A 42,205-nucleotide genomic window follows, 5' to 3' on the forward strand; every position below is an offset into this window, starting at 1 on the left:
CGCCACAGGCCCTTGCAACGAGTGAAACCTTAGCACCCCGATCCGGATGCTTGGAAATCCGTTCCTTCGCCGGTCGAGGGGACAGGGCTGGTGGGGCGGGTAGGAGGTGCTGGCTCCGGGCGGCGGCGCGTGGCCTACTCGTTCGCCGCGCGCGGCCGGTCCCCGTCCTCGTACTGGTCGAACAGCGGCGTGCGCCCCCGCTCCCGTGCCCGGCGGGCGGAAGCGGCGCGGCGGGCGTCGCTGCGGCCGCCTTCTTCGTCCTTGTCGTCCGCGCGGGCGTCCATCTCGTCGTGGTCGGCGGCCTCGCGTACGGCGGCGGAGTCGGCGCTGTTGCCACGCTCCCGCGTCCCGGCTCCCGCCTCGCCGTCCCGGGCGACCGAGCTGGAGCGTGCGGAGCTCCATGCGTCCGGTGCGCCGAGGTCCACGCCGGCGGTGGCCCGCGGGGCGACCGGCGCTGTCACATAGGTGGGCAGCGGCACCGGTACCGGGTCCCAGCTGTCGCCCTGGCCCGGCCGCCGTTGCCGCTCGCGCTGCTGGTCGACCCACTCGGCGTGGTCGGTCTGCTCGACGAGGGCGCGGCGGTCCGCGGCGAGGGCCGAGAGGCCGGTGTCCTGCTCCGGCTTGGGCCCGTCGTCGTGCTCGTCGGTTCCCGTGCCCGCGCCGGCTTCGGCGGAGGTACGCCGACGCGGCTGGCGGCTGCGCTCGCGCAGTCGCTGCGCCGCGGCCTCGGCTCGGCGCCGGTCCATCTGGTAGGCGAAGCGACGGCGTTCCTGGGCGCGGAGGTACACGATGTACGCGCTGAGCATCACGGCGGGCACGCCGGGCGCCCAGAGGAACGCGAGCCCGCCGACCGCGGCGACGATCGCGCCGAGAGTGAAGGCGAGGAAGAGGACCACCGTGGTGCGCCGGCGGCGCGCGAGGACCTTCGAGCGCCGAGCCCGTGCTTCGGCCGCCTCCGCCTCGGGGGTGCGCCGGGCGGCCGGCACCCGCTTGCGCGGCGGCGCGGCGGCGGGTTCGGGCGCCGGCTTGGCTTCGGGCGTGGATGCGTGCGTGGATTTGGGCTCCGGCACGGGCACCTGCTCGCGCGCCGGTTCCGAGCGCCCTTGGGCCGGCGGCTGAACCGCCGCGCGCGCCTGCGGGCGGCTCGGGGGCATGGCGAAGGCCCGGACGTCCACCGAATCGGTGACCGCGCCCGGGTCGTCGGCGCTGGGCTCCCCCTCGTCGGCGGAGCGCGCCCGCAGGTCCTTGGCGTATCGGCGCTCCATCGCCGCCCGTCCGGACAGCAGCCGGATGGCGGTGCTGAAGCGTTCCGTCGGACGGGCCTCGTTCAGCTCGTCCTGCCTACGGAGCCACATCGGCACCAAGTAGGCGGCCCAGGCCCCGACAATGACTGCGTAGATGAGGCCGCTGCTGCTCACGCCTCACACGGTAGAGGGGTTTGCGTGAGGCCATCTGCCAATTGAGCCGGTGTGTCGCACGATCTGGCTGATATTTCGAACTTTTTTTGTGACCGATGCGATCAGCTGGCCGCCGAAGGTGCGATTTTATTGGCTTGAGCCGGTCATCGGGCCAGCAATTTCGAACACTTATTCAATTTCCGGGCTAGGCGGGATTCCCCTGGGTGTTCTGCGGGTTCGTTCGCGGCGCTTTCTGCGAGCGCGACCGGCGCCAGCGGCTCAGCAGCCCTTCGGGTACCTCTTCCGCGGTGAGCGCGAAGACGAGGTGGTCGCGCCAGGCTCCGTCGATGTGCAGATAACGCGGACGCAGCCCCTCCTCGCGGAATCCGAGTTTCTCCACGACCCGCCGGCTGGGCCCGTTCTCGGGGCGAATGCAGACCTCGATGCGGTGCAGACCAACGGTGCGGAAACAGTGGTCCACGACAAGTGCCACGGCCGTCGGCATCACCCCGCGGCCTGCCACCGCCTCGTCCACCCAGTAGCCGATGTGCCCCGAGCACATCGAACCCCAGGTGATCCCGGCGACCGTCAACTGCCCCACCAGCCGCCCCTGGTACTCGATCACGAACGGCAGCATCCGGCCCGCGTTCGCCTCGGACCGCAGATGGCGCACCATCTGGCGGTAGGTCGGCCGGTGCGCGATCGGCCCGCTCGGCGTGGGCGGCGGAATCGTCGCCTCCCAGGGCCGCAGCCAGTCGCGGTTGCGCCGGTTGACCTCACGCCAGGCGCGCTGGTCGCGCAGCTTTATCGGCCGGAGGACGACATCGCCGTCCACCAGCACGGCCGGCCAGGATGGGCTGTTCAGCTCGCACCCCCACTACCGGCGCCGGGTCTGGGGTGGTCCCCGCCGCGGATCTGGTCTACGGCGTGCACCAACAGCGGCTGGAGGACGGCCAGTCCGTCCCTCACCCCGCCGGTGGATCCGGGCAGATTCACGATCAGCGTCCGCCCCGCCACCCCGGCCAGACCGCGGGAGAGCGCCGCCGTCGGCACCTTCTCCCGTCCGAACGCGCGGACGGCCTCCGCGATGCCCGGCACCTCGTGGTCGATCACCCTGCGGGTCGCCTCGGGCGTGCGGTCGGTGGGCGAGATGCCGGTGCCGCCGGTGGTGACGATGGCGTCATAACCGGCCTCGACGCCCGCGCGCAGGGCGGCCTCCACGGGGTCGCCGTCGGGGACGACCTGCGGGCCGTCGACCGCGAAGCCGAAGCCCTTGAGGCCCTCGGCGATCAACGGGCCGCCCTTGTCCTCGTAGACCCCGGCGGCCGCTCTGTTGGAGGCGGTGACCACAAGAGCGCGATACGTCATGCCCGGCTCCAGTCGCCGGACTTGCCGCCCGTCTTCTCCTCCACCCGTACGTCCGTGATGACCGCTCCCTTGTCGACCGCCTTGACCATGTCGATCACGGTGAGCGCGGCGACGGAGACCGCGGTGAGCGCCTCCATCTCGACGCCCGTGCGGTCCGTCGTCTTCACGGTGGCCAGGATCTCCACGGCGTCGTCCGCGACCGACAGATCCAGTTTCACACCCGACACCGACAACGGGTGGCACAGCGGGATCAGGTCCGGCGTGCGCTTGGCCCCCATGATGCCCGCGATCCGCGCGGTGGCCAGGGCGTCTCCCTTGGGAACCCCCTCGCCGCGCAGGAGCTCGACCACGCGGGGTGAGACGAGGACGCGGCCGCTGGCACGGGCGGTGCGCGCGGTCACGTCCTTCCCGGACACGTCGACCATGCGCGCGGCGCCCGCGTCGTCAATGTGCGTCAGTCGGTCCTGCACAGAGGGTCCGGGGGTCTCCCCCCGGGAAGGCACAGTCATGGCGTGTGGCGCTCCCGGTCCGGGCCCGTCGCGGTACGGCGCCGGGCCAGTTGTGCGCGACACGGTACCCCCAACCTGGGGCGCTCAGCGGAGCAGGACCACCTCGACCTCGGTACCGGGCTCGACGGACTCCACGTCCTCGGGGACCACGATCAGCGCGTCCGCCTGCGCGAGGGCCGCGATCAGGTGGGATCCGGCGCCGCCGACGGGGGTCACCTCGCCGTCGGCGTACGTCCCGCGCAGGAACTGTCTGCGCCCCTTCGGCGAGGTCAGCGCCTCGTCCGCGGTGAGCGTGGCCCGGGTGGTGGGCCGGTGGACGTCGTCGAGGCCCATGAGGGTGCGGATCGCGGGGCGGACGAACAGCTCGAAGGAGACGTACGACGACACCGGATTGCCGGGGAGCGCCAGCAGCGGTGTGTGGTCGGGGCCGATGGAGCCGAAGCCCTGGGGCTTGCCGGGCTGCATGGCGAGCTTGCGGAAGTCGATTCCGCTGCCCGCCTCGTCCTCGTCCCCGACGTGCGACAGCGCCTCCTTGACGACGTCGTACGCGCCGACGCTCACTCCGCCCGTGGTGACCATGAGGTCGGCGCGGACGAGCTGGTCCTCGATGGTGGACCGGAGCGTCTCGGCCTCGTCGGCGACGGCGCCCACCCGGTAGGCGATGGCGCCGGCGTCGCGGGCGCAGGCGGTGAGGGCGAAGCTGTTGGAGTCGTAGATCTGGCCGCTGCCGAGCTCCTCGTCGGGCTGGACGAGTTCGCTGCCGGTGGACAGGACGACCACGCGCGGGCGCGGGCGCACGCGTACCGAGCCGCGCCCGATGGCGGCGAGCAGCGCGATCTGCGGCGGGCCGAGGACGGTGCCGGCTTCCAGGGCGCGGTCGCCGGCCTTCACATCGCTGCCCATCGCGCGTACATGCGCGCGTGCCCCGGCCGGCCGGTACACCTCCACATGCCCTTCGGCTCCCGCGGGTGCCAGGCTGCGTGCGCGCATCCCCGTCACCGGGCCCTCGCCGAGGCCTCCGTCGGTCCACTCCACTGGGACGACGGTCTCGGCGCCGGGCGGCAGCGGGGCGCCGGTCATGATGCGGGCGGCCTGGCCGGGCCCCACCTGGAGCAGCTCGGCCTGGCCCGCCGCGACGTCCCCGACGACCTCCAGGACCGCCGGGAACTCCTCGCTCGCGCCCGCGACATCCGCGACCCGCACCGCGTACCCGTCCATGGAGCTGTTGTCGAACGGCGGCAGGGACACCGGCACCGTGACGTCCTCGACCAGGACGCAGCCCTGGGCGTCGAGGAGTTGCAGCTCGATGGGTTCGAGGGGGCGGACGGTGGCGAGGATGTCCGCCAAGTGCTCGTCCACCGACCAGAGGTGGTCCGGACCGGCGGTGCGGGGCGCGGCGCTGCTCAACGTTGCTACATCTCCTCGGCTACGTAACTGCGAAGCCAGGTCCGGAAGTCCGGGCCCAGGTCTTCACGTTCGCACGCGAGTCTGACAATGGCACGCAGATAGTCGCCCCGGTCGCCGGTGTCATAGCGGCGGCCCTTGAAGACCACGCCGTGCACCGGGCCGCCGACCTTCTCGTCGGCCGCGAGCTGCTGGAGGGCGTCGGTGAGCTGGATCTCGCCGCCGCGGCCCGGCTCGGTCTTGCGCAGTATGTCGAAGACGTGCGGGTCGAGGACATAACGGCCGATGATGGCGTAGTTGGACGGGGCGTCGGCCGCGGCCGGCTTCTCGACCAGGTCCGACACCTTGACGACGTCGCTGTCCTCGGTGGTCTCCACGGCCGCGCAGCCGTAGAGGTGGATCTGCTCGGGCGCGACCTCCATGAGCGCGATGACGCTGCCGCCGCGCTGCTCCTGCACCTCGACCATCCGCTTGAGCAGCGGGTCGCGCGGGTCGATCAGGTCGTCGCCGAGGAGGACGGCGAAGGGCTCATGGCCCACGTGCGGGGCCGCGCAGAGCACGGCGTGGCCGAGGCCCTTGGGGTCGCCCTGGCGCACGTAGTGCATGGTGGCGAGGTCGCTGGACTCCTGCACCTTGGCGAGCCGGCCGGCGTCGCCCTTCTTCTGAAGGGCCGATTCCAGCTCGTAGTTGCGGTCGAAGTGGTCCTCGAGGGGGCGCTTGTTGCGGCCCGTGATCATGAGGACGTCGTCGAGACCCGCGGAGGCGGCCTCCTCGACCACGTACTGGATCGCCGGCTTGTCGACGACCGGCAGCATCTCCTTGGGAGTGGCTTTGGTGGCCGGCAGGAACCGGGTGCCGAGGCCCGCTGCGGGAATGACAGCCTTGCTGATCCTTGGGTGCGACTGAGTCATGCCCGCAACCTTATCCGGTGCCTTTGTAGGGAAACTGTGGCTCCGGTTAATTGGCTCTCATATGAGCGTATTGGAAGGGTACGGGTACGACCTTTGAGTCACATCGGACGTCCGGCTGAGCCTGACAAGCGAACGTTGCGGCGAGGGTTCATCTCGGTGAGAAGCAGGTTGACTGCGGATGACCTGCGGGAAACCGCCGAGGCGTTGGGCGAGCGCGCGCTCGAGCTGCCCGAGCTGGCACAGGCCCGCACGGTCGCGGCATACGTCTCCGTCGGGAGCGAACCCGGAACGCTCGCGCTGCTGGACGCGCTGCGCGCGCGAGGCGTACGTGTGCTGCTCCCGGCGCTCCTGCCGGACAACGACCTGGACTGGGGCGTGTATTCCGGAGCGGACTGCCTCGCGCGCGTCCAACACGGCGGCAGAATGGCCCTCTTCGAGCCCACCGGGGAACGCCTGGGCCCGGATGCGGTGACCGGCGCCGACGTCGTCCTGCTGCCGGGCCTGGCCGTTGACGCGCGCGGCATGCGGCTGGGGCGCGGCGGGGGATCGTACGACCGGGTACTCGCCCGCCTGGAGCGCGCGGGCACGCATCCGGCGCTGGTGGTGCTCCTGTACGAGTCGGAGGTCGTCGAGCGGGTTCCCGCGGAGCCTCACGACCGGCCGGTGCACGCGGTGGTGACGCCGTCGGGCGTGCGTCGCTTCAGTCGGCCATGAACGGGTTCGCCCATGAACGGGAAATGCCCCTCCACGCGCGCGTGGAGGGGCATTTCAGTGTCTCAGGGCTTCAGCACCAGCGTGTCACTGGTGTTCTCCTCGACCGCCTTGTCCGAGAAGGACCAGTCCAGCAGTTCGCCCTTGGCCCATTTGTTCGTCTGGTCGGTGTAGTGCGAGCTGTAGGCATGCCCTGACGCGCCGGTGAGGTTGATCCACTTCGACTTGTCGAGGTCGCCGAGGTTGACCACCATGCGCATCGACGGCACCCAGATGACGCCGTAACCGCCGGCGGCGTTCCAGCCGGTCGCGTTGACCGTCGCCTCGCCGCCGCTGAGCCTCCAGGGGCCGCGGTTGAGGGCGTACTGCAGGAAGCCGGGGCCCTCGGTGCCCAGGGTCTGGTTCTTGAGGAACAGGCGGTGCAGCCGGCCCCAGTTCCAGGTGTCGATGTCCTTGCCGAGCTTGGCGGTCAGCTCCCAGCGGGCGTCGATCATGGCGCGCTCGAACAGCTTGTCGCGGTTGTTGGCGGCCGGGCGGGTGCCCGAGCTGGGCGTCTTCCACCAGTCGCTGTTCGGGTCGTCCATGAGGCCCCGAACGACCTCGAACCAGCGGTCACCGCCGTCCGGCTGTGCCTGGTCGGCTTCGCGCTGGCCGCACTCGCGCACCTTCTCGGTCTCGTCAGCGGGGCCGGTGGTGTTGACCGGTTCGACCCACAGGCACTGGCCCTCGACCCGCAGTTCCTTGGGCAGCTTGTTGCCGAAGGCAAGCTTGAGGATGTTGCGCCAGACCGAGTTGAAGTAGGCGGCCGCCGCCGAGTCGGCGTCCTGGGTGTAGTCCCAGCCCTCGAGGAGCTTCTGGGCCTCACGGACGTCCTTGTCGGCGATGTTGATCTTCAGCAGCTGGGGCACGAGCAGCTTGGCGATCTCGCTGCTGTTGTCGAGCTGCATCTGGCGCATGTCGTCGGTGGAGATCTTGCCGCCGTCGTCGATCTTCGACTGGATCAGGTCGGTGATCCGCTGGCTGCGGGCGCCGTAACCCCAGTCCGTGGTCAGCCTGTAGGGGTACTTGTCCTGATCGATGACGGCCTGGTTGGCGGTGACGATGTAGCCGCGCTGCGGGTTGAACTCAAAGGGCAGTTCGTCCTGGTCGATGTAGCCGGTCCACTGGTACTTGGAGTCCCAGCCCGGCGCCGGGATCGAGCCGCTGTCGCCCTCCGCGCGCGTGGGGATCTTTCCGGGCAGCGTGTAGCCGATGTTGCCCTGGGTGTCGGCGTAGACCAGGTTCTGCGAGGGCACCTCGAACAGCGCGGCCGCCTCGCGGAAGTCGTTCCAGTCGGCCGCCTTGTCCATGGCGAAGACGGCGTCCATGGTGGTGCCCGCGTCCAGGGCGGTCCAGCGCAGTGAGATGCCGTAGCCGTCCCCGCGGTCGGGGGCCGCGGCGTCGACGGTGGCCTTCTTGCCGACCTTCACCAGCTCGTCGTCGCGGTCGGACAGCAGGGGCCCGTTGTTGGTCTCACGGACGACGATCTTCTTGGAGGTGCCGTCGGCGACCCTGATGGTCTCTTCGCGCGAGGTGAACGGCTTGACCTTGCCGTCGTACAGGTAGCCGTCGCCGGTGAGCTTCTCCAGGTAGAGGTCGGTGACGTCGACGCCGGAGTTGGTCATGCCCCAGGAGATGCTCTGGTTGTGGCCGATGACGACGCCGGGCATGCCCGCGAAGGTGTAGCCGCTGACGTCGTACTGGCACTTGCTGGAGACGGTGCGGCAGTGCAGGCCCATCTGGTACCAGACGGACGGCAGCGAGGCCGACAGGTGCGGGTCGTTGGCCAGCAGCGGCTTGCCGGTGATGGTGTGCTTGCCGGAGACGACCCAGGCGTTGGAGCCGATGCCGTTGCCGTTCACGCCGACGGCCGTGGGGAGGTCGTCGAGGACGTCGTAGAGGCCCGTCAGCTGGGTCTGGAGGGCCGAGGAGGCCGTGTCCGAGGAGGACTGGCCCGTCGTGCCGCCCATGGACGTCCCTGACGTGCCGCTCGCGCTGTCGCTCTGCTCGAAGGTCTCCGTGAGGTCGTCGTACTGGCCGTCCTGGACGATCGCCTTGTTCCGGCCGTACGGGTAGTCCGGGTACAGGTCGTCGATCTGCTTGGGTCCCAGGCGGCTGGTCATCAGGGCGCGGTCGATCTCGTCCTGCATGTTGCCGCGCAGGTCCCAGGCCATCGCCTTCAGCCAGGCGACCGAGTCGACCGGGGTCCACGCCTCGGGCTTGTAGTCGTTGCTGAACCCGAGGGCCGCGTACTCAAGGGAGATTTCCTTGCCTTCCTTGCCCTCCAGGTAGGCGTTGACTCCCTTGGCGTACGCCTGGAGGTACTTCTTCGTGGCGGGCGACAGCTTGGTGTCGTACTCCTCCTTCGCCACGCGGTCCCAGCCCAGGGTGCGCAGGAACTCGTCGTTGTCGACCTGGTCCTTGCCGAACATCTCCGACAGGCGCCCGGAGGTCATGTGCCGGCGCACGTCCATCTCGTAGAACCGGTCCTGCGCCTGGACATAGCCCTGCGCCATGAACAGGTCCTCGTCCGAGGAGGCGTAGATCTGCGGGATGCCGTTGCCGTCACGCTTGACGTCGACGGGTGCCGACAGGCCATCGAGCGAGATGGAACCCTTGGTCTGCGGGAAGGAGGCACGGACGGTGCTGATGGACCAGTACCCCCCGTAGGCAACGCCTCCGACGAGGGCCAGCACGAGGACGAGGACGATCAGACGGGCTTTGCGCCCCTTCTTCCTCCGAGACTTGCCGGGCTGCTGACCCGATGAGGCGGTGGTATTGGGGGGCATCGCTGTCCTTGCTGTCCTTACGCGAGCGGCAGGGCCGGCTGTCCTTTTGAATGAGCGCTGGAGCAACCATAGGCGCAGGGCCCGGCGCCCCTTGACGCGGACTGGGGAACCGGGACGGACGAGCGTTCGATCTCACTCTCGGAACGTCAAGAAATCGTCAAGAGTTAGGTAAGGTAACGAAGTACTTGGGCGCGAAGCACCATGCCTTCGTGTCAGATGTACATGAGCCCACGCCCACGCGCGCGTGCCGCGTGTGAGCCAGGAAAGGGAACGGCCGCTGACAGTCCACGATCTCAACGAACTTCTGCTCGTCTGCTCGCTCGTCCTGCTCGTCGCCGTCGCAGCGGTCCGGATCTCCTCGCGCAGCGGGCTCCCCGGCCTGCTCGTCTACCTGGGCATCGGCGTCCTCATGGGCCAGGACGGCATCGGTGACATCCACTTCAACGATGCCGAGCTGACGCAGGTGATCGGCTATGCGGCGCTGGTCGTGATCCTCGCCGAGGGCGGTCTCGGCACGAAGTGGAAAGAGATCAAGCCCGCCCTGCCGGCCGCCACCGTGCTGGCGCTCGCCGGGGTCGCGGTCAGCGTCGGGATCACGGCGACGGCCGCGCACTATCTCATCGGTCTTGAGTGGCGTCAGGCACTGATCATCGGCGCGGTGGTGTCGTCGACGGACGCCGCGGCCGTCTTCTCGGTGCTGCGGAAAATCCCCCTCCCCGCGCGCGTGACGGGCACGCTGGAGGCCGAGTCCGGCTTCAACGACGCTCCCGTGGTCATCCTGGTGCTCGCCTTCTCCACGGCGGGACCGATCGAGCACTGGTATGTGCTGGTCGGCGAGATACTCCTGGAGCTGGCCATCGGCGCCGCCATCGGTCTCGCGGTGGGCTGGCTGGGCTCCTGGGGGCTCAGACACGTGGCGCTGCCCGCCTCCGGCCTCTACCCGATCGCCGTCATCGCCATCGCCGTCACGGCGTACGCGGCCGGCGCCATGGCCCACGGCAGCGGCTTCATCGGCGTGTACCTCGCCGCGATGGTCATGGGCAACGCGAAACTGCCGCACTGGCCCGCCACACGCGGTTTCGCCGACGGGCTCGGCTGGATCGCGCAGATCGGCATGTTCGTCCTGCTCGGCCTGCTGGTGACCCCGCACGAGCTGGGCGACGACATCGTGCCCGCGCTGGTCATCGGGCTGGTGCTGACCATGGTGGCGCGTCCGCTGAGCGTGGTGCTGTGCCTGGTGCCGTTCCGGGTGCCATGGACGGAGCAGACGCTGATGTCCTGGGCCGGGCTGCGCGGCGCCGTGCCCATCATTCTGGCGACGATCCCCATGGTGGAGGGCGTCGAAGCCAGCCGCCGCATCTTCAACATCGTCTTCGTCCTGGTCGTCGTCTACACCCTGATCCAGGGGCCGACACTGCCGTGGCTGGCCGGCAAGCTGCATCTGGGCGAGGAGGCCGAGGCCGCCGACCTCGGCATCGAGTCGGCGCCGCTGGAGCGGCTGCGCGGGCATCTGCTGTCCCTGTCGATCCCCGAGGGATCGAAGATGCACGGCGTGGAGATCAACGAACTGCGGCTGCCGGCCGGGGCCGCCGTCACGCTTGTCGTACGCGACGGGAAATCGTTCGTTCCGCTGCCGACGACCGTGCTGCGACGCGGGGACGAACTGCTCGTGGTCGCCACCGACCCCGTCCGGGACGCGGCGGAGCGGCGGCTGCGGGCGGTCGGGCACGGCGGCAAGCTGGCCGGGTGGCTGGGGACCAACGGCGACAACAATCACAGGTGAACGCCACCATGGTGCTCACTTTCACAGGTGCGCCAGTCACTGATCCCTGTACGATGAAGGCGCACTTTGATCGAACCAACTCTGTCTGACGCAGAGCTGGCGCGACCGTATGGCGGCCGTGACGCCCTCCTCAGTGGGCTCCGGTATCTACCGCAGTTCCGCGCAAGAGGACAGCTCTCGGCGCCGCCCCCCACCTGCGGGGGCGCGCTACCAGGCGGCAGAAAGGCACGGACCGTGGCATCCACGGTCACCACCGAGCCGTCGAAGAACTCGCCGGCTTCCTCCCGCCCGGGCTACGGGCAACTGCTGCGCACCCGCGGCGCCTGGACGTTCCTGCTCCCCGGCTTCGCGGCACGCCAGCCGTTCGCGATGCTCACCCTCTCCATCGTGCTGCTGGTGCAGCACACCACCGGCTCGTACGGCGCCGCCGGCGCCGTGGCGGCGGCCACCGGTGTCTCCATGGCCGTGTTCGCGCCCTACAGCGGGCGCCTCGCGGACCGCTACGGACAGCGCGCCGTGCTGCTCCCCGGCGTGCTGGTGCACACGCTGTCGGGCCTGACCCTGACGGCCCTCGCGCTCACGGACGCCCCCCTGTGGGCGCTGTTCGCGGCGGCCCTGCCCACGGGTGCCTCCGTGCCGCAGATCGGGCCCATGGTGCGGGCCCGCTGGGGCGTGAAGCTCCAGGACTCGCCCCTGATGACGACCGCGGCGGCCTTCGAGTCCGTCACCGACGAGCTGACCTTCGTCGTCGGCCCGCTGCTGGCGACCGCCCTGTGCACCGCCGTCGACCCGACCGCGGGCCTGGTGACCGAGGCGGCACTGACCCTCATCGGCGGTCTGCTGTTCGCGGCGCAGAAGAGCACACAGCCCCGCGTCACGGTGAGCGGGCACGCGCGCGTGGAGCACGTTTCCGCGCTGCGCATCCCCGGAGTGCGCGTCCTGATCGTGACCTTCCTCGGCATCGGCGCCGTCTTCGGCGGGATGCAGGTCTCGCTGGCGGCGTTCAGCGAGTCGATCGGCGAACCCGGCCTGAACGGCGTCCTGTACGGCGTCTTCGCCGCGGGCAACATGCTCTCCGGCCTCGTCTGCGGCGCGATCGCCTGGAAGGTCGCCCCGCAGCGCCGCCTCGTGGTGGCGTACGGCGCACTTGCCCTGACGGCCTCCGGCCTGTGGGCCGCGCACTCCGTACCGGTCCTCGCGGGCCTCGGCCTGCTCGTGGGCATGTGCATCGCGCCCGCACTGATCACCGGCTACACGCTGGTCGAGGGCCTGGTCCCGGCCGGCGCCCGCACCGAGGCCTTCACCTGGCTGACCGGCGCGGTGGCCCTCGGGCAGGCGGCGGCCGTCACGATCGCCGGGCAACTCGAGGACCGCTTCCGGGACGGTGCCGGATTCCTCGTGCCGATGGGCGGCACCATGCTCGCCCTGGCGACGCTTCTGGCACTGCGCTCGAGGCTGGCGACGCGGCCCCGCAGCCGCACCGTCGCACGTGGCGTCGGTCACCGCACACCGGTCGCAGTGGACTGATCCCGAGGAATACGTCACTATGGACCGTCGTTAGCACTCATCGAGTGAGAGTGCCAGGAGGAAGACAGTGCCCACCTACCAGTACCAGTGCACCGAGTGCGGCGAGGGCCTCGAGGCGGTGCAGAAGTTCACCGACGACGCCCTGACCGAGTGCCCCAGTTGCCAGGGCCGCCTCAAGAAGGTGTTCTCCGCGGTCGGCATCGTCTTCAAGGGCTCCGGCTTCTACCGCAACGACAGCCGCGGCTCCTCGTCGAGCAGCTCCCCGGCGTCGCCGAAGGCGTCGGCGTCCTCCTCGGACTCCTCGACCACGTCGTCGTCCTCGGACACGAAGTCGTCGAGCACCGGCACCTCGTCGAGCTCCGGCACCTCGTCCAGCAGCAGCTCCGCCGCGTAGGACGCGCAAGCCCCGCACACCGGACCCTGTCGTCGTAGGACGGCGGGGTTCCCGGCATTTCCGGAGCCCCTCTCTGCGCCCGGCCGGGGCCAGCTAGTGTGCTGGTCATGGCGAACGCAGAGATCGGTGTAATCGGGGGCTCCGGCTTCTATTCGTTCCTCGACGACGTGACCGAGATCCAGGTGGACACCCCTTACGGTGCGCCCAGTGACTCGCTCTTCCTCGGCGAGATCGCCGGGCGGCGGGTCGCCTTCCTGCCCCGGCATGGACGCGGCCACCATCTGCCGCCGCACCGCATCAACTACCGAGCCAACCTGTGGGCACTGCGGTCGGTCGGCGTACGTCAGGTTCTCGGCCCGTGCGCGGTGGGCGGCCTGCGTCCCGAGTACGGACCCGGCACGCTGCTCGTGCCGGATCAGCTGGTCGACCGTACGAAGTCCCGGGCGGGGTCGTACTTCGACGGGCTTCCGCTGCCCGACGGCACCCTGCCGAACGTGGTGCATGTGTCCCTGGCCGACCCCTACTGCCCCACGGGGCGGGCGGCGGCGCTGAAGGCGGCGCGGGGGCGTGACTGGGAGGCGGTGGACGGCGGCACGCTGGTGGTGATCGAGGGGCCGCGCTTCTCGACCCGTGCCGAATCGTTGTGGCACCGGGCGCAGGGCTGGTCCGTGGTGGGCATGACCGGGCACCCCGAGGCGGCGCTGGCCCGTGAACTCGAGCTCTGCTACTCGTCGTTGACCCTGGTCACCGACCTCGACGCGGGCGCCGAGACCGGCGAGGGCGTCTCCCACGACGAGGTTCTGCGGGTGTTCGCGGCGAATGTGGACCGGCTGCGGGGCGTGCTGTTCGACGCCGTCGCCGCGCTGCCCGCCACCGAGGAGCGGGACTGCCTGTGCACGACGGCGCTGGGCGGGATGGATCCGGGGTTCGAGCTGCCGTAGCGGCGGGGGCAGCGTGCTCAAGATGACGCGGGTGGCAGGGCGGAACTTCCCGTTCGGGTGAGGGAGTTGTCCACAACCCGCCAGTAGCGCACGGGCCTCAGCGAGCGGCGGCGCGAAGCCTCATCGTGACGTGGAAAGCCGATTCCTCGTCATGCACAGGTGGTGGTCCGCATGTCCTTCGCGTCTCCTCCCTCTTCCTCGCCCTCTCCCTCTCCGATTTCGCCTCGTCCGCTCGGCACCGACGCTCCCGCCACCTGCGAGGTGCCGCACTTCGCTCCCGTGCGGGTGCGCGGTAGTCGCTGTCAACTGCACCGTCTCGTACGGCACCGGAGGCGGGCCGTGGCAGCCGGGCTCGCCGTCACCGCGGCGGCGCTCGTCGCGGCGGGCCCGCGGGAGTCCGACCGGGCGCGGGGGCACCCGGTGGCCGAGCCGGTACGCCAACACCGCGCGGTCGAGCGGGTGTCCGCGCCGGTGCGGATCGCTGACGGAGAGACGGTCCGGCTGCTGCGGCCCGGCGACCGGGTCGACGTCATCGCCGCCGAGGAGACCGCGACGGGCGGTGACGCGCATGTGGTCGCTCGCGGGGCGCGGGTGACGAAGGTGCCCGAGCCTGTGGACTCCGCCGGTGAGAGCGGGGCGTTGGTCGTCCTGTCGGTGCCGCGCGCCACGGCGGCGGGTCTCGCCGGTGCCAGTGCGACGGCGCGGCTGGCGGTGACACTGTGCTGAGCCGGGCGGTTCGCCTTCTGCGCACGCTGGTGTCAAGTCGCTCGTTCAAGCTACCCAGTGGGACATGGCGGCCCCGGGCTGACGTAGGTTGCGGAGCGTTTTGTTCCACAGCCTGTGTGCGCGAGGAGAGGCTCCGCGGTGAGCGAGAAGAAGGATCCGAGCATCTGGGAGGGCTTCAAGGCCTTCCTGATGCGCGGGAACGTGGTCGACCTGGCGGTTGCGGTGGTCATCGGCGCCGCCTTCACCAACATCGTCAACGCGGTGGTGAAGGGGATCATCAACCCGCTGGTCGGAGCGATCGGCACGAAGAACCTCGACAACTACAGCTCCTGTCTGAGCGACAACTGCCAGGGCGATCAGGGCATCCGGCTGCTGTGGGGCTCGGTCCTCGGCGCGACCCTGAGCTTTGTGATCACCGCGGCGGTCGTCTACTTCCTGATGGTGCTGCCGATGGCGAAGTACCTGGCCCGCCTGGAGGCCCGCCGGAAGGCGAAGGAGGGCGCGCACGAGGTCATGGAGGTGACCGAGCTGGAGGTGCTCAAGGAGATCCGCGACGCCCTGGTCGCACAGCGCGGCTCGGGGCACAACGAGCAGTAACCGCGGAGGTCAGGCGGGCGGGAGCCTGCTGGACCCCGAGGGCCTGCTGGACCTGCCGGACTCAGAGGTGGTGCGGCGGCTTCTCGTCCAGGAAGCGCTTGAGGTCGGCCGCGCTGCTGCCGTCGGCGCCGGGCCGCTCGCCCCAGCCGCTGTCCGTGTCGTCCGAGGACTGCTGGTCCAGCGGGTCGTCGAAGATCAACGCGGGCTTGGGGGCGGGCTGCTCGGGGTCGGGGCCGGTGCTCATGCCTTCAGGGTACGGCCGCGGGCGACCGCTCCCACCCATGTCTCGCCTGACCTGGCCTTTCGCAGGCTCTCCGGGTCCCCCGGTCCTTGTGAGGCCTTCACAGGAATTTTGGCGGGTTATCTGCTGTGCTTGGACTCATGACGTCCAGCCCGACTCCGGCGCCCACCTCCCCCGGCCAGCCAGAACGCCGCCGACCGCTGCGCAGCCTCACCGCCCGCGGTCGCGACGAGGCGCACCGGGTCGCCACGCCGCTGGAGCTCTTCTTCGACCTGTGCTTCGTCGTCGCCATCGCGCAGGCGGGCCTCCAGCTGGTGCATGCCGTCGCCGAGGGGCATGCGGGCGAGGGGATCCTCTACTACGCGATGTCCTTCTTCGCCATCTGGTGGGCGTGGATGAACTTCACCTGGTTCGCCTCGGCGTACGACAACGACGACGTGCTCTACCGGGTCGTCACCCTGATCCAGATCGCGGGAGTCCTGGTCCTGGCGGCCGGGGTCTCCCGGGCCTTCGAGGACCACGACTTCCTGGTCGTCACCCTGGGCTACGTGATCATGCGGCTGGCCCTGGTGACACAGTGGCTGCGGGCCGCGCAGTCGGCCGACGGCCCGGAGAGAACGATGGCCCGGCGGTACGCCGGTGGTGTGCTGTTCTGCCAGATCGGCTGGCTGGTGCTGCTGGCCGTGCCCGACGACGCCCTGCCCTGGGGCTTCCTGGTCATGGCGATCCTGGAGATGTGCGTGCCGCCGTACGCGGAGAAGGACTTCACCACGTCCTGGCATCCACACCACATCTCCGAGCGGTACGGGCTGTTCACCATCATCGTGCTGGGCGAGACGATCGCGGCGGCCACGATCGGGGTGAAGACCGGCATCGACGAGAACGACGCGCTGGGCGAGCTGCTGCCGATCGCCGCGGGCGGGCTGCTGATCATCTTCGCCGCCTGGTGGATCTACTTCGTGGTGCCGATCCACGGCCATCTGCGGAGCAACGGACAGGCGTTCCTGTGGGGGTACGGGCACTACCTGATCTTCGCGTCGGCGGCGGCGATCGGCGCCGGCCTGGAGGTGGCGGTCGAGCAGTCCGTCGGCAAGGCGCATATCTCCACGCTGGCGGCGTCGGCCGCGGTGACGCTGCCGACGGCGCTGTATCTGCTGACCGTCTGGGCGCTGCATTCCCGCCACTTCAAGGTGGGCATCGCCCAGCAGCTGGTGCTGCCGACGGCCGCCCTGCTGGTGATCCTCTGCACCTTCCTGGGCGACTGGGCGGTCCTCGCGGCAGGCGTCGTGCTGGCGCTCACGGTGGCGACCGGAGAGACGATGACGGCGCACCTGACCGCGCGGGAACGCAGGGAGAGCACGACGGCCCCGGCGGCGTGAACCGGCCGCAGGGGCGGGCGCACGGGCGAGACTGGGTCCCATGACAGTTGACGCATTGACGGACGTGGCCGGTGTGCGGGTGGGACACGCGACGCGCACCGGCGGCGGTTGGCTCACCGGCACCACGGTCGTGCTCGCCCCGGAGGGCGGGGCCGTGGCCGCGGTGGACGTGCGCGGCGGCGGGCCCGGCACCAAGGAGACCGACGCGCTGGACCCGCGCAACCTGGTGCGGAAGGTCGAGGCGATCGTGCTGACCGGGGGCAGCGCGTACGGGCTCGACGCGGCGTCCGGCGTGATGGCCTGGCTGGAGGAGCAAGGGCGCGGAGTACGCGTGGGCGCCGATCCCACGCATGTCGTGCCGGTGGTGCCCGCCGCCTGCGTCTTCGATCTGGGGCGGGGCGGCGACTTCCGGGCCAGGCCGGACGCGGCCACCGGCCGGGCCGCGGTCGAGGCTGCCGCGGCGAGCGAGCTCGGCGCGCGGGTGGAGGAAGGGTGCGTGGGCGCCGGTACGGGTGCCACGGTCGGTCCGGTCAAGGGTGGCGTCGGCACCGCGAGCGTCGTCCTCGACTCAGGGTTCACGGTCGCGGCGCTGGTGGTGGCGAACGCGGCGGGTTCGGCGGCGGATCCGGAAACGGGGGTGCTGTACGGGGAGTTGTTCCAGGGGCGGGTGAGCTATCCGGAGGCGCGGGTCCACGAGGCCGCGCGTCGGCGGCTCGCCGAGATCGCGGCCAAGAACGCGCCCCCGCCGCTCAACACCACGCTCGCGGTGGTGGCCACGGACGCGGACCTGTCGAAGGCGCAGGCCCAGAAACTGGCCGGCACGGCGCACGACGGCATCGCGCGCGCCGTACGGCCGGTGCATCTGCTCAACGACGGGGACACGGTGTTCGCGCTGGCGACAGGAGAGCGCGCCCTGGACGCCGAGCAGCCGCTCGCCCTGAACGAGGTGCTCGCGGCGGGCGCGGACACGGTGACGCGGGCCATCGTGCGGGCCGTGCGTGCCGCCGAGTCGGTGGACGGGCCGGGCGGGGCGTGGCCGTCGTACCGGGAGCTGTACGAGCGCTGACTCCGAAGATCGTCCAAGGGCGACTACGACGGCTGAATGAGAGGTAACTCACAGGGCAGTACGCGGAATTGTCCCGGTTCTGTCACGTGATGGCGTTCACGGCGCTCGCTGGGAACCCGACCGGGGGCCGATCCCCTCTTTCTCCACGGACTGGAGCGGATCACGCACATCACATGAACCTGGAGCAGCTAGTGACAACGCCGGACATAGCAGCACGGCGCGCACTGGGGGCCAGTGCCGTCCTGATGGTCGGCGCCCTCACTCTCACCGCGTGCGGCGGCAGCGCGAACGCCAGCAACGACGGCAAGGGCGGCGCGGACAACCCGAAGACGTCCGCCGCGAAGATCGTCATCTCGGCCAAGGACGGCTCGACGAGCGCGTCGATCAACACGACCGGCGTGAAGGTGAGCGGCGGCAAGCTGACCGACGTGAAGATGACGGTCGCGGGCGCGGGGACGGCCGTACCGGGAGAGGTGTCCGCGGACGGCTCCGGCTGGAAGCCGAAGGAGCAGCTGGAGCGGGGGACGAAGTACCAGATATCGGCGACCGCCAAGGACTCGAAGGGCAAGACCGCCGCCGCCAACTCCATCTTCACCACGGTCAGTTCGGCGAACAGCTTCATCGGGACGTACACGCCGGACGACGGGAAGACGGTCGGCGCCGGGATGCCGGTGTCGTTCAACTTCGACAAGGTGATCAGCGACAAGAAGGCCGTGCAGTCGCACATCACCGTGACGTCGAGCAGCGGGCAGAAGGTGGTCGGGCACTGGTTCGGGGCGCAGCGGCTCGACTTCCGGCCCGAGGAGTACTGGAAGGCCGGTTCCAAGGTCACGATGAAGATCGACCTGGATGGCGTGGAGGGCGCGAACGGCGTCTACGGCGTGCAGAAGAAGACCGTCACGTTCACGATCGGCCGGTCGCAGGTCTCCACGGTCGACGTCAACACGCAGACCATGACGGTCGTACGGGACGGCAAGACGATCAAGTCCGTGCCGATCTCGGCGGGCAGCGCTCAGCACACCACGTACAACGGGCAGATGGTGATCTCGGAGAAGTTCACGCAGACGCGGATGAACGGCACGACGGTCGGCTTCGGCGGGGAGTACGACATCCCGGACGTGCCGCACGCGATGCGACTGACGACGTCGGGCACCTTCATCCACGGCAACTACTGGTACAACAAGGGCAATCCGCCCTTCGGGCGCGAGGGCACCAGTCACGGCTGTGTCGGTCTCGCGGATGTGCAGGGCGCGCAGGGGGACACCCAGGCCAAGTGGTTCTACGACAACTCGCTGGTCGGGGACGTGGTGATCGTCAAGAACTCCCCCGACAAGACGGTGGCGCCGGACAACGGGCTCAACGGCTGGAACATGTCGTGGAGCCAGTGGCTCGGGGGAAGTGCCGACTGAGCGCCGCGGCAGCATAACTTCTTGCTGACCAGCATGTTTTGACGGATCATCGGGCCGCGTGGGAACTTCCCACGCGGCCCACGCGTTTTCCGAGCGTACGTTTTCTCGGTTCCCGGACATGATGTCCGACCGAGGGGCTACGGTATGCACCCACAAGGTGACATGCAGCAACGCCGGGAGAAACCTTGAGCGTTCCGTACGAGACGGCAGCGTACGAACCACCCGAGTCGCCCGAGTCTCCGGAGGAGCACCTCGCGCGACTCCTCGGCCGTGCCCTGAACTCCTTCGAGCTGCCCGACGAGACGATCCGGCGGCTCGACTGCGCGCTGGCGCACGACAGCTCGCTGCACTCCGCGCACCACAGCGCGGGACTGCACCGCGAGACATACCGGCACACCTGGCTGCTCGCCGACGGCTCCGCGCTCACCCTCTGGGAACTCGTCCACAACACCGCCCCGGGCCGCGACGCGCAGCACGAGGTGTACGTCGACGAGGAGGAACTGCGCGCCGCCACCGCCCGGCTGCCGCTGCCTCCGGACGCCCCGGACTTCGAACTGCCCGTGATGGTGCAGCTGTCCCCGATCCCGGTGCCCCGGCACGCGTACATGCACGACGACTCGGCGGACCACGCGCGCCGACTGCTGCGCCGCGCGGAGAACCCGGACCGGCCGGGGGCGGACACGGCCGCGCTGCTGACCACGGCGTTCGCGCACCAGATCACGCAGGCCTTCGGACGCCCGTGCCGGGCGGGGCGCGCGGGACTGGGTTACGCGCTGTACGAGCACGCGTTCCTGCTGCGCGACGGCGAGGAGATCTCCCTGTGGGAGGTCGAGCACACGGCGACGCCGGACGGGCGGCACATGTGCGAGGTCTACGTCACCGAGGACGCGGCCCGGGACGCGATGGAGCGGCGGGCGGCACGGGTCTCCTGAGGCGCGTGACATGTGACGCGTGACATGTGACGCGTGACATGTGACACAGCACTGTCAGATGTATCCGGACGGCCCACCGCGCCCACCACAAGCGGACATGCGATCGGCCGCGAGCCTCCGAAGAGGACCCGCGGCCGACCGCACCGTGCTGCGTACGCGGCTACACCACCGTCACGCCGCCACCGGCTGCTTCGCCTCCGCCGGTGCCGCGGGCGAACCCGCTGTCTCGGCGGTCACCGTGCCCGGGACCGTCTTGCGCAGACCCTTGAGGATGATCACCAGGGTGGTCGTGACGCCCACGCCCGCGGCGATGGCGACCAGGAAGAGGAACGGGTTGCCGATCAGCGGGACCACGAAGATGCCGCCGTGCGGGGCGCGCAGCGTGGCGTCGAAGGCCATCGACAGGGAGCCGGTGACCGCGCCGCCCACCATCGACGCGGGGATCACCCGCAGCGGGTCGGCCGCGGCGAACGGGATCGCGCCCTCGGAGATGAAGGAGGCGCCGAGGACCCAGGCGGCCTTGCCGTTCTCGCGCTCGGTCGGGGTGAAGAGCTTCGCGCGCACGGTCGTCGCCAGTGCCATGGCCAGCGGCGGAACCATACCGGCCGCCATCACGGCCGCCATGATCTTCATCGCCGAGTCGCTGGGGCTCGCGACCGCGATGCCCGCCGTGGCGAAGGTGTACGCGACCTTGTTGACGGGGCCGCCGAGGTCGAAGCACATCATCAGGCCGAGCAGGGCGCCGAGCAGGATGGCGTTGGCGCCGGAGAGCCCGTTCAGCCAGTCGGTCATGCCCTTCTGGGCCTCGGCGATGGGCTTGCCGATCACCACGAACATCAGGAAGCCGACGATCGCGGAGGAAATCAGCGGGATCACCACGACCGGCATGATGCCGCGCACCGCCGGGTGGATCTTGACCTTCTGGATGGCCATCACCACGCCACCGGCGATCAGACCGGCGGCCAGACCGCCGAGGAAGCCCGCGTTGATGGTGAGGGAGATCGCACCGCCGACGAAGCCGGGCACCAGGCCCGGCCGGTCGGCCATGCCGTAGGCGATGTAGCCGGCCAGGACCGGGACGAGGAACTGGAAGGCCACGCCGCCGATCTGGAAGAGCAGCGCGCCCCAGCTGTCGACCTGGCCCCAGTCGAAGTGCTCCATGACCGACGGCGCCTTGTTGACCTCCCAGCCGCCGATCGCGAAGCCGAGGGCGATCAGCAGACCGCCCGCAGCGACGAAGGGGACCATGTAACTGACGCCGGACATCAGCCACTTGCGCAGCTTGGTGCCGTAGCCCTCGCCGGAGTCACCGGCGCGATCGACCGGCGTGCCCGCGCCGGAGGACGCCCCCGCGGTCTTCTCGCCGCGCGCCGCCTTCCCGCGCACCTCGGTGATCAGCTCGCCGGGCCGGTTGATGCCCGCCTTCACGCCGACGTCGACGGTCGGCTTGCCGGCGAAGCGGTCCTTCTCCCGTACGGGTACGTCGTGGGCGAAGATCACACCGTCCGCCGCCGCGATGACCGCCGGGTCGAGCCGGGTGAAGCCGGCCGAACCCTGCGGCTCGACGACGACCTCGACGCCCGCCTCGCGGCCCGCGTTCTCCAGCGACTCGGCCGCCATGTAGGTGTGCGCGATGCCGGTGGGGCAGGAGGTGACGGCGACGATACGGAAGGGGCGCTCGCCGGAGTCGGACGACGTGCCCGGCTCCGTGCTGACCGCTGCGGCGCCGGCGGAGGCCGCCCCCGGCGCCGCAGCGGTGTCTTCGGGGGCGCTCTCAGCACCCTGCGCGCCCTGCGCACCCCGCACGCCCTCGGACGCGCCCTCCGCGCCGCTCTCCACCGTCGGCGCCTCGTCCCCACGGATCAGCGCCGCCGCGGACCCCGCGTCGCCCACCGACCGCAGTGCGTCCGTGAACTCGGTGTTCATCAGCTGCCGGGCCAGCGACGAGAGGATCGTCAGGTGGGCGTCGTCGGCGCCGGCGGGCGCGGCGATCAGGAAGATCAGGTCGGCCGGCCCGTCCGCCGCACCGAAGTCGATGCCGTCCGCGCTGCGCCCGAAGGCGAGCGTCGGCTCGGTGACGTGCTCGCTGCGGCAGTGCGGGATGCCGATGCCGCAGTCGAGGCCGGTCGGCATCTGTGCCTCGCGGGCGGCCACGTCGGCGAGGAAGCCCTCGAGGTCGGTCACCCGGCCCTGGGCGACCATGCGCTCGGCGAGGGCTCGGGCCGCCGCTTCCTTGGTGTCGGCGGACAGGTCGAGATCGACCAGGTCCGCGGTGATCATGTCGCTCATCGCGGGCTCCTTCGCACGCGTATCGCCCGGGGACTGCGGTGGGCGCTTCGGGGGACGGGGATGCTGTGGGGGGCTTCGGGGGGTGCGGAGGCGGGGCCGGGGAAACCCCGCCTCCGCCGGTCGGCAGGGCGGCTCAGGGTGCCCTGCCGACCGTCGGCCGCGGCGAGTAACGGGGTGCTTCGCCGCATCAAGGCCGGTCCGTGCGGTGTCGCCGATGACGCCATGGCCGTAGCGGCCATCGTCGTAAAAGTCATCAATGCCGCAAAAGCCGTGAGCGGCATGAAAGACATCACATCGGTCATGACACCGGTTCCTTCAGTACGCGGTCCACCGGCACCTCGGCCGTGACCGTCACTGCGGCCGGGTCCAGGTCGCCGGGTGTCGGCATCACGCTGCCGGGCAGCTGGACGGCGGCCGCGCCGTGTGCGACGGCGGAGGCGAGGGCCTCCGGGCCGCTGCCGCCGGCGATCAGGAACCCGGCGAGCGAGGAGTCGCCGGCGCCCACGTTGGAGCGCACGGCGTCCACGTGCGCGCTGCCGAACCATATGCCCGCGCTGTCCACGAGCAACTGCCCGTCCGCGCCCAGGCTCGCCAGCACGGCCCGCGCGCCCATCTCGCGCAGCTCCTCGGCCGCCTTCACCGCGTCGCCCACCGTCGCCAGCGGGCGTCCGACGGCCTCCGCGAGTTCCTCGGCGTTCGGCTTCACCACGTCGGGCCGCTCACGCAACGCCGCCAGCAACGCGGGCCCGGAGGTGTCCAGCGCGATACGTGCGCCCATGGCGTGCGCCCGCGCGACCAGTTCGGCGTACCACGACGGCGCGAGCCCCCGCGGCAGGCTCCCGCAGCACGCGATCCACGCGGCGTCCAGCGACTGCCTGCGCACCGTCTCGAAGAGCAGCTCCTGCTCCTCGGCCGACAGCTCCGGGCCCGGTGCGTTGATCTTCGTGAGCACCCCGTCCGCCTCCGCGAGCGCGATGTTCGAGCGGGTGGGCCCGGCGACCGGGACCGGCGCGACCTCGATGCCCTGCGCGTCCAGCAGATCCGCCACGAGCGCGCCCGGCGCACCACCCAGGGGCAGCACCGCCACCGAGCGCTGCCCGGCTGCTGTGACGGCGCGCGAGACGTTCACGCCCTTGCCGCCGGGGTCCATGCGCTCGCCGGTGGCGCGGATGACCTCGCCGCGCTCCAGCGAGGGGACCTCGTAGGTGCGGTCGAGGGACGGGTTCGGGGTGACGGTGAGGATCATGCGCGCACTACTTCCGTGCCGCCGCGCTCGATCGCGGTGGCGTCTTCGGGGCTCAGCCCGCTGTCGGTGATCAGCAGGTCCACATCGCTCAGGTCGCCGAACCGGGCGAAGTGCTCCTGGCCGTGCTTGGAGGAGTCGGCGAGCAGCACCACGCGGCGGGCGGCGGCGAGGGCCGCGCGCTTGACCGCGGCCTCGGCGAGGTCGGGGGTGGTCAGGCCGTGGTCGGCGGAGAAGCCGTTGGCCGCCACGAAGAGGACGTCCGCCCGGATCTCGCCGTATGCGCGCAGCGCCCAGGCGTCCACGGCGGCGCGCGTACGGTGCCGTACGCGCCCCCCGACGAGATGGAGCTGGATGCCCGGGTGGTCGGCGAGGCGGGCCGCGATCGGCAGGCTGTGGGTGACGACGGTGAGGGAGGCCTCCAGCGGGATGGCCGCGGCGAGCCGCGCCACCGTCGTACCGGCGTCGAGGATCATCGTGCCCTCGGTCGGCAGCTCGGCGAGGGCCGCCTTGGCGATGTGGTCCTTCTCGTCGGCGGCCGTGGTCTCGCGTTCGGCGAGGTCCGGCTCGAAGTCGAGGCGTCCGGCCGGGATGGCCCCGCCGTGCACCCGGCGGACCAGGCCGGCGCGGTCGAGTGCCTTCAGATCACGCCGGATCGTCTCCGCCGTGACCTGGAACTGCTCGGCCAGGGACACCACGTCCACGCGCCCGCCGTCACGGGCGAGGCGGAGGATCTCCTGCTGCCGCTCCGGTGCGTACATGCCCGTTCACCTCCGACTCATGCCCGAACTTGTGGTTTCAGGTCGGGAGGCTACGCCCGGATTTCCGGAAAGTAAACAGGGTCGGACCTCATCCGGGCATGAACGGACTTCGGGCCTTGTCACATGTGACATAGCACTAAGCCATATGTGACATAGCACCGCTCGGAGGGGCCCGGCGCCGACAGCGGCACCGAGCCCCTCCGAGCGGACGCACCCCCCGCCTACGACACCAGCTCAGGCTCCCGCTCCCCCACCTGCACCTCGGCCTCCGCCCCCTCCACATGCTGAGCCGGCCGCTTCGGCAGCGCGAACATCAGCAGGAAGATCGCGCCCATCACCGCGGCCACCCACCCCAGCGCGTACTGGAAGGCGTCCACGAAGGCCGGGCCCACCTCGGCCGGCGCCAGCCGCTCGCTGATCCGGCCGAAGAACACCACCGACACCAGCCCGAGCCCCAGCGCGTTCCCCATCTGCATCACGGTGTTGATCAGTCCCGACGCGGAACCGGCGTGCTCGCGCGGCACCTCCGACAGCACGGCGTCGGTCAGCGGGGCGAAGATCAGGCCCATGCCCGCACCCATCACGATCAGGGGCAGCGCCATCTGCCAGGAGGCGATACCGAGGCCGTACCGCTCGGACTCCCACAGGTAGAGCAGGACACCCGCCGCCATCGTCAGCGCGCCCGCCTGAAGCACCTTGCGCCCGAAGCGCGGGACCAGCTTCTGCACCGACATCCCGGCCGCCACCGACACCGCGATCGAGAACGGCACGCCCGTCAGCCCCGCCCGCAGCGGGCTCCAGCCCAGCCCGGTCTGCATGTACAGCGTCCACACCAGGAAGAAGACACCGAGCCCGATCCCGAACACCGTCTGCACCGCGATACCGGCCGCGAAGCTCTTCACCTTGAACAGCGACAGCTCGACCAGCGGGGAGCCGTCCCGCGCGGTCTTCCGCTTCTCGTACGCCACCAGCGCCGCGAACACGACGAGCGCGCCCGCCATCGACACGTACCCCCACAGCGGCCAGCCCAGCTCACGGCCGCGGGTCAGCGGGTAGAGCAGCATCAGCAGACCCAGCGTCACCAGGCCGACGCCGACGAGGTCGAGCTTGAGCGCCCGCGGCGCCCTGGACTCGGTGATGAAGCGGCTGCCGAGGATCAGGCCGGCGATGCCGACGGGCAGGTTGATCAGGAAGATGGGCCGCCATTCGAGGCCGAAGAGGTTCCACTCGGTCAGCAGCGCACCCAGCAACGGACCGGAGACGGCTCCCAGACCCACGATCGCGCCGAACAGCCCGAACACCTTGCCCCGCTCGTGCGCCGGGAACGTCGCGTGCACGATCGACAGCACCTGCGGCACCATCAGCGCCGCCATCGCGCCCTGCAGGATCCGCGCGGCGACCAGCATCTCCGGGTTCGCCGCGAAGCCGCACAGTGCCGACGCGAGCGTGAAGCCGCCGATGCCGACGAGGAACACCCGCTTGCGGCCGTGAATGTCGCCGAGCCGTCCGCCGGTGATCAGGCCGGCGGCGAAGGCGAGCGCGTAACCGGCCGTTATCCACTGGATCTGGCTCCAGGAGGCGCCGGCTTCCTGCCGGATCGACGGGATGGCGATGTTGACGATCGTGACGTCGACGAGGTCCATGAAGGCCGCGGTCATCACGATCGCGAGGGCGAACCAACGGCGGCGGTCCGCTGGAGCGGCCGGCACGTGCGGTGAGGTCTCGGTGGAAGTCATGTCCTCAAGTTAGAACCGCACTAGGTCAGATCGTGTCCTAGTTCTACGGCATCCTCGAACTCATGACGACGGACACTCCGGCCCGGCTCCTCCAGTTGCTCTCCCTGCTTCAGACGCCCCGCGAATGGCCCGGCGGCGAGCTCGCCGACCGGCTCGGCGTCTCCCGCCGCACGGTCCGCAGGGACGTCGACCGGCTGCGCGAACTGGGCTATCCGGTACAGGCGACCATGGGCGCCGACGGCGGCTACCGGCTGGTCGCGGGCAAGGCGATGCCACCGCTCGTCCTCGACGACGAGGAGGCGGTGGCGATCGCGGTCGGACTGCGGGCCGGCGCGGGGCACGCGGTGGAAGGGGTCGACGAGGCCTCCGTACGGGCCCTGGCCAAGCTGGAGCAGGTGCTGCCGTCCCGGCTACGGCACCGCGTCTCCACCCTCCAGGCCGCGACCACACCGCTGACCAGCGGCGACGGGGCGAGCATCGCGCCCGAGACGCTCACCGTGATGGCGTCGACCGTGGCCGGGCGGGAGCGGCTGCGGTTCGCCTACCGGGCGAAGGACGGGACCGAGTCGCGACGGCTGACCGAGCCGTATCGGCTGGTGTCGACGGGGCGCCGCTGGTACCTCGTCGCCTACGACCTCGATCGCGCCGACTGGCGTACGTTCCGCGTCGACCGCGTGAGCGAACCCTTCGCCACCGGCGCGAGGTTCGCTCCGCGGGAGCTGCCGACGGGGAGTGCGGCGGAGTATCTGCGGCAGTCGATCCGGGGGCAGCAGGACACCTACGCCTTCATGGTCACGTTCGCCGACTCCGCCGAGGCGGTGGGTGCACGGCTGCCGGCCTGGCTCGGGGCACCCGAGCCGCTGGGCACGGACCGATGCCGGCTGCAGGCGACCACGAGCGATCCGGTGGAGTGGCTGGCGGTACGGCTCGCAATGCTCGGGGTCGATTTCGCGGTGCAGGCGCCTACCGAACTGGTGGAGTGCGTACGGGAGTTGGGCGGGCGGTTGAGCCGGGCGGGCGGGGTGTGAAGCGCCCCGAAGGGGCGCGGGGCTGTATTGGATTTGCGGCTACCGCCGCGTGGGCGCGACCAGCCACAACGAACCCGCAGACGAACAACGACCTATCGCTGCCCCCAAAACCCCCGCACCGCCGCCAAGTTCCGCAACGCCAACGCGGCCGGCCCATCCGGTCCCGTCGCCGGTGCCTCGCCCGATGCCCAGGACTCGACCGCCACACGCACCGCGGCGCCGGCGACGGCAGCGGCGTAACGGAGTTCGGGGGACATCGCGGAGCGCTCGGCAACGTTGTCGTCGCCCTCCGCGACCCCACCCCGCTCCCCCAACACCACAGCCAGCGAGGTCTCGGACGCCAGACACACCTCGCCCCACACCTTCCGCAGCCCGGGGCTGGTCATGGCCAGGCGGACCAGCGTGCGGACCCACTCCCAGGACGCGGCAGAGACCCCCGCACCCGGCGTGAGGGTGTGCCGTACGGCGTGTTCCAGGGCCTCGGGGAGCGGCAGTTCGGCGGGTGCCTCCCGTACGGCCTCGGCCCAGCGCTGGGCGCCCGTGGTGTAGAGGGGGGCGACGGCCTCCTCCTTGGTCGCGAAGTAGCGATAGAAGGTGCGGGGAGCGATGCCCGCGGCCTGGGCGATGTCCTCGGCGCGGGTGGCCCGCAGACCCTGGGTGACGAAGAGACGGGCCGCCGCCCTGGCGATCTCCATCCGGGTCTCCGCCTTGCGTCGCTCGGTCAGCGACATCGGCGCGGACCCGGAGGGCGTCGCGGAGGCGGCCCGGTTCTGTGCGGGGGTGGGACTACTCACATTCGGCAGGCTATGCCCATGTGACACAATCTGCCATTCGGCGGGCCACCCCGTGGTTCAGGTACGGGGTGGCCTGCCTTCCAGCATGCCTTGGCAGGGGGAGGCCGGGGCAGAGCCGGGCCCCGGCGCCCGGGGGGAGGGGCACCGGAACCCGGCTCGGGGAGAGTCCCGGCGCCGGGGGGAGGGCGTCGGGACTTGGTTCAAAGGGGGTCGATGGTCTTGTTCCCGCGACCCCACGGGTTGAAGCGGCGTTAAACACGCCATGTTTGCGCGGTCTTTCGCCACCAGCGCACGCGCCCCCCGAGGCCGTACGCCGCCCGACGCGCGCAGCGTGCCACGCGCGCCGGACCCGAAACAGTGTGTCCTACAGGTCTCTTACAGGTCTCTTACGCCGCCGCGTCGAACCCGGTGTCCCGGGCCAGCTTCTTCAACTCCAGCAGGGCGTGCTTCTCGATCTGCCGGATCCGCTCGCGCGTGAGGCCGTGCTCCTTGCCGACCTCCGTCAGCGTGCGCTCCCGGCCGTCCTCGATGCCGTACCGCATCTTGATGATCGAGGCGGTGCGCTGGTCGAGGCGGCTGATCAGGTCTTCCAGTCCCTCGCTGCGCAGCAGCGTCAGCACCGACTGTTCGGGCGAGACCGCGGAGGTGTCCTCAAGCAGGTCGCCGAACTGGGTGTCGCCGTCGTCGTCCACCGACATGTTGAGCGAGACCGGGTCACGGGCCCAGTCCAGGACGTCCGTCACGCGCTCCGGCGTCGAGCCGAGTTCGGCGGCGATCTCGGCGGGCTCCGGCTCGCGGCCGTTCTCCCGGTTGAACTCGCGCTGGATGCGGCGGATCCGGCCCAGCTCCTCCACCAGGTGGACGGGCAGCCGGATGGTGCGGGACTGGTCGGCTATCGAGCGGGTGATGGCCTGGCGGATCCACCAGGTCGCATACGTCGAGAACTTGAAGCCCTTGCGGTAGTCGAACTTCTCCACCGCGCGCACCAGGCCGGCGTTGCCCTCCTGGATGAGGTCCAGCAGGGGCAGGCCGCTGCGGGGGTAGCGGCGGGCCACGGCGACGACCAGGCGGAGGTTGGAGCGGATGAAGACGTCCTTGGCCCGCTCACCCTCGGCGATCAGTGCCTCGAGCTCCTCGCGGGAGGCGTCCACCTGGGACTCCGCCTCGCCGTCGAGGACCTGTCGCGCGAACACACCCGCCTCGATGGTCTGAGACAGCTCGACCTCCTTGGCGGCGTCGAGCAGCGGTGTGCGCGCGATCTCGTCGAGGTACATGCCGACCAGGTCGCGGTCGGCGATCTCGCCGCCGTGGGCGCGAACACTGCGTGCCGCGTCGGTCCCGCCCTTGGCGGACTGACGACGGGCGACGGCACCGGTTGCCATGCGTGCTCCCTTGCGATGGTGAGGTCAGCGGGTGGTCCTTCGGATGCCCGGTTCTACGCCTCGGGTGGCTCTTCGGTTCACTCCTCGGGTGCCCTGCATCCGATGGAAACAACGACTGGAATCAGGACAGAATTCCCAACCCGCACCTCTATTTTTCTGATCATGCAGTACCCTGTGCCGCCACACGAGGAGGCGTGATGTCGTCGGAACGTACAGAGGTGCAGGTCAGGCCGGGAGTCGAGGGCGACCTCGAAGCCCTCACCGACCTCTACAACCACTATGTACGTGAGACGCCCATCACATTTGACACGGCCGTCCACATTCCGGAAGAGCGCCGCCCTTGGCTGCTCTCCCACCCTGAAGACGGCCCGTACCGGCTGATGGTTGCCACGGCGGTGGACTCACAGGAAATTCTGGGCTACGCCACATCCAGCCCTTACCGTGCGAAGCCCGCCTACGCGACCTCCGTCGAGGTCACGGTGTACGTCGCCCCCGGCGCGGGCCGCCGCGGCATCGGCACGCTCCTCTACAAGGCCCTCTTCGAGGCGCTGGCCGGCGAGGACCTGCACCGGGCCTACGCGGGCATCGCCCAGCCCAACGAAGCGTCCACGCGGCTGCATGAACGCTTCGGATTCCGGTACGTCGGCACGCACCGCGAGGTGGGCCGGAAGTTCGGCCGCTACTGGGACGTCGCCTGGTACGAGAAGGATCTGTAGGCCACTCGAATCAAGGCGCCAGTCGAACCGAGGTCACCCGAACTGAACGGACCGCTTCGCCATTCCCATCCAGAACCCGTCGATCACCGACTTCTGCGCGTCCAGCTCACCGGCCGCGTCCGCCGCGCCCAGCGTCACGAACAGTGGGGCGAAGTGCTCGGTGCGCGGATGGGCGTAGCGGCCGGCCGGGGCCTTGTTCAGGAAGTCCAGCAGGGAGTCCACGTCATGGGACTCCAGCGCGCTCCGACCCCAGTCGTCGAACTCGGACGACCAGCGCGGCACTCCCCCGCCGGTGTGCCGCAGCGCGGCCAGGTTGTGGGTGAAGAAGCCGGAGCCGACGATCAGTACGCCCTCGTCGCGCAGCGGCGCGAGCTTGCGGCCGATCTCCATGAGCCGGACCGGGTCGAGGGTCGGCATGGAGACCTGCAGGACCGGGATGTCGGCAGCGGGGAACATCTCCACCAGCGGGACGTAGGCGCCGTGGTCGAGGCCGCGGTCCGGGACGTCCTGCACGGGCACGCCCGGAGCCCGCAGCAACTTCCGTACGGACTCGGCGAGTTCGGGGGCACCCGGGGCGTCGTAGCGCACCTGGTAGTAGTGCTCGGGGAAGCCCCAGAAGTCGTAGACGAGCGGGACCGGCTCGGTGGCGCCGAGGGCGAGCGGGGCCTCCTCCCAGTGGGCGGAGACCATCAGGATCGCCTTGGGGCGCGGCAGGTCGGCGGACCAGGCGGCGAGTTCGCCGGGCCAGATCGGGTCGTCCGCGAGCGGTGGGGCGCCGTGGCTGAGATACAGGGCGGGCATGCGCTCCTGAGTGGCGGCGGACATGACGGCGACTCCCTCCGACGAACTGCTGCTCGAACTATTGCTTCAACTCTGAAACATCCCTTCTGAATCCTACGCCTCGTTTGTTTAACCTTCAAGAAGAGCCCTCGTACAGTGGAGTACATGAACATGGCACCGACATCCGCAGAAGATGCGCCCGCGGCGGAGGAGCCCCGTTGGCTCACCGCCGACGAGCAGCGCACCTGGCGCTTCTACCTGCACGCCACCACACTCCTCGAGGACCACCTCGACCGCCAGCTCCAGCGTGACGCGGGCATGCCGCACATCTACTACGGCCTTCTGGTCGCCCTTGCCGAGGCCCCCGACCGCCGGCTGCGGATGACCGAGTTGGCCATGAACGCGAAGATCACCCGGTCCCGTCTCTCCCACGCGATCGCGCGCCTGGAGAAGAACGGGTGGGTACGGCGGGAGGACTGCCCCTCCGACAAGCGGGGCCAGTTCGCGGTACTGACGGAGGAGGGCGCGGAGGTGCTGCGCCGCACCGCGCCGGGTCATGTCGAGGCCGTGCGCCAGGCCCTGTTCGACCGGCTCACCCCGGACCAGCAGAAGGCCCTCGGCGAGATCATGCAGATCATCGCGGAGGGGCTCCAGCCGAGCGAGGCGGGTGCGGATTTGCCTTGGCTCCGCTGAGGGCTCTGCAGTTCGTCGGCTGCGGGCCGGTGGGGGCTTGTCGCGCCCACGCGGCGGTAGCCGCAAATCCAATTCAGCCCCGCGCCCCTTACGGGGCGCTGCCATAAAAGGGTCGGACCCGCCCCGGCTCCGGTGCGCGGAGTCGGGACGGGTCCTGGGATTCGTACGTACGAGAGCGTCCCCTCCCCCGTACGTACGAGTCGGTCCCGAAGGGGGTCGTCGGCTCAGTGGGCGACGACGGGTACCGCCACCTCATCCTCGACGCCTTCGGCAGATCCGGCCACCGCGGAGGTGTCGGGCTTTCCGGCGTTGACGAGGACCATGACGATGACCGCGGCGAGCACCAGCATGCCGACGGCGAACCAGATCGCGTTGGTGTAGCCGTGCACCTGGCCCTGAAGCTGGACCAGCTGCTGCTGGGAGCTGGAGGTCGCGGAGCCGATGTGGTCCGCGATGTAGGTGGTCGTGGCCGACGCGGCGATCGTGTTCAGCAGGGCCGTACCGATCGCGCCGCCCACCTGCTGCGAGGTGTTGACCATCGCGGAGGCGACACCGGAGTCCCGGGGCTCGACGCCCAGGGTGGCCAGGGACATGGCCGGCATGAAGGCCGTACCCATGCCGAGGCCGAGCAGCAGCATCGCCGGCAGGATCGTCGAGTTGTACGACGAGCCGATCTCCAGCTGCGTCATCAGGAGCATGCCGATCGCGGCGACCAGGAAGCCGGGGCCCATCAGCAGCCGGGCCGGAACCCGGGTCATCAGGCGCGTGCCGATCTGGGTCGAGCCGACCATCATGCCGACGATCATCGGCATGAAGGCGAAGCCGGTCTTGATCGGCGTGTAGCCCTTCACGATCTGCAGGTAGTAGGTGAGGAACAGGAACGTGCCGAACATCGCGATGATCGCGATACCGAGCGAGAGGTAGATCCCGCCACGGTTGCGGTCGGTGATCACGCGCAGCGGCAGCAGCGGGGCCTTGACCTTGGCCTCGGTGATGACGAACGCGATCAGCAGCACCGCCGACGCGACGAACATGCCGACGGTCACCGAGTCGCCCCAGCCGTCGGACTCGGCGCGGGTGAAGCCGTAGACCAGCGCGACCAGGCCGAGGGTGGAGAGCAGAACGCCGGGGATGTCGAGCGGGTTGCGGTTGCGGCCGCCCTCCGGCTCACGGATGACGAAGTACGCACCGAGGGCCGCGACGATCGCGAACGGGATGTTCACGAAGAACGTCCAGCGCCAGTCCATGTACTCGGTCAGCACACCGCCGAGGATGAAGCCCACGGCACCGCCACCACCGGCGATCGCGCCGTAGATGCCGAACGCCTTGGCGCGCTCCTTGGCGTCCGTGAACATCACGGCGAGCAGGGAGAGAGCGGCGGGCGCGAGCAGTGCGCCGAACACGCCCTGGAGGGCACGGGCGCCGAACATCATGGCCTCGTTGGTGGCCGCACCGCCGAGCGCGGAGGCACCGGCGAAGCCGATCAGGCCGACCACGAAGGCGCGCTTCCGGCCCCACAGGTCGGCGACCCGGCCACCGAACAGCAGCAGTCCGCCGAAGGCGAGGGCGTAGGCCGTGACGACCCACTGCCGGTTGCCGTCGGAGATGCCCAGGTCCTGCTGGGCCGAGGGCAGCGCGATGTTCACGATGGTCGCGTCGAGCACGACCATCAGCTGGGCGAGCGCTATGAAGACGAGCGCTTTCCAGCGGTTGGCGTCGCCGGACGAGGCCGGGGCGCCGGGAGCCTTTGAGGCTGTTTCAGACATGGGGATACCCACTTCGGGACTTCGGGACGGAAAAACGGTGAGGTAAGGGAACGACTGGTCAAGGGAACGGCTCGTCGTCACTGACGGCCGGAAGCTGTGTGTCGTGACTGACTGGCGTGACGCTCTGAACTAATCGGTCAGGCTGGGCTCCGCAGGTCCTCCATCGTTGAGGCCACCCCCGGCAGGACCGAGCGGGCCGGGGCCCGCAGTCCGTCCAGGAAGAGCTGCAGGTGCCGGTGGACGAAGCGGTCGAGGCTCATGCAGCCGACGCCGGCCGGGGGCCGGCTCAGCTGGGCCACGGCGAGCATCACGTCGCCGACGGCCACATCGGGGCGGAGCTGGCCCGCCTTCTGGGCGCGCTCCATGACCTCTTCGATGAGCTGCTCGACCCGTTCTCGCGCCGCCTCCAGGTCGGGGTGGTGCTGGTCGAAGGTGCCGGAGATCATCGGGCACAGCGCGCTGATCCGCTCGTCGGCGGCGGCGTGCACAAAGCGCTCCAGCGCCTCGAAGGCATCCCCGGTCTCCGCGAGCGCCTGGTGCGCGGCCTCTGCCGTACGGTCCATGACCGAGCAGACGACCTCGCGGACCAGCGCGTCACGGTCGGGGAAGTTGCGGTACACCGTGGCATTGCCGACGCCGGCCCGGCGGGCGATCTCATCGAGCGGCACATCAGGGCCGAACTCGGTGAACATCTCGCGGGCGGCGGTGACGATCCGCTCCCGGTTGCGCAGGGCGTCGGCGCGCGGCCGGGTCACCTTCTTCTGCACGGGGGTCGCGGTCTGCACGGCGTACTCCTCGATTGACTCTGGTGCGATCCGGGGAAGCTCTCCCCGCTTCGCGCGGACACAGGTCTAAACGGGGAAACGATCCCCGGTTATTTCCCGCTCTCGAAGAAACATCCTGTGACCTGAGTCACATCTCTACTGGCGGGAAACGCACGTTCGGCCCCTCCAGCGCGCGCCCGCCCCATCCACCGCCCCAGGGTGATCGAAAGGGCGCAGCCGGTGACCTGCGGCTGCCCGAAGCGAAGGGGGCCGTGCATGCCGCAGCCGACCGCCACCCGTCGGATACGCCCGCGTCGCCTGGCCGCCCTCGCGTCCGTGACCGTCCTGACCTTCGCGGTCAGCAACGCGGCCGGTACGGGGCACCTGGCGGCGACCTCCACGACGGCCGGCGCCGGCTCGATCACCCTGGCCCGCTCCGCGGCCCACGGCCCCTGCATGATCACCGGCGGCCCCCAGGTCCAGATGTCGGAGGGCGTCCCGACCCCCCGCGGCTACTCCCGCTCCACCGGCACCGTCCGCGCCCTCACCCTCATGATCGACTTCTCCGACGCCCCCGGTCAGGGCACCGCGCTCGACCGCTACGCCGAGTTCTTCCCGCAGACCCAGGAATGGTTCCGCACCAGTTCCTACGGCCGCCTGGACTACCGCCCCGAGACGCCCATACGCCAGTGGCTGCGCATGCCGAAGTCGTTCCGGGCGTACGGCATAGAACGCGGCGCCCCCTTCGATCCCGGCTACCGCGACCTGGTCCAGGACCTCGTCGCCGCCGCCGATCCCAAGGTCGACTTCACGTCGTATGACTTCCTGAACGTGCTGATCACTCCGAACGCCGGCCCCTCCGCGCTGGACACCGTCCTGTCGGTGACCTTCGCCGGCAACACCGAGGCACCGGTCGCGGACGGCAGGCCGGTGGCCAACGCGTCCTTCGTCTACTCCCGCCAGGACGACGGCTCCGGCACCTACGGCAAGACCGGCTACCGCGTCCTGCCCCACGAGAACGGCCATGTCTTCGGCCTGCCCGACCTCTACACCCAGGAAGGCGGGGCCGCCGTCGGCCACTGGGACATCATGAGCGAGGACTGGGGCGCCAACAACGACTTCCTCGGCTGGCACAAATGGAAGCTGGGCTGGCTGGACGCCACCCAGGTCAGCTGCGCGGCCGACACCGGCACCAGCGACCACACGCTCACCTCCTTGTCCCGCGCGGGCGGCCCCAAGCTGGTCTTCGTCCCGCTCGACGCCCGCACCGGCTACGCGGTCGAGCTGCGCACCCGCGGCGGCAACGACGAGGCGGTCTGCCGCCCCGGCGTGCTGATCTACAAGGTCGACGCGACGGTGGACACCGGCCGGGGACCGGTGACGGTGTACGACTCACGCCGGCACAGCGGCGGCTGCACCCGCAGCCCGAACGTCCACGCGGAACTGTCCGACGCGCCCTTCACCCCGGGCGAGGACTTCCGCGACCCCCGGCACGGCATCCGGATCGCGGTGACGGACGCGGATCCCGGCGGGGAGCACCGGGTGCGGGTGACACGGGGGCCGAGGCCGACGCGGAAGTGAGGGAAGTTCCCCGCGCCCCTTAGGGGCGCGGGGAACTGCGCGACCAGCCACGACGAACCCGCAGACGACCGACCACCCATCGCGGCACTTTCTGCCTGCAGGGCTGGGGGAACGGAAACGCGCGCGGGGCCGACAGAAACGGGCGCGGATTACCGTAGGCCTGCCGCGACCGCCGTACCGGAGAGCCGATGCCCGCGAACACCACGACCGCCGCCCTCGGGGCGACCGGCCAGCCCGCCGCCGTACCGGCCGAGGCGGTCACCCCGCTGATGCGCGGGATCGCCGTGCTGCGGCACCTGACCGAAGCGGGCGGCACACTGAGCCCGAGCGGCCTGGAACGGGCCACCGGACTCGCCCGCTCCACCATCGACCGGATCACCTCGACGCTCGCGCGCATGGGGTACGTCCGTCTCGACGGCCGGGACGCGGTCCTCACCCCCCGCCTGATGGAACTGGGCAACGCCTACCTGTCCGCCCTGCGCCTGCCGGCCCTGTTGGCCGCCCGCGCCGACGAACTCGCCGACGAACTCGACGAGTCGGTGTCGCTCGCGGTGGGCGACCGCGACGGCATCCGCTTCATCCACCAGGCCACTCGCCGCCGCGCGATGTCCCTCAGCTTCCGCATCGGCGACCTCCTCCCGGCCGAACGCACCGCGCCCGGACCGCTGTTCGCCGCCGAGTGGAGCGACGGCGACTGGGCGCGCTGGCGCGCACGCCGGGCGACGGACCCGCAGGACCGCGCCTTTCCCGCCGTACCGCCACGCGAACACACCCACCCCGACGAGGAGTTCGAGCACCGGGCGGCACAGGCGGCGGCGGACGGCTGGGCGCTGGACGACCAGCTGATCGAACCGGGCCTGGTCGCGGTGGCCGTACCCGTACGCGATCCCCGGACCGGCCAAGTCGCCTGTGTGGCAAGCGTGGTGAGCCACACCAGCCGCCACACCGCCGCCGGCCTGCGCGACACGCTCCTGCCCCGGCTGCGGGCGGCGGTGACGGACATGGAACGCGAGCTGCGCGAGTCCCCGCCGCCGGAGCCGGCCGCGCCGCCGTCGGGGCTGGCGACCTGGACGGGGGCGTCGAAGCAGGAGCTGGGGAGGGAGTTCGTGGAATCCCTGGCCCGCGGCCTGACCGTCCTGACGGCCTTCGGCGAGGGCCGCGCGGAACTGACCCTGACGGAGGTCGCGAAGGCGACGGGCCTGGCCCGGGCGACGGCCCGCCGGGCGCTGATCACCTACGAGCATCTGGGGCTGGTACGGCCGGGTCCGCACCGCACGTTCACGCTCACCCCGCGGGTGCTCTCCCTGGGCTTTCCGCCCCTCTCCCACACGACCCTCTCCCAGATCGCGACCCCGCACCTCGCCGACCTCTCCACCCGGGTCCACGAGTCGGCGTCTCTGGCCGTCCTGTCGCCGTCGGGCGAGGAGATCCAGTACACGGCCAGGGTGGCCACGATCCGGGTGATGAGCGTGAACATCACGGTGGGGACGCGGCTGCCGGCGTACGCGACCTCGATGGGGCGCGTGATGCTCGCCGGCGCACCTGAAACGGCGCGCGCACTGGGCGAGTTGAAGGCACTGACCCCGCACACGGTCACGGACCCCTCGGCGCTCTCCGCGATCCTGGACAAGGTCCGTGCGCAGGGCTACGCCCTGGTCGACGAGGAGCTGGAGGAGGGCCTCCGCTCCATCGCCGTGCCGGTCCGTGACCGCACGGGCCGGGTGGTGGCCGCGGTGAACGTCGCGATGCACGCGGCCCGCCACACCGCCGCCGAATGCGTCCACGACATCCTGCCCGAGCTGAGGACGACGGCGGCGGGCATCGAGGCGGACCTGCATGTGGCGGGGAGGTTCACGCGGGTGTCGGCAGCGTGAGGGGCGCGCACGCCACTCAGCCCCTTGGGGCCTTGTAGAGACGTCCTGACATATCCATTGACAGCCCTCGGGAGCGGCTTCATAGTACGTGGCACTTGGAACTAGAGCGCGCTAATAAAGCGCTCTAGTCCCCCGGACCGCACAGCGAGGTGCATGGGACATGCGCAGACACCAACGAGCCGCCACACTCACCGCCACCGCTCTGGCCGGCGTCCTGTTCGCCGCGGGCTGCTCCAGCAGCTCGGGCGGCAAGAAGTCCGAGGAGGAGGGCGCGGCCGCCTCGGCGGGCAAGGCGAACACCCCCCGGATGACGGTGGCCATGATCACCCACGCGTCGCCCGGTGACACCTTCTGGGACCTCATCCGCAAGGGCGCTCAGGCCGCCGCCGCCAAGGACAACATCAAGCTCGTCTACTCCAGCGATCCCAGCGCCGGCAACCAGGCCAACCTCGTGCAGAACGCCATCGACCAGAAGGTCGACGGCATCGCCCTCACCGCCGCCAAGCCGGAGGCCATGAAGGACGTGGTGGCCAAGGCCGAGGCGGCCGGCATCCCGGTCGTCGGCTTCAACTCCGGTGTCGGCAACTGGAAGGAGCTCGGCATGCTCGAGTACTTCGGCCAGGACGAGAACATCGCCGGCCAGGCCTTCGGTGAGCGGCTGGGCCAGCTCGGCGCGAAGCACGCCGTCTGCGTCATCCAGGAACAGGGGCAGGTCGCCCTGGAGGCCCGCTGCGCCGGCCTGAAGAAGGGGTTCAAGGGCAAGACCGACACCCTCTACGTCAACGGCACCGACATGCCGTCCGTGAAGTCGACGATCACCGCCAAGCTCAAGCAGGACAGCTCCATCGACCAGGTGGTCACCCTCGGCGCCCCGATCGCCCTCACCGCCGTGCAGTCCGTGTCCGACGCGGGCACCGACGCCAAGGTCGCGACCTTCGACCTCAACAAGGAGCTCGTCAAGGCCGTCCAGGACGGCACGATCGAATTCGCCGTCGACCAGCAGCCCTACCTCCAGGGCTACCTCTCCGTCGACGCCCTCTGGCTCTACAAGACCAACGGCAACTTCAGCGGCGGCGGCACCGCCCCCGTCCTCACCGGACCGGCCTTCATCACCAAGGACAACGTCGACGAGGTCGCCGACTTCGCGGCGAAGGGGACACGCTGACGGTGGGGCGGCGGGGCCGGCGCCACGTCGCGTGGCGCCGGTCGCGGCTCAGCTGCTGAAGGATCCGGGACCGAAGCGGCCCCACACCAGGACTGCCGCGAGCGCGAGATAGGCCAGATTCAGCGCCACGAACCTGAATTCGCCGAGCCGGCCATGGGTGATCATCGCGCCGACCATCAGCAGGACCCAGCACACGGCGGTCACCGGCACCAGCACCGGCGCCACACCGACCGCAGCGGGCAGGATCAGGCCCACCGCGGCCAGCAGCTCCAGGACGCCGAGGGTCTTGACGAACCCGACGCCCACGTCCGCGGTCCATCCCCCACCAGGGGCCGCGGCCAGCGCCTCCTTGGGCACGAACGTCTTGCTGATTCCGCCGGCCAGGGCCACGGCGGCCAGCAGTCCGGCACAGATCCACAGTGCGAGGTTCATGAGGTCACGTCCCTGTCGCCCGACATCTCTTCTCCGTCTCTTCGCCCCACCTCTCCGGTGGAGCTCCGACATCGAGACGAAACAGTCCGACGACTTTGTGACATAGCCCGCTGACCTGCCCAAACAGGAACCCGTCCACGGCCTATCCCTTATCCGCTAGGCTAGTCGCCGGATCTCCGCGAGGTCCTTGCCTTCGTAGCTCAGGGGATAGAGCACGGCTCTCCTAAAGCCGGTGTCGCAGGTTCGAATCCTGCCGGGGGCACCACGTAGTACGGCTCTGACCTGGGGTTTCTCCCCAGGGAGGGCTCCTACTCGGCCTCGGACTCCTTGTCCGGGGCCGTTTGCGTGAGCGGTCAGTCCCGCGCCGCCCCGGCCAGGGACAGGTCCCAGAACGCGGCGTACCGGCCGGCGCGTCGCAGCAACTCCTCGTGGCTGCCCTGTTCGACCACCCGCCCGGCGTCCAGGAAGGCGACGCGGTCGGCCCGGCGCACGGTCCCCATGCGGTGCGCCACCAGCACCACGGTCCGGCCCGCCATCAACTCCTCGATGCCGGCGTGCACGGCCGCCTCGTTCACCGGGTCCAGGGCCGAAGTGACCTCGTCGAGCAGCACGATCGGCGCGTCCTTCAGCAGCGCGCGGGCGATGGAGACGCGCTGCCGCTCGCCGCCCGACAGCAGTGCCCCGCCCTCACCCGCGTCCGTCGACCAGCCGCCGGGCAGCCGCTCGATCACCTCGTCGAGACGGGCCGCGGCGGCCGCGGCCCGTACCTCGGCGTCGGTGGCGTCCGGGCGGCCGAGGCGCACGTTCTCCTCGATCGTGCCGTCGAAGAGGTAGACGTCCTGGAAGACGATGGCGATACGTGCCATCAGGGCCGCAGTGTCCATCTCCCGTACGTCCACGCCGCCGATCCGCACCGCGCCCGCGTCGACGTCGTAGAAGCGGGCGAGCAGCTGCAGCAGCGTCGTCTTGCCCGCGCCCGACGGCCCGACGACGGCGAGCCGCCGGCCCTCGGGTACGGAGAGCGTCACCCCGTCGGCGACCGTGCGGTCGCCGTGCCGGAAGGTGACCGCGTCGAACGCGACGTCGTGACCGGCCGGTTCGCGCGGCACGCGAGGTTCCGGCAGCGGCTTGGTGCTCAGGACGTCGTCGAGGCGGGTGAGTTCGGCGCGGGCGGCGCGGATGCCACCGCTCATCTCGGCTAGGGACAGCAGCGGGTCGGCGCAGCGGGCGGCGAGCACCAGGACTGCGAGCAGCTCGGCCGCGCCGATGTCCCCGCCGAGGGCGAGGTACGCACCGAGGGCGAGCAGCGCTGTGAACACCGCCTGCACGGTGACCGCAAGACCCAGCACACCCGGCAGCGCCGAAAGGGTGGAGCGACGCGAGGCGCGGCGCAGTTCCTTCAGGGAGTCGTCCAGCAAACCGAATCGCTCGCCGGTGCGGCCGCCGGCGCGCAGCACCGGCTGGGCCTGGAGGTACTCGATGACACGGCCGGTGGCCGCGCGCTCGCGTGCCACGCGCTCCGCGTCGGTCGCCGTCGTCGCGCGGGCCGTACGCAGCTGTACCGCGGCCACCAACGGCACAGCGGCCAGGCCGGCAAGCCCCAGCTGCCAGTTGAAGGCGAGCATCACGGCGACGATCGTCAGCGGCGTCACACAGGCGGAGATGAACGGCGCCAGCAGGTGCGCGATCACGCTCATCGCCTGCAACACGCCCTGGCTGGCGAGGACGGACACCTCGCCGGTGCGGCCGGGTTGGTACCAGCCGATGGGCAACCGGGCGAGGTGTTCGCCGAGGCGCTCGTACATGCCGTGCAGCATCGTCGTGCCCACGCGGAAACCGGAGCGGTCGCTGACGTACCGCAGCACCGCATAGACCGCGACCGCCGCGCCGAAGGCGGCCAGCCAGGGCCGGGCGTCCTCGGGTGTGCTGCCGAAGAGCGCGCGCAGCACGGGCACCAGCAGGGCGTACGACAGTCCCTCGGCGAGGGCGGTCGCCGTCATCAGGGCGACGGTGCGGCGCACCGGCCCGGCGTACTCGTGGCCGAGCACACGCAGCAGTGTGCTGATCATCGGGCCTCTTCCCCTTCCATGGCACCCGCTTCCACGGCACCGGCTTCCACGGCATCGGCGTGGATCTTCCAGAATTCGGCGAATGCGCCGTCCCGCGCGAGGAGTTCCGCGGTCGTGCCCCGCTCCACGATCTCGCCGTCGCGCAGCATCACGACGGTGTCGGCGTCGGCGATCGTCTCCAGGCGGTGGGCGATGACCAGCGTCGTCCGCTTCTCCCGGGTCTGCGCCAGCGCCTCGCGCACCGCCTGCTCGGTCTGCGGGTCGGCGAAGGCGGTGGCCTCGTCGAGGACCAGGACGGGGGCGTCTGCGAGCAGGGCGCGGGCGATCGAGACGCGCTGCGCCTCGCCGCCGGAGAGGCGGGCGTCCTCGCCGATCACCGAGTCGTAGCCGCGGGGCAGTTCGAGAACGCGGTCGTGAATGCTCGCCCGGCGGGCGGCGCGGACGACGGCGTCGCGGTCGGCGTGCGGGACGGCGAGGGCGATGTTGTCCGCGACCGAGGCGCGCAGCAGCCGGACGTCCTGGAAGACGAAGGACACCCGCCGGTACAGCTCCTGGCTGCCCACCTCACGCAGGTCGACGCCGCCGAGGAGCACGGAGCCGTGCGTCGGGTCGTAGAACCGCGGCAGCAGCTGCACCAGCGTGGACTTGCCGCTGCCGGACGGCCCGACCACGGCGGTGATCGTCCCCGGCTCCAGCACCAGGTCGATCCCGCGCAGCACCTCGCGCCCGGCCTCGGCACCCTCGTACCCGAAGCGGACGTCCCGCAGCTCCACCCGGTGTCCCTCGGGCGCCACCGGCCGTACGGGCTCGGGCAGCGACGGCTCGGCGAGTACGTCCCGGATGCGGCCGACGGCGCGCCGCGCGGCCTGCAGGTCGTCGAAGCCGTGCCCGAGCGCGGCCACGGGCGCGGTCAGCCCGAGGCCGAGGAGCAGGAACGGCAGCAGGTCCGCCGGGGCGAGCCCGCCCCCGGTGATCCGGTACGCGCCGCCGACCAGCACCGCCAGCAGCA

Annotated in this window: 37 protein-coding genes and 2 tRNA genes (1 of these 39 cut by a window edge); 18 read left to right on the top strand and 21 right to left on the bottom strand. The window is 70.6% G+C overall.

The annotated features are described in order from the left end of the window. The 7 genes from ACTWQO_RS31120 to galU form a co-directional block, all read right to left on the bottom strand. Positions 1-12 (bottom strand) — tRNA-Ala (locus tag ACTWQO_RS31120) (it extends 62 nt beyond the left edge of the window). 122 nt (positions 13-134) lie between these two features. Next, positions 135-1,418, bottom strand: a complete 1,284-nt coding sequence (sepX, locus tag ACTWQO_RS31125; protein WP_443240705.1) for a divisome protein SepX/GlpR — start codon at positions 1,416-1,418, stop codon at positions 135-137. A 184-nt stretch (positions 1,419-1,602) separates the two neighbouring features. Then, positions 1,603-2,238 carry a GNAT family N-acetyltransferase gene (locus tag ACTWQO_RS31130; RefSeq protein ID WP_443240706.1) on the bottom strand — a complete coding sequence of 212 codons (636 nt, stop codon included), beginning with the start codon at positions 2,236-2,238 and terminating at the stop codon, positions 1,603-1,605. 20 nt (positions 2,239-2,258) lie between these two features. Further along, entirely contained in the window at positions 2,259-2,765 is a 507-nt protein-coding gene (locus tag ACTWQO_RS31135; RefSeq protein ID WP_443240707.1) for a MogA/MoaB family molybdenum cofactor biosynthesis protein, read from the bottom strand. Beyond that, positions 2,762-3,274 (bottom strand): cyclic pyranopterin monophosphate synthase MoaC, encoded by a 513-nt coding sequence (moaC, locus tag ACTWQO_RS31140; RefSeq protein WP_362937548.1) that lies wholly within the window; start codon positions 3,272-3,274, stop codon positions 2,762-2,764. Before moaC ends, ACTWQO_RS31135 begins: the two co-directional genes overlap by 4 nt. 84 nt (positions 3,275-3,358) lie before the next feature. Beyond that, positions 3,359-4,681, bottom strand: a complete 1,323-nt coding sequence (glp, locus tag ACTWQO_RS31145; RefSeq protein WP_443240708.1) for a molybdotransferase-like divisome protein Glp — start codon at positions 4,679-4,681, stop codon at positions 3,359-3,361. A gap of 5 nt (positions 4,682-4,686) precedes the next feature. Continuing rightward, entirely contained in the window at positions 4,687-5,589 is a 903-nt protein-coding gene (galU, locus tag ACTWQO_RS31150; RefSeq protein WP_443240709.1) for a UTP--glucose-1-phosphate uridylyltransferase GalU, read from the bottom strand. 93 nt (positions 5,590-5,682) lie between these two features. Between galU and ACTWQO_RS31155 the strand changes: the two genes are divergently transcribed. Then, entirely contained in the window at positions 5,683-6,303 is a 621-nt protein-coding gene (locus tag ACTWQO_RS31155; RefSeq protein WP_443240710.1) for a 5-formyltetrahydrofolate cyclo-ligase, read from the top strand. Between the two features lie 62 nt (positions 6,304-6,365). On the opposite strand, the gene ACTWQO_RS31160 is transcribed toward ACTWQO_RS31155, so the two are convergent. Then, a complete protein-coding gene (locus ACTWQO_RS31160) occupies positions 6,366-9,128 on the bottom strand; it encodes a penicillin acylase family protein (RefSeq protein WP_443240711.1) in 2,763 nt (920 codons plus the stop codon). Positions 9,129-9,372: 244 nt separating this feature from the next. Here ACTWQO_RS31160 and ACTWQO_RS31165 point away from each other — a divergent pair, with 244 nt between their 5' ends. From ACTWQO_RS31165 to mscL, 6 genes are all read left to right on the top strand, one after another. Continuing rightward, positions 9,373-10,911 carry a potassium/proton antiporter gene (locus ACTWQO_RS31165; RefSeq protein WP_443240712.1) on the top strand — a complete coding sequence of 513 codons (1,539 nt, stop codon included), beginning with the start codon at positions 9,373-9,375 and terminating at the stop codon, positions 10,909-10,911. A 234-nt stretch (positions 10,912-11,145) separates the two neighbouring features. Beyond that, positions 11,146-12,438 (top strand): MFS transporter, encoded by a 1,293-nt coding sequence (locus ACTWQO_RS31170; RefSeq protein WP_443240713.1) that lies wholly within the window; start codon positions 11,146-11,148, stop codon positions 12,436-12,438. Between the two features lie 67 nt (positions 12,439-12,505). After that, positions 12,506-12,832 (top strand): FmdB family zinc ribbon protein, encoded by a 327-nt coding sequence (locus ACTWQO_RS31175; protein ID WP_443240714.1) that lies wholly within the window; start codon positions 12,506-12,508, stop codon positions 12,830-12,832. Positions 12,833-12,939: 107 nt separating this feature from the next. After that, positions 12,940-13,773, top strand: a complete 834-nt coding sequence (locus ACTWQO_RS31180) for an S-methyl-5'-thioadenosine phosphorylase (RefSeq protein WP_443240715.1) — start codon at positions 12,940-12,942, stop codon at positions 13,771-13,773. Between the two features lie 171 nt (positions 13,774-13,944). Further along, positions 13,945-14,499: a hypothetical protein gene (locus tag ACTWQO_RS31185; RefSeq protein WP_443240716.1), complete on the top strand. Its 555-nt coding sequence runs from the start codon at positions 13,945-13,947 to the stop codon at positions 14,497-14,499. A gap of 138 nt (positions 14,500-14,637) precedes the next feature. Further along, a complete protein-coding gene (gene mscL, locus ACTWQO_RS31190; RefSeq protein WP_443240717.1) occupies positions 14,638-15,096 on the top strand; it encodes a large conductance mechanosensitive channel protein MscL in 459 nt (152 codons plus the stop codon). Positions 15,097-15,157: 61 nt separating this feature from the next. Here mscL and ACTWQO_RS31195 read toward each other — a convergent pair whose 3' ends face one another. Then, positions 15,158-15,340: a hypothetical protein gene (locus tag ACTWQO_RS31195; RefSeq protein ID WP_443240718.1), complete on the bottom strand. Its 183-nt coding sequence runs from the start codon at positions 15,338-15,340 to the stop codon at positions 15,158-15,160. A 137-nt stretch (positions 15,341-15,477) separates the two neighbouring features. Between ACTWQO_RS31195 and ACTWQO_RS31200 the strand changes: the two genes are divergently transcribed. From ACTWQO_RS31200 to ACTWQO_RS31215, 4 genes are all read left to right on the top strand, one after another. After that, positions 15,478-16,716, top strand: coding sequence for a low temperature requirement protein A (locus tag ACTWQO_RS31200; RefSeq protein WP_443240719.1), 1,239 nt, complete (start codon positions 15,478-15,480; stop codon positions 16,714-16,716). Positions 16,717-16,756: 40 nt separating this feature from the next. Continuing rightward, complete coding sequence (locus ACTWQO_RS31205) at positions 16,757-17,782, top strand: P1 family peptidase (RefSeq protein WP_443240720.1); 1,026 nt, start codon at positions 16,757-16,759, stop codon at positions 17,780-17,782. A 173-nt stretch (positions 17,783-17,955) separates the two neighbouring features. Next, positions 17,956-19,191: a L,D-transpeptidase gene (locus ACTWQO_RS31210; RefSeq protein WP_443240721.1), complete on the top strand. Its 1,236-nt coding sequence runs from the start codon at positions 17,956-17,958 to the stop codon at positions 19,189-19,191. Positions 19,192-19,376: 185 nt separating this feature from the next. Beyond that, entirely contained in the window at positions 19,377-20,123 is a 747-nt protein-coding gene (locus ACTWQO_RS31215; RefSeq protein ID WP_443240722.1) for a DUF6227 family protein, read from the top strand. A gap of 171 nt (positions 20,124-20,294) precedes the next feature. Here the strand turns inward: ACTWQO_RS31215 and ACTWQO_RS31220 are convergent, their stop codons facing one another. The 4 genes from ACTWQO_RS31220 to ACTWQO_RS31235 form a co-directional block, all read right to left on the bottom strand. Continuing rightward, entirely contained in the window at positions 20,295-22,412 is a 2,118-nt protein-coding gene (locus ACTWQO_RS31220; RefSeq protein ID WP_443240723.1) for a PTS fructose transporter subunit IIABC, read from the bottom strand. Positions 22,413-22,710: 298 nt separating this feature from the next. After that, on the bottom strand, positions 22,711-23,658 hold the full coding sequence (pfkB, locus tag ACTWQO_RS31225) for a 1-phosphofructokinase (protein ID WP_443240724.1): 948 nt from the start codon (positions 23,656-23,658) through the stop codon (positions 22,711-22,713). Further along, positions 23,655-24,416: a DeoR/GlpR family DNA-binding transcription regulator gene (locus tag ACTWQO_RS31230; RefSeq protein WP_443240725.1), complete on the bottom strand. Its 762-nt coding sequence runs from the start codon at positions 24,414-24,416 to the stop codon at positions 23,655-23,657. The genes pfkB and ACTWQO_RS31230 overlap by 4 nt, the downstream gene beginning before the upstream one ends. A gap of 221 nt (positions 24,417-24,637) precedes the next feature. After that, complete coding sequence (locus ACTWQO_RS31235) at positions 24,638-26,152, bottom strand: MFS transporter (protein WP_443240726.1); 1,515 nt, start codon at positions 26,150-26,152, stop codon at positions 24,638-24,640. A gap of 62 nt (positions 26,153-26,214) precedes the next feature. Here ACTWQO_RS31235 and ACTWQO_RS31240 point away from each other — a divergent pair, with 62 nt between their 5' ends. Next, positions 26,215-27,180, top strand: coding sequence for a helix-turn-helix transcriptional regulator (locus tag ACTWQO_RS31240; protein WP_443240727.1), 966 nt, complete (start codon positions 26,215-26,217; stop codon positions 27,178-27,180). Positions 27,181-27,272: 92 nt separating this feature from the next. On the opposite strand, the gene ACTWQO_RS31245 is transcribed toward ACTWQO_RS31240, so the two are convergent. Together ACTWQO_RS31245 and ACTWQO_RS31250 are read right to left on the bottom strand one after the other, a co-directional pair. After that, positions 27,273-27,974, bottom strand: coding sequence for a TetR/AcrR family transcriptional regulator (locus ACTWQO_RS31245; protein ID WP_443240728.1), 702 nt, complete (start codon positions 27,972-27,974; stop codon positions 27,273-27,275). Positions 27,975-28,360: 386 nt separating this feature from the next. Next, complete coding sequence (locus ACTWQO_RS31250; protein ID WP_443240729.1) at positions 28,361-29,356, bottom strand: sigma-70 family RNA polymerase sigma factor; 996 nt, start codon at positions 29,354-29,356, stop codon at positions 28,361-28,363. A 197-nt stretch (positions 29,357-29,553) separates the two neighbouring features. Between ACTWQO_RS31250 and ACTWQO_RS31255 the strand changes: the two genes are divergently transcribed. Next, positions 29,554-30,072: a GNAT family N-acetyltransferase gene (locus ACTWQO_RS31255; RefSeq protein ID WP_443240730.1), complete on the top strand. Its 519-nt coding sequence runs from the start codon at positions 29,554-29,556 to the stop codon at positions 30,070-30,072. A gap of 33 nt (positions 30,073-30,105) precedes the next feature. Here ACTWQO_RS31255 and ACTWQO_RS31260 read toward each other — a convergent pair whose 3' ends face one another. Next, positions 30,106-30,897 (bottom strand): dioxygenase family protein, encoded by a 792-nt coding sequence (locus ACTWQO_RS31260; RefSeq protein ID WP_443240731.1) that lies wholly within the window; start codon positions 30,895-30,897, stop codon positions 30,106-30,108. 120 nt (positions 30,898-31,017) lie between these two features. On the opposite strand from ACTWQO_RS31260, the gene ACTWQO_RS31265 reads away from it, so the two are divergent. Continuing rightward, complete coding sequence (locus tag ACTWQO_RS31265) at positions 31,018-31,545, top strand: MarR family winged helix-turn-helix transcriptional regulator (protein WP_443240732.1); 528 nt, start codon at positions 31,018-31,020, stop codon at positions 31,543-31,545. 224 nt (positions 31,546-31,769) lie between these two features. Here the strand turns inward: ACTWQO_RS31265 and ACTWQO_RS31270 are convergent, their stop codons facing one another. Together ACTWQO_RS31270 and ACTWQO_RS31275 are read right to left on the bottom strand one after the other, a co-directional pair. Then, positions 31,770-33,311, bottom strand: a complete 1,542-nt coding sequence (locus tag ACTWQO_RS31270; protein WP_443240733.1) for an MFS transporter — start codon at positions 33,309-33,311, stop codon at positions 31,770-31,772. A gap of 137 nt (positions 33,312-33,448) precedes the next feature. Next, complete coding sequence (locus ACTWQO_RS31275) at positions 33,449-34,096, bottom strand: TetR/AcrR family transcriptional regulator (protein ID WP_443240734.1); 648 nt, start codon at positions 34,094-34,096, stop codon at positions 33,449-33,451. A 255-nt stretch (positions 34,097-34,351) separates the two neighbouring features. Here ACTWQO_RS31275 and ACTWQO_RS31280 point away from each other — a divergent pair, with 255 nt between their 5' ends. The 3 genes from ACTWQO_RS31280 (at position 34,352) to ACTWQO_RS31290 (ending at position 38,695) form a co-directional block, all read left to right on the top strand. Then, positions 34,352-35,656, top strand: a complete 1,305-nt coding sequence (locus ACTWQO_RS31280) for a M6 family metalloprotease domain-containing protein (protein ID WP_443240735.1) — start codon at positions 34,352-34,354, stop codon at positions 35,654-35,656. 188 nt (positions 35,657-35,844) lie between these two features. Beyond that, entirely contained in the window at positions 35,845-37,530 is a 1,686-nt protein-coding gene (locus ACTWQO_RS31285; RefSeq protein WP_443240736.1) for an IclR family transcriptional regulator domain-containing protein, read from the top strand. A gap of 160 nt (positions 37,531-37,690) precedes the next feature. Further along, entirely contained in the window at positions 37,691-38,695 is a 1,005-nt protein-coding gene (locus tag ACTWQO_RS31290; RefSeq protein ID WP_443240737.1) for a sugar ABC transporter substrate-binding protein, read from the top strand. Positions 38,696-38,743: 48 nt separating this feature from the next. On the opposite strand, the gene ACTWQO_RS31295 is transcribed toward ACTWQO_RS31290, so the two are convergent. After that, positions 38,744-39,127 (bottom strand): DoxX family protein, encoded by a 384-nt coding sequence (locus tag ACTWQO_RS31295; RefSeq protein WP_443240738.1) that lies wholly within the window; start codon positions 39,125-39,127, stop codon positions 38,744-38,746. A 189-nt stretch (positions 39,128-39,316) separates the two neighbouring features. Between ACTWQO_RS31295 and ACTWQO_RS31300 the strand changes: the two genes are divergently transcribed. Next, positions 39,317-39,392, top strand: a tRNA-Arg gene (locus tag ACTWQO_RS31300). Between the two features lie 88 nt (positions 39,393-39,480). On the opposite strand, the gene ACTWQO_RS31305 is transcribed toward ACTWQO_RS31300, so the two are convergent. Next, positions 39,481-41,196, bottom strand: a complete 1,716-nt coding sequence (locus ACTWQO_RS31305) for an ABC transporter ATP-binding protein (RefSeq protein ID WP_443240739.1) — start codon at positions 41,194-41,196, stop codon at positions 39,481-39,483. Then, on the bottom strand, positions 41,193-42,205 hold a 1,013-nt coding region (locus tag ACTWQO_RS31310), incomplete at its 5' end, for an ABC transporter ATP-binding protein (protein WP_443240740.1). The genes ACTWQO_RS31310 and ACTWQO_RS31305, both read right to left, overlap by 4 nt.

Origin of the sequence: Streptomyces sp. 4N124, assembly GCF_052245395.1 — a bacterium.
GTDB lineage: Bacteria > Actinomycetota > Actinomycetes > Streptomycetales > Streptomycetaceae > Streptomyces.

Excerpts from the sequence above, each read along its gene's own strand:
- ACTWQO_RS31180 (WP_443240715.1), top strand. The coding sequence starts at position 12,940 with ATGGCGAACGCAGAGATCGGTGTAATCGGGGGCTCCGGCTTCTATTCG.
- ACTWQO_RS31185 (WP_443240716.1), top strand. The coding sequence starts at position 13,945 with ATGTCCTTCGCGTCTCCTCCCTCTTCCTCGCCCTCTCCCTCTCCGATT.
- ACTWQO_RS31270 (WP_443240733.1), bottom strand. The coding sequence starts at position 33,311 with ATGTCTGAAACAGCCTCAAAGGCTCCCGGCGCCCCGGCCTCGTCCGGC.
- moaC (WP_362937548.1), bottom strand. The coding sequence starts at position 3,274 with ATGACTGTGCCTTCCCGGGGGGAGACCCCCGGACCCTCTGTGCAGGAC.
- ACTWQO_RS31230 (WP_443240725.1), bottom strand. The coding sequence starts at position 24,416 with ATGTACGCACCGGAGCGGCAGCAGGAGATCCTCCGCCTCGCCCGTGAC.
- ACTWQO_RS31235 (WP_443240726.1), bottom strand. The coding sequence starts at position 26,152 with ATGACTTCCACCGAGACCTCACCGCACGTGCCGGCCGCTCCAGCGGAC.
- ACTWQO_RS31200 (WP_443240719.1), top strand. The coding sequence starts at position 15,478 with ATGACGTCCAGCCCGACTCCGGCGCCCACCTCCCCCGGCCAGCCAGAA.
- ACTWQO_RS31305 (WP_443240739.1), bottom strand. The coding sequence starts at position 41,196 with ATGATCAGCACACTGCTGCGTGTGCTCGGCCACGAGTACGCCGGGCCG.
- ACTWQO_RS31280 (WP_443240735.1), top strand. The coding sequence starts at position 34,352 with ATGCCGCAGCCGACCGCCACCCGTCGGATACGCCCGCGTCGCCTGGCC.
- ACTWQO_RS31135 (WP_443240707.1), bottom strand. The coding sequence starts at position 2,765 with ATGACGTATCGCGCTCTTGTGGTCACCGCCTCCAACAGAGCGGCCGCC.
- ACTWQO_RS31205 (WP_443240720.1), top strand. The coding sequence starts at position 16,757 with ATGACAGTTGACGCATTGACGGACGTGGCCGGTGTGCGGGTGGGACAC.
- ACTWQO_RS31260 (WP_443240731.1), bottom strand. The coding sequence starts at position 30,897 with ATGTCCGCCGCCACTCAGGAGCGCATGCCCGCCCTGTATCTCAGCCAC.
- ACTWQO_RS31210 (WP_443240721.1), top strand. The coding sequence starts at position 17,956 with ATGAACCTGGAGCAGCTAGTGACAACGCCGGACATAGCAGCACGGCGC.
- ACTWQO_RS31285 (WP_443240736.1), top strand. The coding sequence starts at position 35,845 with ATGCCCGCGAACACCACGACCGCCGCCCTCGGGGCGACCGGCCAGCCC.
- ACTWQO_RS31265 (WP_443240732.1), top strand. The coding sequence starts at position 31,018 with ATGAACATGGCACCGACATCCGCAGAAGATGCGCCCGCGGCGGAGGAG.
- ACTWQO_RS31255 (WP_443240730.1), top strand. The coding sequence starts at position 29,554 with ATGTCGTCGGAACGTACAGAGGTGCAGGTCAGGCCGGGAGTCGAGGGC.
- ACTWQO_RS31250 (WP_443240729.1), bottom strand. The coding sequence starts at position 29,356 with ATGGCAACCGGTGCCGTCGCCCGTCGTCAGTCCGCCAAGGGCGGGACC.
- galU (WP_443240709.1), bottom strand. The coding sequence starts at position 5,589 with ATGACTCAGTCGCACCCAAGGATCAGCAAGGCTGTCATTCCCGCAGCG.
- ACTWQO_RS31240 (WP_443240727.1), top strand. The coding sequence starts at position 26,215 with ATGACGACGGACACTCCGGCCCGGCTCCTCCAGTTGCTCTCCCTGCTT.
- ACTWQO_RS31160 (WP_443240711.1), bottom strand. The coding sequence starts at position 9,128 with ATGCCCCCCAATACCACCGCCTCATCGGGTCAGCAGCCCGGCAAGTCT.
- ACTWQO_RS31290 (WP_443240737.1), top strand. The coding sequence starts at position 37,691 with ATGCGCAGACACCAACGAGCCGCCACACTCACCGCCACCGCTCTGGCC.
- pfkB (WP_443240724.1), bottom strand. The coding sequence starts at position 23,658 with ATGATCCTCACCGTCACCCCGAACCCGTCCCTCGACCGCACCTACGAG.
- ACTWQO_RS31220 (WP_443240723.1), bottom strand. The coding sequence starts at position 22,412 with ATGAGCGACATGATCACCGCGGACCTGGTCGATCTCGACCTGTCCGCC.
- ACTWQO_RS31195 (WP_443240718.1), bottom strand. The coding sequence starts at position 15,340 with ATGAGCACCGGCCCCGACCCCGAGCAGCCCGCCCCCAAGCCCGCGTTG.
- ACTWQO_RS31295 (WP_443240738.1), bottom strand. The coding sequence starts at position 39,127 with ATGAACCTCGCACTGTGGATCTGTGCCGGACTGCTGGCCGCCGTGGCC.